Origin of the sequence: Thermopolyspora flexuosa, from assembly GCF_006716785.1 — a bacterium.
GTDB classification, from domain to species: Bacteria; Actinomycetota; Actinomycetes; order Streptosporangiales; family Streptosporangiaceae; genus Thermopolyspora; species Thermopolyspora flexuosa.
In genome coordinates, this window is sequence record NZ_VFPQ01000001.1 from 4539392 (window position 1) to 4594057 (window position 54666).

The 54666-nt window shown below is 73.0% G+C and carries 58 protein-coding genes and 1 tRNA gene (2 of these 59 only partly in view); 23 read left to right on the forward strand and 36 right to left on the reverse strand.

Annotated features, from left to right (window positions below; all coding sequences use genetic code 11):
* Nucleotides 1-1048, forward strand: partial view of a DUF2207 domain-containing protein gene (locus FHX40_RS19370; RefSeq protein WP_142260940.1) — the 3' portion only. The gene continues 650 nt to the left of window position 1, outside the view; only the last 1048 of its 1698 coding nucleotides appear in the window; the start codon falls outside the window, past its left edge; the stop codon is at nucleotides 1046-1048.
* Between the two features lie 12 nt (nucleotides 1049-1060).
* On the opposite strand, the gene FHX40_RS19375 is transcribed toward FHX40_RS19370, so the two are convergent.
* Nucleotides 1061-2008, reverse strand: a complete 948-nt coding sequence (locus tag FHX40_RS19375; RefSeq protein ID WP_142260941.1) for an asparaginase — start codon at nucleotides 2006-2008, stop codon at nucleotides 1061-1063.
* Nucleotides 2009-2159: 151 nt separating this feature from the next.
* Here FHX40_RS19375 and dtd point away from each other — a divergent pair, with 151 nt between their 5' ends.
* Entirely contained in the window at nucleotides 2160-2585 is a 426-nt protein-coding gene (gene dtd, locus FHX40_RS19380) for a D-aminoacyl-tRNA deacylase (RefSeq protein WP_142260942.1), read from the forward strand.
* Nucleotides 2586-2643: 58 nt separating this feature from the next.
* On the opposite strand, the gene ygfZ is transcribed toward dtd, so the two are convergent.
* From ygfZ to FHX40_RS19395, 3 genes are all read right to left on the reverse strand, one after another.
* Entirely contained in the window at nucleotides 2644-3648 is a 1005-nt protein-coding gene (gene ygfZ, locus FHX40_RS19385; RefSeq protein WP_142260943.1) for a CAF17-like 4Fe-4S cluster assembly/insertion protein YgfZ, read from the reverse strand.
* 80 nt (nucleotides 3649-3728) lie between these two features.
* A complete protein-coding gene (locus FHX40_RS19390) occupies nucleotides 3729-4178 on the reverse strand; it encodes a Fur family transcriptional regulator (protein ID WP_142260944.1) in 450 nt (149 codons plus the stop codon).
* Nucleotides 4179-4631: 453 nt separating this feature from the next.
* A complete protein-coding gene (locus tag FHX40_RS19395) occupies nucleotides 4632-5138 on the reverse strand; it encodes a heme-binding beta-barrel domain-containing protein (RefSeq protein WP_142260945.1) in 507 nt (168 codons plus the stop codon).
* A gap of 165 nt (nucleotides 5139-5303) precedes the next feature.
* Between FHX40_RS19395 and FHX40_RS19400 the strand changes: the two genes are divergently transcribed.
* Together FHX40_RS19400 and FHX40_RS19405 are read left to right on the forward strand one after the other, a co-directional pair.
* Nucleotides 5304-6053, forward strand: coding sequence for a GIDE domain-containing protein (locus FHX40_RS19400; RefSeq protein WP_142260946.1), 750 nt, complete (start codon nucleotides 5304-5306; stop codon nucleotides 6051-6053).
* A 9-nt stretch (nucleotides 6054-6062) separates the two neighbouring features.
* Nucleotides 6063-6425 carry a DsrE family protein gene (locus FHX40_RS19405; protein ID WP_142260947.1) on the forward strand — a complete coding sequence of 121 codons (363 nt, stop codon included), beginning with the start codon at nucleotides 6063-6065 and terminating at the stop codon, nucleotides 6423-6425.
* Nucleotides 6426-6447: 22 nt separating this feature from the next.
* Here the strand turns inward: FHX40_RS19405 and FHX40_RS19410 are convergent, their stop codons facing one another.
* Nucleotides 6448-7248: an ATP-binding protein gene (locus tag FHX40_RS19410; protein WP_142260948.1), complete on the reverse strand. Its 801-nt coding sequence runs from the start codon at nucleotides 7246-7248 to the stop codon at nucleotides 6448-6450.
* 211 nt (nucleotides 7249-7459) lie between these two features.
* On the opposite strand from FHX40_RS19410, the gene FHX40_RS19415 reads away from it, so the two are divergent.
* Nucleotides 7460-8317 (forward strand): helix-turn-helix domain-containing protein, encoded by an 858-nt coding sequence (locus tag FHX40_RS19415; protein WP_142260949.1) that lies wholly within the window; start codon nucleotides 7460-7462, stop codon nucleotides 8315-8317.
* A 30-nt stretch (nucleotides 8318-8347) separates the two neighbouring features.
* Nucleotides 8348-8572: a DUF397 domain-containing protein gene (locus tag FHX40_RS19420; protein WP_229788546.1), complete on the forward strand. Its 225-nt coding sequence runs from the start codon at nucleotides 8348-8350 to the stop codon at nucleotides 8570-8572.
* A gap of 302 nt (nucleotides 8573-8874) precedes the next feature.
* On the opposite strand, the gene FHX40_RS19425 is transcribed toward FHX40_RS19420, so the two are convergent.
* From FHX40_RS19425 to FHX40_RS19440, 4 genes are all read right to left on the reverse strand, one after another.
* Nucleotides 8875-9585, reverse strand: a complete 711-nt coding sequence (locus FHX40_RS19425; protein WP_142260950.1) for a type 1 glutamine amidotransferase — start codon at nucleotides 9583-9585, stop codon at nucleotides 8875-8877.
* The gene (locus FHX40_RS19430; RefSeq protein ID WP_142260951.1) at nucleotides 9575-10804 is read right to left on the reverse strand and encodes a Mur ligase family protein; all 1230 of its coding nucleotides are present in this window, start codon (nucleotides 10802-10804) and stop codon (nucleotides 9575-9577) included. Before FHX40_RS19430 ends, FHX40_RS19425 begins: the two co-directional genes overlap by 11 nt.
* Nucleotides 10805-10861: 57 nt before the next feature.
* Nucleotides 10862-13963 carry an ATP-binding protein gene (locus FHX40_RS19435; RefSeq protein WP_142260952.1) on the reverse strand — a complete coding sequence of 1034 codons (3102 nt, stop codon included), beginning with the start codon at nucleotides 13961-13963 and terminating at the stop codon, nucleotides 10862-10864.
* A gap of 91 nt (nucleotides 13964-14054) precedes the next feature.
* Entirely contained in the window at nucleotides 14055-16037 is a 1983-nt protein-coding gene (locus FHX40_RS19440; protein ID WP_229788545.1) for a hypothetical protein, read from the reverse strand.
* A 245-nt stretch (nucleotides 16038-16282) separates the two neighbouring features.
* Between FHX40_RS19440 and FHX40_RS19445 the strand changes: the two genes are divergently transcribed.
* The 3 genes from FHX40_RS19445 to FHX40_RS19455 all read left to right on the forward strand — a co-directional run bounded on the left by FHX40_RS19445 (nucleotide 16283) and on the right by FHX40_RS19455 (nucleotide 20476).
* The gene (locus FHX40_RS19445; protein ID WP_142260954.1) at nucleotides 16283-16948 is read left to right on the forward strand and encodes a hypothetical protein; all 666 of its coding nucleotides are present in this window, start codon (nucleotides 16283-16285) and stop codon (nucleotides 16946-16948) included.
* Nucleotides 16945-17895, forward strand: a complete 951-nt coding sequence (locus FHX40_RS19450) for a hypothetical protein (RefSeq protein ID WP_142260955.1) — start codon at nucleotides 16945-16947, stop codon at nucleotides 17893-17895. The genes FHX40_RS19445 and FHX40_RS19450 overlap by 4 nt, the downstream gene beginning before the upstream one ends.
* A gap of 2038 nt (nucleotides 17896-19933) precedes the next feature.
* The gene (locus FHX40_RS19455; protein ID WP_170198892.1) at nucleotides 19934-20476 is read left to right on the forward strand and encodes a hypothetical protein; all 543 of its coding nucleotides are present in this window, start codon (nucleotides 19934-19936) and stop codon (nucleotides 20474-20476) included.
* Here the strand turns inward: FHX40_RS19455 and FHX40_RS19460 are convergent.
* Nucleotides 20431-21813: a hypothetical protein gene (locus FHX40_RS19460; protein WP_142260957.1), complete on the reverse strand. Its 1383-nt coding sequence runs from the start codon at nucleotides 21811-21813 to the stop codon at nucleotides 20431-20433. The two genes, FHX40_RS19455 and FHX40_RS19460, sit on opposite strands and share 46 nt — an antisense overlap.
* A gap of 150 nt (nucleotides 21814-21963) precedes the next feature.
* Between FHX40_RS19460 and FHX40_RS19465 the strand changes: the two genes are divergently transcribed.
* From FHX40_RS19465 to FHX40_RS19475, 3 genes are all read left to right on the forward strand, one after another.
* Nucleotides 21964-22638, forward strand: a complete 675-nt coding sequence (locus tag FHX40_RS19465; protein ID WP_142260958.1) for a hypothetical protein — start codon at nucleotides 21964-21966, stop codon at nucleotides 22636-22638.
* Nucleotides 22635-23708, forward strand: coding sequence for a hypothetical protein (locus tag FHX40_RS19470; protein WP_142260959.1), 1074 nt, complete (start codon nucleotides 22635-22637; stop codon nucleotides 23706-23708). The genes FHX40_RS19465 and FHX40_RS19470 overlap by 4 nt, the downstream gene beginning before the upstream one ends.
* Before the next feature lie 449 nt (nucleotides 23709-24157).
* Nucleotides 24158-24661 (forward strand): hypothetical protein, encoded by a 504-nt coding sequence (locus FHX40_RS19475; RefSeq protein ID WP_142260960.1) that lies wholly within the window; start codon nucleotides 24158-24160, stop codon nucleotides 24659-24661.
* 36 nt (nucleotides 24662-24697) lie between these two features.
* Here FHX40_RS19475 and FHX40_RS19480 read toward each other — a convergent pair whose 3' ends face one another.
* Nucleotides 24698-26110, reverse strand: coding sequence for a hypothetical protein (locus FHX40_RS19480; protein WP_142260961.1), 1413 nt, complete (start codon nucleotides 26108-26110; stop codon nucleotides 24698-24700).
* Between the two features lie 54 nt (nucleotides 26111-26164).
* On the opposite strand from FHX40_RS19480, the gene FHX40_RS19485 reads away from it, so the two are divergent.
* Entirely contained in the window at nucleotides 26165-26617 is a 453-nt protein-coding gene (locus tag FHX40_RS19485) for a hypothetical protein (protein WP_142260962.1), read from the forward strand.
* Nucleotides 26618-26771: 154 nt separating this feature from the next.
* Here FHX40_RS19485 and FHX40_RS19490 read toward each other — a convergent pair whose 3' ends face one another.
* The 9 genes from FHX40_RS19490 to FHX40_RS19525 form a co-directional block, all read right to left on the reverse strand.
* Nucleotides 26772-28214 carry a serine/threonine-protein kinase gene (locus tag FHX40_RS19490; RefSeq protein WP_142260963.1) on the reverse strand — a complete coding sequence of 481 codons (1443 nt, stop codon included), beginning with the start codon at nucleotides 28212-28214 and terminating at the stop codon, nucleotides 26772-26774.
* A 226-nt stretch (nucleotides 28215-28440) separates the two neighbouring features.
* Nucleotides 28441-28743 carry a DUF1416 domain-containing protein gene (locus tag FHX40_RS19495; RefSeq protein WP_142260964.1) on the reverse strand — a complete coding sequence of 101 codons (303 nt, stop codon included), beginning with the start codon at nucleotides 28741-28743 and terminating at the stop codon, nucleotides 28441-28443.
* Nucleotides 28740-29579: a sulfurtransferase gene (locus tag FHX40_RS19500; protein ID WP_142260965.1), complete on the reverse strand. Its 840-nt coding sequence runs from the start codon at nucleotides 29577-29579 to the stop codon at nucleotides 28740-28742. Before FHX40_RS19500 ends, FHX40_RS19495 begins: the two co-directional genes overlap by 4 nt.
* 11 nt (nucleotides 29580-29590) lie before the next feature.
* Nucleotides 29591-29956, reverse strand: a complete 366-nt coding sequence (locus tag FHX40_RS26300; protein WP_142260966.1) for a DUF4395 family protein — start codon at nucleotides 29954-29956, stop codon at nucleotides 29591-29593.
* A 76-nt stretch (nucleotides 29957-30032) separates the two neighbouring features.
* Nucleotides 30033-30146 (reverse strand): putative leader peptide, encoded by a 114-nt coding sequence (locus FHX40_RS26305; RefSeq protein ID WP_425329289.1) that lies wholly within the window; start codon nucleotides 30144-30146, stop codon nucleotides 30033-30035.
* Nucleotides 30147-30408: 262 nt separating this feature from the next.
* Complete coding sequence (locus tag FHX40_RS19510; protein ID WP_142260967.1) at nucleotides 30409-31167, reverse strand: anti-sigma factor family protein; 759 nt, start codon at nucleotides 31165-31167, stop codon at nucleotides 30409-30411.
* Entirely contained in the window at nucleotides 31164-31676 is a 513-nt protein-coding gene (locus FHX40_RS19515; protein WP_142260968.1) for a sigma-70 family RNA polymerase sigma factor, read from the reverse strand. The genes FHX40_RS19510 and FHX40_RS19515 overlap by 4 nt, the downstream gene beginning before the upstream one ends.
* A gap of 40 nt (nucleotides 31677-31716) precedes the next feature.
* Nucleotides 31717-32394: an LmeA family phospholipid-binding protein gene (locus tag FHX40_RS19520; RefSeq protein ID WP_142260969.1), complete on the reverse strand. Its 678-nt coding sequence runs from the start codon at nucleotides 32392-32394 to the stop codon at nucleotides 31717-31719.
* Nucleotides 32395-32602: 208 nt separating this feature from the next.
* The gene (locus FHX40_RS19525) at nucleotides 32603-32851 is read right to left on the reverse strand and encodes a MoaD/ThiS family protein (protein ID WP_142260970.1); all 249 of its coding nucleotides are present in this window, start codon (nucleotides 32849-32851) and stop codon (nucleotides 32603-32605) included.
* A 274-nt stretch (nucleotides 32852-33125) separates the two neighbouring features.
* Between FHX40_RS19525 and FHX40_RS19530 the strand changes: the two genes are divergently transcribed.
* Nucleotides 33126-33848, forward strand: a complete 723-nt coding sequence (locus FHX40_RS19530; RefSeq protein WP_142260971.1) for a winged helix-turn-helix transcriptional regulator — start codon at nucleotides 33126-33128, stop codon at nucleotides 33846-33848.
* A 152-nt stretch (nucleotides 33849-34000) separates the two neighbouring features.
* Complete coding sequence (gene mshD / locus FHX40_RS19535; protein ID WP_142260972.1) at nucleotides 34001-34903, forward strand: mycothiol synthase; 903 nt, start codon at nucleotides 34001-34003, stop codon at nucleotides 34901-34903.
* 28 nt (nucleotides 34904-34931) lie between these two features.
* On the opposite strand, the gene FHX40_RS19540 is transcribed toward mshD, so the two are convergent.
* The 3 genes from FHX40_RS19540 to dcd all read right to left on the reverse strand — a co-directional run bounded on the left by FHX40_RS19540 (nucleotide 34932) and on the right by dcd (nucleotide 37329).
* Entirely contained in the window at nucleotides 34932-35930 is a 999-nt protein-coding gene (locus FHX40_RS19540; RefSeq protein ID WP_142260973.1) for an inorganic phosphate transporter, read from the reverse strand.
* Nucleotides 35931-36548, reverse strand: a complete 618-nt coding sequence (locus tag FHX40_RS19545) for a DUF47 domain-containing protein (RefSeq protein WP_142260974.1) — start codon at nucleotides 36546-36548, stop codon at nucleotides 35931-35933.
* A 205-nt stretch (nucleotides 36549-36753) separates the two neighbouring features.
* Nucleotides 36754-37329 (reverse strand): dCTP deaminase, encoded by a 576-nt coding sequence (dcd, locus tag FHX40_RS19550; RefSeq protein WP_142260975.1) that lies wholly within the window; start codon nucleotides 37327-37329, stop codon nucleotides 36754-36756.
* Between the two features lie 300 nt (nucleotides 37330-37629).
* Here dcd and FHX40_RS19555 point away from each other — a divergent pair.
* Nucleotides 37630-37703 (forward strand) — tRNA-Gly (locus FHX40_RS19555).
* A 127-nt stretch (nucleotides 37704-37830) separates the two neighbouring features.
* On the opposite strand, the gene FHX40_RS19560 is transcribed toward FHX40_RS19555, so the two are convergent.
* A complete protein-coding gene (locus FHX40_RS19560) occupies nucleotides 37831-38445 on the reverse strand; it encodes a methyltransferase family protein (protein WP_142260976.1) in 615 nt (204 codons plus the stop codon).
* 113 nt (nucleotides 38446-38558) lie between these two features.
* Nucleotides 38559-38942 carry an ArsR/SmtB family transcription factor gene (locus FHX40_RS19565; protein ID WP_142260977.1) on the reverse strand — a complete coding sequence of 128 codons (384 nt, stop codon included), beginning with the start codon at nucleotides 38940-38942 and terminating at the stop codon, nucleotides 38559-38561.
* A gap of 200 nt (nucleotides 38943-39142) precedes the next feature.
* Between FHX40_RS19565 and FHX40_RS19570 the strand changes: the two genes are divergently transcribed.
* Nucleotides 39143-42286 (forward strand): AfsR/SARP family transcriptional regulator, encoded by a 3144-nt coding sequence (locus FHX40_RS19570; RefSeq protein ID WP_142260978.1) that lies wholly within the window; start codon nucleotides 39143-39145, stop codon nucleotides 42284-42286.
* On the opposite strand, the gene FHX40_RS19575 is transcribed toward FHX40_RS19570, so the two are convergent.
* Complete coding sequence (locus FHX40_RS19575) at nucleotides 42268-43113, reverse strand: ABC transporter permease (RefSeq protein ID WP_142260979.1); 846 nt, start codon at nucleotides 43111-43113, stop codon at nucleotides 42268-42270. The two genes, FHX40_RS19570 and FHX40_RS19575, sit on opposite strands and share 19 nt — an antisense overlap.
* On the reverse strand, nucleotides 43113-44081 hold the full coding sequence (locus tag FHX40_RS19580; RefSeq protein ID WP_142260980.1) for an ATP-binding cassette domain-containing protein: 969 nt from the start codon (nucleotides 44079-44081) through the stop codon (nucleotides 43113-43115). Before FHX40_RS19580 ends, FHX40_RS19575 begins: the two co-directional genes overlap by 1 nt.
* Nucleotides 44082-44361: 280 nt before the next feature.
* Between FHX40_RS19580 and FHX40_RS19585 the strand changes: the two genes are divergently transcribed.
* The 5 genes from FHX40_RS19585 (at nucleotide 44362) to FHX40_RS19605 (ending at nucleotide 46905) form a co-directional block, all read left to right on the forward strand.
* Nucleotides 44362-44766: an SgcJ/EcaC family oxidoreductase gene (locus FHX40_RS19585; RefSeq protein ID WP_142260981.1), complete on the forward strand. Its 405-nt coding sequence runs from the start codon at nucleotides 44362-44364 to the stop codon at nucleotides 44764-44766.
* Between the two features lie 548 nt (nucleotides 44767-45314).
* Nucleotides 45315-45515, forward strand: a complete 201-nt coding sequence (locus tag FHX40_RS19590; RefSeq protein WP_142260982.1) for a hypothetical protein — start codon at nucleotides 45315-45317, stop codon at nucleotides 45513-45515.
* Between the two features lie 192 nt (nucleotides 45516-45707).
* Nucleotides 45708-45893, forward strand: a complete 186-nt coding sequence (locus FHX40_RS19595) for a hypothetical protein (RefSeq protein ID WP_142260983.1) — start codon at nucleotides 45708-45710, stop codon at nucleotides 45891-45893.
* Between the two features lie 5 nt (nucleotides 45894-45898).
* Entirely contained in the window at nucleotides 45899-46546 is a 648-nt protein-coding gene (locus FHX40_RS19600) for a TIGR00645 family protein (RefSeq protein WP_142261898.1), read from the forward strand.
* Between the two features lie 35 nt (nucleotides 46547-46581).
* Nucleotides 46582-46905: a hypothetical protein gene (locus tag FHX40_RS19605; protein WP_142260984.1), complete on the forward strand. Its 324-nt coding sequence runs from the start codon at nucleotides 46582-46584 to the stop codon at nucleotides 46903-46905.
* Nucleotides 46906-46992: 87 nt separating this feature from the next.
* On the opposite strand, the gene FHX40_RS19610 is transcribed toward FHX40_RS19605, so the two are convergent.
* The 4 genes from FHX40_RS19610 to FHX40_RS19625 all read right to left on the reverse strand — a co-directional run bounded on the left by FHX40_RS19610 (nucleotide 46993) and on the right by FHX40_RS19625 (nucleotide 50037).
* Nucleotides 46993-47475 (reverse strand): SRPBCC family protein, encoded by a 483-nt coding sequence (locus FHX40_RS19610; RefSeq protein ID WP_142260985.1) that lies wholly within the window; start codon nucleotides 47473-47475, stop codon nucleotides 46993-46995.
* 13 nt (nucleotides 47476-47488) lie between these two features.
* Nucleotides 47489-47821 (reverse strand): ArsR/SmtB family transcription factor, encoded by a 333-nt coding sequence (locus FHX40_RS19615; RefSeq protein WP_142260986.1) that lies wholly within the window; start codon nucleotides 47819-47821, stop codon nucleotides 47489-47491.
* 85 nt (nucleotides 47822-47906) lie between these two features.
* On the reverse strand, nucleotides 47907-48932 hold the full coding sequence (locus FHX40_RS19620) for a FecCD family ABC transporter permease (RefSeq protein ID WP_142260987.1): 1026 nt from the start codon (nucleotides 48930-48932) through the stop codon (nucleotides 47907-47909).
* A 52-nt stretch (nucleotides 48933-48984) separates the two neighbouring features.
* Nucleotides 48985-50037, reverse strand: a complete 1053-nt coding sequence (locus tag FHX40_RS19625) for a FecCD family ABC transporter permease (protein ID WP_229788544.1) — start codon at nucleotides 50035-50037, stop codon at nucleotides 48985-48987.
* A 127-nt stretch (nucleotides 50038-50164) separates the two neighbouring features.
* Between FHX40_RS19625 and FHX40_RS19630 the strand changes: the two genes are divergently transcribed.
* Nucleotides 50165-51208 carry an ABC transporter substrate-binding protein gene (locus FHX40_RS19630; protein WP_142260988.1) on the forward strand — a complete coding sequence of 348 codons (1044 nt, stop codon included), beginning with the start codon at nucleotides 50165-50167 and terminating at the stop codon, nucleotides 51206-51208.
* Nucleotides 51209-51211: 3 nt separating this feature from the next.
* On the opposite strand, the gene FHX40_RS19635 is transcribed toward FHX40_RS19630, so the two are convergent.
* The 5 genes from FHX40_RS19635 to FHX40_RS19655 all read right to left on the reverse strand — a co-directional run.
* Nucleotides 51212-51697, reverse strand: coding sequence for a nitroreductase/quinone reductase family protein (locus FHX40_RS19635; protein WP_211350318.1), 486 nt, complete (start codon nucleotides 51695-51697; stop codon nucleotides 51212-51214).
* Nucleotides 51698-51736: 39 nt separating this feature from the next.
* Nucleotides 51737-52600 (reverse strand): helix-turn-helix domain-containing protein, encoded by an 864-nt coding sequence (locus FHX40_RS19640; protein WP_170198893.1) that lies wholly within the window; start codon nucleotides 52598-52600, stop codon nucleotides 51737-51739.
* A 59-nt stretch (nucleotides 52601-52659) separates the two neighbouring features.
* Nucleotides 52660-53727, reverse strand: coding sequence for a DNA adenine methylase (locus FHX40_RS19645; protein WP_211350320.1), 1068 nt, complete (start codon nucleotides 53725-53727; stop codon nucleotides 52660-52662).
* Nucleotides 53728-53902: 175 nt separating this feature from the next.
* On the reverse strand, nucleotides 53903-54229 hold the full coding sequence (locus FHX40_RS19650; protein ID WP_142260990.1) for an EthD family reductase: 327 nt from the start codon (nucleotides 54227-54229) through the stop codon (nucleotides 53903-53905).
* A 147-nt stretch (nucleotides 54230-54376) separates the two neighbouring features.
* Nucleotides 54377-54666 carry the 3' portion of a helix-turn-helix domain-containing protein gene (locus FHX40_RS19655; protein ID WP_142260991.1) on the reverse strand. Its footprint extends 52 nt past the window's final position, so 290 of the gene's 342 nt are visible here — the last part of the coding sequence; its start codon lies off the right edge, out of view; it ends in the stop codon at nucleotides 54377-54379.

Below are 54666 nucleotides of genomic sequence, written 5' to 3' on the forward strand. Positions count from 1 at the left end.
CGCCTCCGGCGGCGCCAAGCCGATCCTCGAGCGCCGCTTCGACCTCGCCACCGCGTTCACCCTCAACGCGGTCACCGGCGGCGCCCTCGCCGGGCTGCTCGTGCTGCTGCTCGGCGGCGTCGGCCTGCTGTACTGGACGCGCGGCCGCGACGCCCGGGTGATCGGCCACGAGGCCCAGGAGATCACCGGCCTGCAGAACGGCACGTTCTCCCCGCCCGACGGGGTACGGCCCGGCCAGATCGGCACCCTCATCGACGAGCAGGCCGACGTGGTCGACGTCACCGCCACCATCGTCGACCTCGCGGTCCGCGGCTACCTGCTCATCGAGGAGCAGCCCCGGCAGGCCTACGAGGCCCCCGACTGGGTGCTGGTCAAGCGCTCGAACGCGCCGGTCAACGCGCTGCTGCCGTACGAGCGGGCGCTGTACGACGCGATCTTCGACGGCCGGGACGCGGTGCCGCTGTCGCAGCTGCGCGGCACCTTCGCCGAGAAGCTCGACACCGTGCGCGACGAGCTCTACAAGGACGTGGTGCGCCAGGGCTGGTTCGCCCACCGCCCGGACACCGTGCGCAGCCGGTGGACGGTGATCGGCCTGATCCTCGCCGTGCTCGGCGTGATCGCCACCGTGCTGCTCGCCTGGTTCACCACGTACGGCCTGCTCGGCCTCGCCGTGATCATCGGCGGCGCGGCGCTCGCCTGGGGCGGCCAGTACATGCCGGCGAAGACCGCGAAGGGCTCGGCGGCGCTCGCACACACCCTCGCCTTCCGCCGCCACCTGCTCTCCGGCCAGGTCGACACCAACGTGCCCGCGGCCCAGCGGGTGGAGCTGTTCTCCCGCTACCTGCCGTACGCGATCATCTTCGACAGCGTGGAGCCGTGGGCCCGCCTCGTCGCCGACGTGAGCGGCAACGGGCGGCAGGCGGACAACCTGTACTGGTACCACGGCCCGGCCGAGTGGGACCTGTCCCGGTTCGCCGACTCGATGCGGGTGTTCACCACCACGACCTCGGGCGCCATCTCCACCGCCCGCAGGCTCCGTTCGCTCTGACCGGCCCGCGGGTCACTTCTCCCGGACCCGGATCTCCCCGACCTGCTCGCCCCCGCCGAGCACCGGCGTGGTGGTGTAGCCGATGAGCTCGGGCGCGTCGAGGCCGAGCGAGCGCAGCGCGGTCACGATCACCGGTAGGCGGGCGCGCCGGGCGCCGTCCTCGATCTTGATGGCGGCGGCCCGGCCGTCCTCGTGGGCGAGGGCGAAGAACCCCTCCGCGCCCGCCTTGGCGAGCAGCCCCGGGATCGCGCGCATGAGCACGTTCTCCGGCCGGAACGTGCCGGAGGTCCACTCCGGGTGGGCGCGCATCGCGTCGGCGACGCGCCGCTCCGGGGTGCCGGGCGCGGCGAGCACGAGCGTGCGGTAGGCCCGCACCACGCCCGCCATCGAGACGAACAGCAGCGGCGCGCCGCACCCGTCGATGCCGGTGGCGATCACCCGCTCCCCGGTGAGCTCCTCGGTGGTACGGCGGATCGCCCGCTGCAGCGGGTGGGTGGGGTGGCGGTAGTTCGCGATCGGCCAGCCGTTCGCCACGCAGGTGGCGAGCATCGCGGCGTGCTTGCCGGAGCACTCGCCGAACACCCGGTGCGGCTCGCCGCCCGCGCGGATGATCTCGCGGGCGGAGTCCTCGTGCTCCGGCAGCGCGGGCGGGCACTGCAGCGCGTCGGCGTCCAGCCCGGCCCCGGCGAGGATCTTGCGCACCCCGGACACGTGGAACGGCTCGCCCGAGTGGCTCGCGCAGGCGAGGGCGAGCAGCTCGTCGTCGAGCTCGAGGCCCACGCGCAGCATCGCCAGGGCCTGGATCGGCTTCATCGCCGACCGCGGCGACGCCGGACCCGTCACGTCCCCGTGCACGCGCACCGGCTCGCCGCCCGCGCCCACCGCGAGCAGCCGTGCCCGATGCACGGCCTCCGCAAAGCCCGAACGCACGACCTCCACGATCAGCGGCTCGTCCGGCACCGCTCACCCCTTTTCGGCACAGCCTTACCGGGCACCCCCTGATGCCCGTTTTCCCGGCAAGTCTACGTACCGGCCCCTGCTCCGGGCCGCCGCTTTCGGGCACCCCGCGCCCCGGCCGGCCCGGCCGCGCGGAGGTGGGAGAATGCCGACCATGCGTGCAGTGGTGCAACGGGTGAGCTCGGCGTCGGTGGTCGTGGACGGCGCCACGGTGGCGGAGATCAACGAGACGGGCCTGCTCGCCCTGGTCGGCGTCACCCACACCGACACCCGCGAGCAGGCCGCCAAGCTCGCGGGCAAGCTGTGGAACCTGCGCATCCTGCCCGGTGAGAAGTCCTGCTCGGACGTGGGCGCGCCGATCATCGTGGTGAGCCAGTTCACGCTGTACGGCGACGCGCGGAAGGGCCGCCGCCCGACCTGGCAGGCCGCGGCCCCGGGCCCGGTGGCCGAGCCGCTGGTGAACGCGGTGGTCGAGGAGCTGCGCGCGCTCGGCGCCCAGGTCGGCACCGGGGTGTTCGGCGCGGACATGAAGGTCCACCTCGTCAACGACGGGCCGGTCACCCTCATCCTCGACGTCTAGCCCGGCGCACGGTCTCGTCCGTCCCGGCCGCGCGGCCGGGACGGACGGCGGCCACGGGTCAGCGCAGGCGGCGGCGCAGCGCGGGGTCGATCTTCACGTTGCGGCCCGCGTCCGGCGGCACGATCACCGTCTGCGCGGCCGCCACGCCCGCCGCGAGCAGCGTGGCGTCGACCGGCACGGTCCGCTTCACCAGGGCGAGCGCGATCGGGCCGAGCTCGTGGTGCCGGGCCGCGGAGCCGACGAAGCCGACCTGCTCGCCGTCGAGCGTGACCGGGTCGCCGTGCCGGGGCAGGATGTCCACGCTGCCGTCGAGGTGGAGGAAGACGAGGCGGCGCGGCGGGTGGCCGAGGTTGTGCACCCGGGCGACCGTCTCCTGGCCCCGGTAGCAGCCCTTGTTCAGCTGCACCGCGGTGCCGATCCAGCCCACCTCGTGCGGGATCGCCTTATGGTCGGTCTCGAAGCCCAGCCGCGGCACGTGCGCCTCGATGCGCAGCGCCTCGTACGCCCACAGCCCGACCGGCCGCCGCCCCAGGTGCTCGGGGAGCAGCCGCCGCGGCAGCAGCAGGTCGTCGCCGAGCGGGATCGCGCCGTCCGGCAGGTCGGCCGGGGCCTCGGCCGTACCGGCGGGGCCGCCGCGCAGGCCGGACACCACGGCGTAGTCCGCGGTCACGTCGGCGACCTCGACCCGGAGCATGAACCGCATCTTCTCCAGGTAGGCGACGAGCGGGCCCGCCGTACCGGGCTCGACGTGGCCCCACACCGCCTCGCCGTCGTCGACGAGGACAAGGTGGTGCTCCACCCGGCCCTGCGGGTCGAGGAAGAGCGTCTGGGTGGGCTCGCCCGGCCGCAGCGTGTCGAGCTTCTGCGAGCTCAGGTCGTTGAGCCATTTCAGCCGGTCGGCGCCGGCGATCCGGATGACCTCGCGGTTGCTCCGGTCCACCACGGCCTCGCCCGCGACGAGGGCGCGCTGCTCGCCATAGAGATCACCGTAGTGCGCGGCGACGTCCGCGTCCGGGGCGTCCGCCGCGACCGCTCCGGGAGTGTCCAGCAAAGGGCTCCGCATGCCCACAGCGTACGCCCGGCACCGGCGCGGATCACCGCGGCGGCCCCGGTTCCCCCGGTACGGCCGGGCCCGGTGCGCGGTCAGCGGCAGTTGCGGCAGGTGCCGAAGACGGTGAGGTGGTGCACGTCGGTGACGAACCCGAGCTCCCGGTCGAGCGCGGTGACCAGGCCGTCGACGAGCCGGGGCGCGACCTCGGTCACCTCGCCGCAGCCGCGGCACACCAGGTGCACGTGGTCGGCCTCGGCGGCGAGGTGGTAGGTGGGCGCGCCGTGGCTCAGGTGGGTGTGGGTGACCAGCCCGAGCTCCTCGAGCAGCTCGAGCGTGCGGTAGACGGTGGAGATGTTCACCCCGCGCGCGGTCTGCTGCACCCGGGCGCAGATCTCCTCGGGCGTGGCGTGCCCGAGTTCGCTGACCGCCTCCAGGACGAGCTGGCGCTGCGGCGTGACCCGGTAGCCCCGCGACCGCAGCTCCTCGTGCCAGTCGGTCGGGGCGGCTTTCGTGCTGGCGGCTCCCTTGCCCGGCTCGGCCATGCCCCGAGTCTAGAAGCTTTCCCGGGTGGTCCGCGCGCCGGCTCCGGCCGCTGCCGGCCGTACCCCGCGAATAATCGGTTGCCCCTGCCCGGGGCGTGACATACGGTCGGGGGCACGCAGAAAGGAGGTGGTCCGAAACAATGGTTGATCTTGATTGGGCCAGCGAGGTGGCTGTCCGCTAGGACGGCGCCGATCCGGACCACCGTCCGGATGTCGTGGCGACGTCCGGCGTAATCCCAGGCAGACACCGGAACCCCGGGCGGCCGGCGGGCGGGTACCAGGGCCCCGTCCATGGTCCAGCCGGCCCGTCTCCCGCGACCCCGCACGGCGGGGTCCTCCGGCGAGGCGGAGCGCGCCCGGGGTTCTTGCCGTGCCCGTGCCGTCTCGGCCCGTCCTTCCGCCCGTTCCCCGAGCGCCCCGTGCCGGGTCCCGCCGGTACGGCGCGGCGGTCGTTCAGTCCTCGGGCGTGAAGTCGGCGACCTTCTTCAGCTCGGCCGAGGCGTGCGACTGCAGCGGCTGCCCGACGGCCGCCATGTCGTAGGCGTACATGAGGTTGCCGTTCACCAGGCCGTAGAGGCGATGCCCGGCCGTGTACTCCTTCGCCGACGCGGTGCGGGCGACCATGTCCGTGCGCAGCTCGATCTTGTGGAAGACCACCTCGCCGACGTAGATCTCCACGATGCCGGTGGGGTGCGCGAGCAGCACCTCCAGCCGCCGGTTGGGCTGCGCGCGCCAGTAGCCGGTCTCGGTGGCGAGCGGGCGGACCTTGTTGCCGTCCTGGTCGAGCAGCCAGGTGCGGCTGCGGTAGGTCAGGAACGGCTTGCCGGTGTGGCCGAAGACGATCTCCTGGCCGAAGTTGACGCTCTCCATCGTCGGATAACCGACCACCCCCGCCCCCTCCCAGCGGCCGAGCAGGAAGGCGATCGGCTCCAAGTCGGAGTGCAGCTCAGGTGCATCCATGGTGCCCCAGCCTACGGCGTCCCGGACGGCACCGGCTCCGCCGCGGTGGCCCCGGCCACCCCGCCCGCGTGTCCCAGGCGTGCCGTACCCGTGGCGCATCCGTCGCCGCTTTGATGCGCCGCGGTGCACGCCGGGCGCGAAGATGGGGATGGCAAGGAGGCCAATGTGACGGAAGTGCGGATTGTTCTCATCCTCGTCGGCGTCGGCCTGATCCTCTGGGGCGCGTACATGGGCTACCGCAGGCGCGTGATGGCCGCCACCCCCACGATCGGCGCGGGCGACGTCGCGCTCGTCGCCGACGCCGGGCGCGAGGTGCGGGTCGAGGTGACCGGCGAGGCCGCCCCGGGGCCGGACGGCCTGCTCACCGCGCCGCTCTCCGGCACGCCGTGCGTGTGGTACCGGACCTCCATCGCCCGCATGTACGAGAAGTGGGAGACCGACCGCAACGGCAACCGGCGCCAGGTGAGCGGCAGGAACATCCTCTGCGACCAGCGGTCGTCCGAGCCCTTTCTGGTCACGGACGTGAGCGGCCAGGTCCCGGTGTACCCGGGGAAGGATGCGCCGGACGGGGCCGAGCGGGTGATCGACCAGCGCGAGTACGCCCGGGGCAGGCTCGCGGACCGGGCGCGGGAGATCGGGGTGCGCGCGATGGAGTCCGGGCCGGGGACCACGCGGGGCCACCACTACCAGGAGTGGGTGATCCGGCCGGGGACGCAGCTGTACGTGCTCGGCGCGGTGCGGGCGTCCGAGGGGATCGCCATCCGCGAGCCGCACGACGCGCCGTTCATCATCTCCACCCGCGACGAGGAGACGCTGAGCCGGTCGGCGCGGCTGCAGTCGATCGCCGGGTACGTGCTCGGCGCGCTCACGCTGATCGGCACGGTCGCGTGGTGGATCGCGGCGCCCACGGCATAGGCTGCCGGTATGGCACGATCACTGGTGATCAAGGTGACGGCGGGCGCGGACGCGCCGGAGCGCTGCAACCAGGCCTTCACGGTGGCCGCCGCGGCCCTGGCGAGCGGGGTGCCCGTCTCGCTCTGGCTGACCGGCGAGTCGTCGTGGTTCGCCCTGCCGGGGCGGGCGAAGGAGTTCCAGCTGCCGCACGCCGCCCCGCTGTCGGAGCTGCTCGACGCGGTGCTCGCCGGTGGGCGGGTGACGCTGTGCACGCAGTGCGCCGCCCGGCGAAACATCACCGCCGACGACGTCATCGAGGGCGTCCGGATCGCCGGCGCGCCCACGTTCGTGGAGGAGATCCTCCAGGACGGCGTGCAGGCGCTCGTCTACTAGCGCCGTCACCGGCGCCGCGGGCTCACTTAACGGGCCCGGCGCCCGCGTGCGCGTCGGCGGGGGCCGCGCTCCCGCACAGGTACGGCGACACGTCGAGCTCGACCCACACGGTCTTGCCGCCCAACGCCGACGGCCGGTAGCCCCACCGGCTGCATAACGCCTCGACGAGGAGCAGGCCCCGGCCGCTGACGTCGAACTCACCCGGGCTCGCCTGACGCGGGACCCCCACGGCGTCGTCCCAGAACTCCAGCGTCAGGCAGGTCCCGGACAGGTACGCGCCGACCCGCACGTGCCTGCCGGGCGCCCCCTGGCCGGCACCGCGGCCGGCGACACCACCGGCGACACCACCGGCGACACCGTCGGCAACATGGCCGGCACCGTGCACCGGGCCGAACTCGGCGTCGTAGTCGATGTCGTAGCCCGTGCCGTACTCGTCCTCGTATCCGGCACCGTGTCCGGCTTCCGTGCCGGTGGCGGCACCGTGCGCCAGGCCGTTCCCCCAGCGGCCGGGCCAGGTGCCGGCGCCGCCGTCGCTCCCGCTTGCCCCATCGCCTGCGAGGCCCGCCGCCCGGCCGCCTTCCGCGGCGGAGGCGGCGGTCGCGGTGATCGCGTTGGTGACGAGCTCGCTGGTGATGAGCTGCACGTCGTCGAGCAGCTCACGGCTGGTCAGGCCGAGGGACGCGAGCACGGCGGCGACGTGCTCCCGCGCCCAGGAGACACTGGCCGGCTCCGCCGGGAGCACCAGATACCGTCGCCCTGCCGTACCTGCCACAAGATCGGCCATCGAATTCCCCACCCACTCCTGGTGATCGTCACGTTCCAAGGGCCTGACGGTACGGCCGCACTCCCCCCTCATCCGTACCCGGAACGCAGTCGAACAGTTACGGAAAGTAAGCCATTCCCCGTACAGGCTCACCTCGCGCGTGCGATGATTACCTTAAGTTTGAGGTCGATGACGGAACGTCCGCAACCGCTATCCCGCAATTGCATCGAAGACTCACGCCATCTTCGGACAAACCTCTGAAAGAGGGAGCATGACGACGAATCGGTACAGCCCGACCATCCGGCGCCGTCGTCTCGCCGCGGAGCTGCGCCGGCTACGTGAGGAGCGCGGGCTGACGATCGAGCAGGTGGCGGCGCAGATCGACTGGCATCCGACCAAGCTCAGCCGGGTGGAGACCGGCAAGCAGGCGGTGCAGCCGAGCGAGGTCCGGGGCCTGCTCGAGGTGCTCGACGCGCCGCCCGAGCAGCGCGACGCGCTCATCGCGCTCGCCCGGGAGGCGCGGCTGCGGGGGTGGTGGCGTGCGTTCGGCGAGGCCGTCCCCGACTGGTTCGCGGTCTACGTGGGCCTGGAGTCCGAGGCGACGTCGCTGCGGCTGTACGAGTCGGAGTTCATCCCGGGCCTGCTGCAGACCGAGGACTACGCCCGCGCGGTGCATCGGGCCACGCGGGTGGGCGCGAGAGAGGAGGAGATCGATCGCCTGGTGGCGGTCCGCATGGCCCGTCAGGAGCTGCTGCACAGCGACAAGGCGCCGCAGCTCTGGATGGTCCTTGACGAGGCCGTCATTCGACGCAGGGTGGGCGGGCCCGACGTGATGCGGGCCCAGCTGAAGCGCCTCGTCGAGGCGTCCCGGATGCCGAACATCACCCTGCAGGTGCTCCCGTTCTCCGTGGGAGCACACGCCGGTATGGACGGCGGATTCCACATCCTCACGTTTGAGCCGTATGCGGATGACGTCGTCTACATCGAATACCGGACAGGCAGCTTCTATCTGGAGAAAAAGTGGGAAATCGAACAGTACACCCTGGTTTTCGACCATCTACGTGCCGCCGCGCTGCCGACAGAGGCGTCCACGGAACTCATTGCCCAGGCGGCCGACGAACTTCAGTGATCCCGGCGAGAGCGAGGAATGGTGGTGGACATGCGCACTTCTGACCACCCGATCGACCTGTCCCGAGCGGACTGGCGTAAGAGCACCTACAGCAACGGCAACGGCGGCGCCTGCGTCGAGGTGGCCCGTAACATCCCCGGCGTGGTCGCCGTACGCGACTCCAAGGACCCTTCCGGTCCCGCCCTGGTGTTCAGCCCCGGCGACTGGAAGGCGTTCCTCGCCCGGGTCCGCGCCGAAGGCGCCGCCCTGCGGTAGGCGTCTTCCCCACCTTCACGGTCGCACCGTACGCGGCACCCCGAGGTGCCGTGAACCGAATGTGGCCTTCTGGGCCCGGAGACCTGCCCGGCAGGACATCGTCTCCGGGCCCGGCGGCATATCAGGCGTCGTAACGCAGAACCCTGTTCCCCCGGCGTCCCCCCGGCGTACGGCCGACGCATTTCCCCTGTCGCCCGTGCCGCGTGCCGGAGCCTGGCTCGGTCGTCCCACAGGGCCGGGCGCCCGCCCCGCGGGCACACGGACCGCCGCGTGGACGGCCGGCGGCCGAAACCGCGCCGCGGTCAGGACAGCACCGCGGCGAGACGCTCCTTGCGCAGCTGCTCGTACCAGGTGTCGTCGATCGGCGCGAGGTCGCCCACCACCCAGCGCAGCAGCAGGTCGGCGAGGGCCGGGTTGCGCGCGAGCGCCGGGCCGTGCAGGTAGGTGCCGACGATGCGGCCCGCGTACGCGCCCTCGGTGCCGTCGCCGTTGCCGGTGCCGACGAGGGTGCGGGACAGCGGCTTCACGCCCGGCCCGAGCCGGGTGACGCCCATGTGGTTCTCGAACCCGGTGAGCGTGGGCAGCCCCAGCTCCGGGGCCACCTCGGCGGCGAGCTCGCCCACCGCGCGCTTCTCGCCCCGGCCGCTGGCGATGTCGAGCAGGCCGACGCCCGGCACCGGCTGGCCCTCGTCGCCGCCGAACTCCCGGCCGATGAGCTGGTAGCCGGCGCAGACCGCGAACACCACCGCGCCCCGGTCCGCGGCCCGCTGCAGCCCGCCGTCCCGGCGCAGCCGCTCGGCGCCGAGCATCTGCGGCCGGTCCTCGCCGCCGCCGAGGAGGTAGATGTCCCCGCTCTCCGGCACCGGGTCGGCGGACCGGACGTGCAGGGTCTCCACCGGGATGCCCCGGGACCGGGCCCGGTGCTCCAGCACGAGGACGTTGCCCTGGTCCCCGTAGGTGCTCAACAGGTCCGGATAGATCCAGACCAGCCGCAATGCGCTCTCAGACGGCACGACCGAACTCCGCTCGAATCTGCTGGAAGGCGGTGTAGTTGGCGATCACGTCGATCTTCCCGGGCGCGAGCGCGTCCACCGCGTCGCCGAACGTCGGGCAGAGCCGGAACTGCACGTCCGCCACGTGCAGCCGCAGCGCCAGGTCGTGGCGCCGCTCCCCGGTCACGTACACCGGGCGGCCGCGCAGCACGCGGTAGTCGACGTCGTACAGCCAGGAGGTGTCGCGCCCGTCCGGCACCTGCGCGTTCACCGAGAGGATGATCGGCAGCGCCGGGTCGCTGACGTCGAACGCCTCCAGCCAGCCCGCCGGGTTCTTGGCGAGCAGCAGCCGCAGTACCCGGCCGTCGCGCTCCACCGTGGTGTACCGCCCGGCGACCGAGCGCACCTCACGGATCCGGGGCAGCGCCCGCTCGATCGGCACCCCGAACGCCTCGGCCGTGGCGAGCGCGATCGCCGCGTTCGACTCGTTCGCCCGGCCCGGCAGCTGCAGGTCGAGCGGCCAGGTACGGCCCTGCGGGTCGATCACCGCGTTCTCGGCGAGGAACCAGGTCGGCTGCGGGCGGCGCAGCGGGCACTCCCGGCAGGCCCAGTCGTCGTCCTTGCGGTCGAGCGGGCCGCCGCACTCGGGGCAGCACCAGGAGTCCTCGCGCCAGCGCTGCTTCGCCGACACCCAGGTCACCCGGGACGCGCCCATCGCCGCCCAGGCGACGAGCGGGTCGTCGGCGTTCGCGATCACGTGGGTGTTGCGCCCGGCCAGCGCCCGCCGCCACTTCTTCGCGAGCAGCCAGATCTCGGCGGCCCGGTCCATCTGGTCCCGGCTGAGGTTCATCAGGCAGACCACCGCGGCCCCGGTCGTGTCGAGGACCTCCGGCAGGTACTTCTCGTCCACCTCGAGCACGCCGTACGGCGCGTTCTTGGCCTGGGAGAGCGCGGTGACGTGCCCGGCCGGCATGTTCGCACCGAACGCGTTCGTCGCCACCTCGCCCAGCTCCTGCAGCGCCGAGGTGATCAGCCGGGTCGTGGTCGTCTTGCCGTTGGTGGCGCTGACCAGCGCCAGCCGCCGGTTCGCCGCGAGCCGCCGCAGCAGGTCAGGCTCGAGCAGCAGACCGACCCGCCCGCCGATCACCGAGCCGTCGCCGCGGCCGGTCATCCGCGACAACGTGGCCGCCGTACGGCCGAGGGCAGCGGCGAGCTGCGCCCGCAACGGAAGCTGTGTCATGGAGCGATCCTAATGGGGACGGCGCCGCACGACGCGCGATCACCGGCGAACCACTCACTAACCGTGCTGCTCGGCGAAGGTGAGCTCGGCGTCGTGATCCACACCACTCTCGAACGGCAGCACGAACCGCTGCGGCCACGACAGCACCGCCTCCAGCCAGCCCGCGCCCATCATCTGGGCCACGTGCCGCACCCGGTCCCGCGGGTCGACGCCGATCGCCACGGTGGCGATGTCCTGCTGCACGCTCTCGTGCTCGTCGTCGCCGAGGATCACCCGCCAGGCGAGCGCCCGGTTCCGGTCGACCTCCATCGACAGCGGGTGGCGGCGCAGCGCCTTGGCCCGGTGGCCGAGCAGCTCCACCCCGGCCGCCCCGTCGGCGCCGGACCCGTTCACCCCCGGGTGCGGGTACGGCCGGCCGGTCGGGTCGGTGCCGAACAGCGGGTACTCCATCGGCGGGGCCGGGCTGCGCAGGTTCGGCGCCGGGTGGCCGTACGGGAACAGCCGGTCCACCTCGTGCAGCCAGCGCACCTGCGGGATCACCCAGGCAGGGCCGGGCCGCTCGCCCACCGGCGGGCGCTCGCCGTCCGGGGACAGCAGCGCCGTGGCCGCCTCCACCGCCTTGCGGGTGAGCAACGAGGGGTCGTAGCAGGTGCGCAGCGACCAGGCGCGGCGGGACACCGCCTTGTCGATGAGCGTGGCGAGCATGCACTCGCGGCGCCGCACCGGCAGCTCGTTCCAGCCCTCGGCGAGCACCCGCGGCACGCCCGGCAGGGTGCGGTTGACGCAGAACGCGAGCACCAGCGTGTCCACCCAGATGCGCAGCCACGCCCACTCCGGTGCCGCGGCGAGCAGGTCGGCCTCGCGCAGCTCGAACAGCGTGCACGCCTTGCCGGTGCGGCACTCGTGGCCGCACGCCGCGGACCGCCGCCCGGCGATCGGCGGGATCGGGCTGAGCATCACCCGCTCCCGGTGCTCCCCGAGCGGCACCCGGATGCGCAGCGGCCGGTCCATGCCGTCGGCGAACACCGCGGCCTGGCCGGGCTCGAGCGACACCACCTGGCGGGACTGGTCCTCGCTGAGATTCATCGCCGCGCCGACGAGCCTGCGGTCGTCCTCCGCGGGCAGCCGGTGGACGATCTTGAGGGCGGTGTTCTTCACCACGTCGGAGACGAGCTTGGTGGGGATCTGCTCGGCGACGATGATGCCCTCGCCGTACGCGCGGATCTCGGCGAGCATGCCCGCGAGCAGCTCGACCGCGTGCGTGGAGGCCCGGCCCGCGCCGCGGTCGCGCAGCAGCCGGTGCGCCTCCTCGATGATGATCACGTGCTGCAACCCGGTGGGCGGGCGCTCCAGGTGCTGCTCGGCCCGGGCGCGCATGCGCAGGTGCTCGACGATCCGGATGATCAGCGTGCCCATGAGGAACGCCTTGTCCTCGTCGTTGGCCACGTCCTCGATCGCGAGCACCACGTTGCGCTGCAGCAGCCCGCCGATGTCGGCCGGGTGGCCGCCCTCGAAGAACCGCCCGGCCGAGCCGACCCGCAGCGACCGCAGCCGCAGCGAGATGAAACCCTCGACGTCGGCCTGGACCTCCTTGCCGTACCCGATCTCCTCGATCACCTCGAGCGCGTGCTGCTGGAGCTGCTCGAGCGTGGGTACGGCGGGCGCCACGGCCGCCCCCGGGATGCCCTGGCCGGTGACCACGTCCCAGCCGTTCGCCTCGTACACCCGCTGCAGCGCGAGCGACATGATCTGCGGGAACGGCTCCTCGGCGTCGAACGCGGCCATGAACAGCGCGCGGACCATGTCGATGTGCGCCTGCACCGGGTAGCCCGGCTCGGGGGCGAGCGGGTTGATGCTGATCGGCACGTTGTCCGGCGCGGACGGATTGATCACGGTGAGCGGGGCGAGGTGCTCGACCCGGCCCGCCATCGCGGCGTACTCCGACTTCGCCGGCTCGATCGCGAGCCACGGGATGCCCGCCTGGGTGAGCTGCTCGAGCAGGTGCCGCACGGTCTGCGACTTGCCGGATCCGGTCGCGCCGGTGATGAACACGTGCCGGTTGATCGTGGACAGCGGTACCCGGAACGTGCCGACCTCCCGGTCCTGGCCGTCAATGATCGCGCCCAGCTCGATGAGGTCGGAGCCGCGCTCGTCGGTCTCCGAGGTGACGTCGAAGAACCCGGTCTCCAGCACCCGCACGCCCGGCACCTCGCGGCGCGGCAGCCCGGCGAGCGCGACGAGCGCCCCCGCGGTGGCGGCGAACGGCGAGGCCGCGCCGTCGGTGGAGTCCTGCAGGGTGACCGAGAGCGCCTCGTGGAAGCTGTAGGCGTGCTCGATGCCGCGGCCCTGGCTCTGCCCGGAGGAGGACTGGTTCACGCCGGAGGAGATCGCGCTGCGCAGCCGGTAGGGGTGGTGCGACATCTCCACCGAGCCGACCAGGACCGGCGCGATCTGCCGCAGCTCGTCGTACCCGGCCGCGCCGGCGAGCACCCGCACGTTCCACAGGCCCGCCTCACGGAACGCGTCGAGCTCCTGCATGCGCCGCTCGGCCCGCTCCGCGTCGAACCGGCTGCGCTCGGAGGCGTCGCCGTACTGGCGCAGCACGTTGAGCTGGGTGCGCAGGTGCGCCACCTCGGCGTCGAGCAGGTCGGTGGGCTCGGCGATCACCAGCCAGGCGAACGGCCGGGACATGAGCGTGACGAGCGTCGACTCGAACAGCGTGGGGCGGCGGATCTCGTCCGGGTCGGGCTCACGGCGGCCGCCGAGCGGCGGGGCCTGCCGGCCCGGGCAGGGCGTCCACACCAGGTCGGCGAGGTCGGCGAGCCAGTCGTCGCTCACCGGGATGCCGCGGGCGCCGCCGGGGAACAGCAGCGGCTGCGGCCCCTGCGGCTGCGGCTCGTGGGCGACCGCCGCGCGGCGGGGCGGGCGCGGCGGGGTGAGCGGCCCCGCGTTGGTGATCAGTTCGAGCGGGGCGCCGGACCCGCGGGACAGCCAGCCGATCACGAAGGGCCGGTTGCGCTGCGCGGCCGAGAGGACCGCGGGCAGGACGGTGACGAAGTCCCACTCGGCCGAGGAGCTTCTCGACGGTGCGGTGATCGCCTGAATGCGATACCAGGGCCCGCTGAGCGGGACGGGTGCCGCCGAAACGCTCGCCTGCATCTCTCCTCCTGGTGCGCCTGTCGCACCTAAACCTGGGACAACGGATCATGCCCGTACGTCGACATTGACGTACTCATTACCCGGCGTCGACTCACCGGTGGGGCTTACGCCAGTCGAGCCGGGGCGGTGGCGGCCCCAGGTTGGGGGGCGGGCGGTCCTTGGGGTGGGGGTTCCGTTCCCGCTCGGCGGCCTCCATCGCCCGCCGTACCTCCTCGAACTCCCCCAGCGTGGTCTTGGGGAAGGTGAGGATCGCCGGGTTGGCGTCGGCGAGGCGCACCTGACGGCCCTCGGCGGTGGTGTGCGTGACGATCACCGAGGTGGTCGGAAGCTGCTGGAGCCGCTCCGGCTCCACCAGGAACTCGCGGGAACGCTGCAGCACCACACGGCCGTTCTCGGCGGCCCCGCCCTCCGGCGGGCCGCCGCCCGCGCTCCCGGCGGTGGTCTCCAGGGCGGTGCTCGCGCGGCGGCCCCACTCGGTCGACCGGGTGATGTCCTCGGCGAGGTCGCCGCCGCCGGTGCGGGCGGGCTCGCGGGTGGCACCGCCGGACACGGTGGAGGTGTACGTCGCGCCCATGCCCTCCGCGGCGGCGCCGGCCGACTCGGTGAAGTGGGCGATCTCGAGGCGGTGCTGGGTGCCGATGTGCTCGGCCGCCACCCGGGCGTCCTCGGCGTTGCCGAGCCGCATGAACGCGACCGCGGCGTTGCCGCGGCCGAGCCGTTCCCGCACGGTCGGGGTGAGCGCGCGGTAGGTGAGCACGAGGCCCGCGCGGGCGGTCTCGCACGCGTCCATCAGGCGGTCGAGCACGTCGCCGCGGAGCTTCTCCGCCCCGGCCACGATGATCGTGTGGTACCAGGGGCGCTCGGACGGCGGGGACTGGCGCAGGATGTGGGTGAGCGCCGCGGCGACGTACGTGCCGAGCACGCGGTTGCCGAACACGCCGGACTGGCGGTCCATGGACACCACCCGCAGCCGCGCGGGCGGCAGCCGTACCGCGGCGGTGCCGAGCGGTTCGAGCTTGCGGAGCTGCGACTCGAGCGCCCAGGCGCGCTCGATCACCACGCGGTCGCTCACGCCGCGGCCGAACATGGTGCCGATGCGCTCGAGCTGGTGGGCGGTGAGCAGGCCCTCGCGCAGGTCCTCGCGCGGGTCGCCGACCTGGGCGAGCGCGCGCAGCGCCGCGGTCACCTGCCGGATCGACGCCTTCTCGCCGAGCACCTCGAGCACCCGCTCCAGGATCGCGTTGTCGAACGACAGGTCGCGGGTGGTGTGGTGGTCCTCGCTCACGCTCACCACGTGCGCGAGCACGTCGGCGAACGCCTCGGGCTTGAGATCGACGCCGAGGTCGAGCCGGGGCAGGTCGCCCGGGAGCACCCAGACCAGGGGGTTGTCGCCGCCGCGCCGGGCGAGCTCGATCAGGTCCCTGGCGATCGCCCCCTCGGACAGGTCGAGCACGGTGATGTGCCCGCCGCTGTACAGCCGGGTCGCGCCGATCAGCGTGACCAGGGCCGACCAGCCGGGGATCGTGCCGCCGGCCACGTCGATGCGGTCGACCTCGTCGGGTACGGCGACCGCGTACCAGGTCATCTGGTTGTCGTAGATCGCCTTGCGCTCGGCCCACTCGCGGTAACGCTCCGCGTGCTCCTGCTGGGCACGCACGATCGCCTTGTCACGTTCCTGCCGCAGCCGTTCAAGGCGCTCGGCACGGGCGGCGGCGCGGGCGCGCGCGGCCCGGCCGCCCCGGTAGAGGTTGTAGCCGGACACGGCGGCGACGCCGCCGGTGGCGAGCGCGCCGACCAGCGCGAAGCGCCAGTCGAGCCATCCGCCCACCCCCGCGACGCAGATCAGGGCGGTGGCGCCCACCATCACCGCGCGGAGCACGCGGAGGGGACGGTTGAGCAGGTCCTCCTGGAGGCGTTCCCGGCGGAGCCACTCCGGGTCCTCCTCCGGGATCGGCGGCTCGGTGTCCTCACGGGACGGGCGCTTCGGCGGCGGGCCGGGATCCGGGTGCAGCAGGACATACTGCCAGCCCAGGTAGATGCGGTCCGCCTGGAGCTGCGCAGCGTCGGGGGGCACGCCGACCACAGAACCTCCGCCTCGTCACGTCCGCCTGCGTGACAGAGTAAGAGCTTGACCTCGCATACGGGCGGTGTTCGGTCAACAGACTTATTCCGGTGCCACCGCCGGGCAAAGAGCCCGCTCGGTGATGCTTGTCAACTTGGTACCAATGCGGCGGATACGTCAAGTCACTGCCGTTACCCTTGTGTCTCATGACGTCATCCCGTCGCGGCACCCGACGGCGGCGCCCGGTTCTGGTATCGGTGTCCGCCCTGGTCGTCGCCGCGGGATCGGTCGCCATCACGGTGCTCGGCGGCTTCGCGGAGGCGCCCGAGAAACCGCCGCCTGCGGTACGGCCCGGCGAGGAGATCGACCAGGACCTGTTCCGGACCACGGTGGTGGACGCCGTGGTGCGCACGCTGCCCGGCGGCGATGCGGGTGGCGCGGGCGACGCCGGGGCCTCCGGGTCCGCCGGGGCCGGCCGGACCGTGCTCGACGTGACGCTCAAGGTCTTCAACAACGCCACCTCGTCGGCGCCGATGCTCTACCTGGAGCGGTCGCTGCTGCGCGTCGCGCCGCCGGAGGGGCGGCCGCTGCTCGAGGCGCCGCCGTCCGCCCGCGGCGGCGGGACGTCCGCCACCCCGTCGCCGGACGCGAGCGAACCGGCCTGGCGGCACGAAACGTTCATTCCCGCGCAGGGGGTGGACAGCAGGTTGCTGCCGCCGCAGCTCACCTCCACCGTCGTGCTGCGCTTCTCGGTGCGGGACGGGCTCACCCCGCCCGAGCGGCTCGTCATCGACTTCGGCGCCTACGAGCTGTACCAGGACTGGTTCACCAAGCGCACGCGGCCCGAGCTGGTCGTCGACGAGGACGAGGAGAAGGTCGTGGCGGCCCGGGTGACCCTGCCCGTCAAGCGGGGTGAGGGATGACGCACCGGCCCGCCGCGGCGCCGGGGCTGCCGGAGCACCCGGATCCGCACGCCGCCGCCCCGCACCCGGCATCGCACGGCCCCGCGGGCCCGCCCGCGCCCGGCCAGGGACCCGCGCCGCATCCGGCCGGTGGCCCGCCGGTCTCCGGCCCCGTGACCGGGCCGGGCCGTACGGCGACGCGGCCGGAGCCCGGCGCGCCCGCCGGCGCGGCCCCGGCACCGCCCGCCGGCCCGGCCGGGTCCGAGGGCGCCGCGGCCGGCGGGAGGAAGGGCGCGCGCAGGCGTCCCGCCCGGGCACGGCGGGTGCGGCGGATCGGCAACGCGGTCGCGACGCTGGTCATCATCGCGCTCGCCGCGTACCTCCACACCCTGGTGCTCACCCCGGACGACCTCGCCGCCCGGCTCACCTCGAGCGCGGCGCCGGGCGAGGTGGCGGAGACCGGCCGGTTCAGCGCGCGCCTCAACCGGGTGGAGTTCGCCCGGTCGATCGAGCTGCAGACCACCCGGGTGAACGCGGCCACCGGGCAGGAGGAGGTGACCCGGTCCACCCGGATCGAGACCCCGCACATCTTCGTGATCGCGTCGGTGAGCGCCACGGTGCCGAAGAAGCCGACCAAGCTGGACGAGGCCGGGCTGGAGACCGCCGACGACCTGTTCTTCGTGGCGACCGACCGGGTGGAGCGGCGGTTCACGCTGGGCGAGGCCTATATCCAGCCCGGGTTCTGGTCGAGCGGGGTGCTCGTCTTCGAGGTGCCGCCCGAGGTGCTGCCCGGGTCGAAGGTCGTGCTGACCGTGCCGTCCACCAACGGCATCTACGACTCGATCTATCCCCAGCGGTACGACCAGCTGCTTCCGGAGGTCGCCCTCGATCTCGGCCTCGACGAGGCCAAGGCCAGGTCGGCGGTGGCCGCCGCCAAGGACGTGTATCGGTTGAAGGCCGCGGAGTGAGCCGGTGAACCAGAAGTCCTCCGGTCGCGACCAGTCCCCTCGCCCGGATCGGCACGGTGGCCGTCCGGGTGACGGCCCGTCCCGTCCCGGGCCGGGCGAGGCCCACGACTCGGGCCGGTGCACGCCCTCGCAGCGACCTCGTCGCCCCGTGCCGCCCGACGTGCGGGTCTGGCCGCCGTTGCCGAAGGATCAGCCGGAGCCGGAGGACTCCGGCCCGTCCACGCAGCCGTTCCCGGTCCTCGAGGACGACGAGCCCGCCGCGGCCGCGACCGGCTCGTCCGCGCCGGTTCCGGATGAGGCCGCAGCACCCGCCTCCCGGCCTGGCCACGCCACCCCGGCCGAGTCGCCGTCCGCCGCTCCTCCTCCGGCTGCCTCGCCTCCGCCTGCGCCGTCTCCGGCCGCTCCTCCGCCGCCTGCGCCGCCTCCGGCCGCCGCGGCCCCGGGGACACCCCCGGCCGGACCGCGCACGCCTGACGCGTCCGATCGCCCGGCGTACCGGCCGGAACCCTCCGGCGCGGAGACCGGTCCGGCAACCGCCGAGCACCCCGCGCCCGGGATGCGCACGGAGCCGCCCGGCCCGGCGGCCCGCCGTCCTGCACCGCCCGGCGGACCCGTACCCGGCCACGCCGGGACGGGCGCGCCTCTCGGCCCCGGCGCCCCGGGGCCGGGCGTGCCGGGCGCACCCGCGTTCGGCCCCGGGGTCGCCGAGGGCGCACACCCCGGCGCCCGTACCCCGGACGCCCCGATCGGCGGCGTCCCGGGCGCACCCGGACCGGTGGGCCATGCCGCGCACGGAGGCCCTGGGCTACCGGGTCCAGGCGGGTCCACGCCGGTACCCGGGCCGGGTCTTGGCGCTGAAGGCCGGCCTGCCGGAAGACCGGGCTCGGGAGGCGGCCTTGGCCCGGGCATGCCCGCGCCGGGCCGCGGCGCTCATGACGTTCCGGGTGCCTGGAGTACGGGCCACCCGGATCACCGCCGACCCGCGCCTGGGCCGGGGAGTCCTGCGGCCGGACGCCGTGGTGCCGAAGGCTCCGCATCGGGTGCCCAGGCCATGGGCACGGCAGGGCTTGGCGCGCCGGGATCCGCAGGGCGGGCCGCCCCGCGGCCGGGCGCCCCGGGTACGGGCTTCCCCGACCGACCGCATTCCTTCGCCGGACCGGCGGCCCCAGGTGCGGCACCCGGTGCTCCCGGTGCCGTCACGTCGGACGTCCCACCACGCGGCGCTCCGGACCAGGGTGCGCTCCGGCCGCCGACTCCCTCCGGTACGGCGGGCCACGCGGCCGGGGGCCCGAGCCCGGGCGCGGCCGTACCCGGACCAACGCGTGCCGGGGGGCCAGGCCATGCCACCGGCACGCCGGGCGCGGCCGTACCCGGGCCGACGGCTTTTCCGGGGGAAGCCGCACCCGCCGCACCGCCTCGCGGTACCGTGCCGCCCGTCACGACGCCGACCGGCATCTCCATGACGGCCCCGCCGGTCCCTGGCATGCCCTCGGCCGCGAAGTGGGTGTCCGGTGGCGGGCCGGACACGCGTCCGGTCGATCGCCCCGGATCGGAAGCACAACCGGCCCGGCCGCCACAGGCCGGAGGAGCACCCACCGGACCGGCCTCCCCCGGCCTGCTCACCGGAGCGCACCCGCAGGCCGCGCCGCACGCCACGCCCGCCGCACAGCCGCACCGCCCTGGCCCGGATGGGCGAGGTGACCTCGACGACGGCGGACCGGCCACCACACCGGTGACCATGCGCTCCGGCACCGGGCCCGGCATCCCGCCCGGCGGGCCGACCGCACCGCAGGGTGTACGGCCCGGCGGTCCATCGCAGGCGGATTCCGGCCCGGCCGGAAGGGCCGCCGCGCCTCACCCGGCGGGTGGCGCGTCGTCCGGGCGGCCCGTGCATTCCGCGCACGGCGCGACCCACCCCACCCCGCCTCCGGCCGGTGGAGTGGCCTCCGCCGTACGCCCCGGCGAGGCGGCCGACGGGGAGTCGCGCCCCGCGCCTGCCCATGACGGTGAGGGGCCGGACGCAGGGCCGCCCGCGGTCGTGGCCCAGGACGGCGGCCGGGCGCAGGCGAAGCGGAGGCGTGGCCTGCCCGCGCCCGCGCGGCTCGCGGTGCTGGGGGTGGCCGCGGTCGTGCTCGGCACGGCGACCGTGGGCGTCCAGATGTGGGACCGGTCGCAGTGGGTGGCGGAGCGCTACCCGGCGGAGGACGTGCGGGAGGTGCGGGCCGGCGAGCCGGTGTCCTGGTCGGGCATGCGCTGGTCGGTGGAGGTGACCCGGGTGCCGCGCCCGAACGGGAAGCCGGGGCGGGTCATGCTCCAGGTCACGGTCGAGCTGACCCCGGAGGAGCAGAAGGCGATCGAGGACTTCCTGCAGCCGACGATCGAGCTCCGCGACACGACCGGGCGCAGCTGGGTGACGATCGTCCCGTCCGAGGGCTCGGTGTACCGCGGTGACCTGAAGGTGGGCGAGACCGCGCGGATGACCGCCTACGGCGTGGTGCCGGAGGAGCTGGAGAAGACCGCGAAGGTGGCGCTCGTCTACTCGAGCGCGTCGGGCTCGGACGTGCTCCTGTTCAGCCGCTGACGGGTCGCCGACAGGTCGAAGGTCGCGGCGAGCAGGCACAGCAGCAGCGTCATGAACAGCAGGTCCACGCCGAACCGGACCGGGATCTGGTACACCTCCCACTCGAGCTGCCGGTGGGCGGTGCCGATCAGGTAGTAGGCGCCGCGCTCGACGTACCCGGCGCCGACCGACAACGCCACGTGGCAGAGGCAGGCCATCGCGAACAGCGGCGCCCCGCCGCGCACGACGAACCGCAGCGCGTTGAGCAGCGGCGGCCACTTGTCGAGGCCGAGCCGTACCGTGAGGTGACCGGCGCTGCGCCGGGTGAGCTCGTGGGTGCGCTCCTCGACGAACGAGCCGACGCGCTCCAGCCGGGTGCCCTTGATGACGTCGCGCACGTCCTCCGAGTACGGCCCGAAGACGAGGATGGCGAGGGTGAGCCAGATCAGCGTCGGCACCACCACGTCCATCACGTGCGGGCGGATCTCGCCCAGCAGGCTCCAGAACGTCTCCCAGCCCGGTACGGCCTGCTCGAGCTGCGCCCACGCGTCGTTCCACCACTGGGCCACGGTGCGCTGCGCGAGCCAGCTCTTGCCCGCCGAGGACGACTCGACGATCACGGCGAGGCTGTAGAAGGTGAAGGTGATCTCGCAGAAGGCGAGCGCGAAGGAGAGCACGGTGCCGCCGCCCCGGCGCTCGTACAGCAGCATCACCAGGTACCGCAGGACGAACGCGACCACCGTGAAGATCAGGGCGATGCGGACGTCCATGACGAGGTTGGTGCCCGCGTCCGGCGGCTCCGGCGGCGGGGTGTTCCCGCCCCCGTCGAGCGCGTTCATGATCAGCGCGGCCTGGTAGCGGTCGTACTGCTCGGCGTACCGCTCCATGTCGGCGTCGGCGAACTCGCGGGCGTCGTCGACGAACCATCCCCAGGCGAGGTAGACGGCCGCGAACGGCACGATCGCCCGCCCTATGCCGCCGAGGAAGGGTTCGCGCTCGTCACTGCCCTCGGCACGCCGTGCCCGGATCTCCATCAGCGCGCCGCGCACCGAGTGCAGCATGCCGATCGTCACGACCATGGTCGCCATGACCATGACGATGAAGAGGAACATGACCCCGGCGAGCCGCCACTCCCGCCCCGGCCCGTGCGAGAACTCCGACCCGGCGACGGTCAGCACGAACCGGAGCAGCTCCCCGACGCTGAACCAGATCGACATCGGCAACAGGCAGCGCACCCACAGCCGCAGCGTGTGCAGCGGGAGCGCGTACGGCGAGACCAGCCACGCCTTCGGTCGGCTCCTCGGCCCGGCGGCGGGCTCGCCCCGCGATACCGTTGCCAACCCCGACGATCCAGACATCCGGACCATGCTAGCGACGCGTCATCCACCGTCGCAGCCGCATCGACCGGCCCGTTCGCCACCGTTCTCACGAGCGCATTCGGAACAAAGGGCGGCGAATTAGTGAAAACACCTCGGGCCGCAGTGACCTCGGCCACTACCATCGACCGCATGGCGCCGCACCGTCGCCACCCGCACCGACGCCGCAGGCCGGTCCTGGTACCGGTCTCGCTGCTCGTGACCGTGGCCGGACTGGCGACGGCCGCCGCCCTCGGCGGGCTGGAGGAGGCGCCCGACCCCGCCCCGAAGCGGCTGGGCAAGGGGGACGTCTTCGACCAGGCCCGGATCCGCACGAAGTTCGAGGACGCCGTGGTGCTGCCCGGCGGCCGGGACGGCGTCGGCATCCAGGGCCAGCGCTGGCTGCACGTTCGCCTGCAGGTGACCAACCAGTCGGACGAGACGGTCCAGGCGTTCGGCATGGTCGACCGGACCATCCCGACCGTGCGCGCCGACGGCAAAACGATCAAAAGCCCGGATCAGAACTTCACCGACGGGCCGCGGATCGTGATGTACGTCAACGAGCGCAGCTACAACCAGATCCACCCCGGGGTGACCGCCCCCGTCACGATGGCGTTCGAGCTGTCCCCGACGGACCCGCCGCCGAAGAAGGTGGAACTCGACGTGGGGCGGTTCCACCTGTTCGAGTCCTTCTTCTGGGAGGTCTCCGAGTGGCAGATCGAGTCGGACACGGTGCCCGCCGGTGAGACACCGGACAACAAGGCCCGCTCGGTGACCCGCGTCCACGCCAAGGTGGAGCTGCCGGTCCGGGTGGAGGAGGGGTCGTGACGGGCGATCCGAACCGGGCGTCCGGCTCGGGGCTGCCGAGACGACGCCGCGGCGAGTCCCTGCGCGCCGCGCGCGCCGCCGCCTCGCCGTCCGATCCCGCCCCCGGGCACGAGTACCGGCCGGGCCCTCACCCGCCCGCGGCGTACCCCGGGCCGGAACGGCCCGCGACCGCGGGTCCGCCCGGCGTCGCGGGGGCGGGAGGCGCGGCGGCCGGGCCCGCCGCGCCCGCTCCCCCGGCGTGGACGGGTGGCGCACCCGCCGCCTGGCCGGGGCATGACGTGCCGAACCCGCCCGCACCGCAGGCGCCCCCGGGCTTCGGCCACGGCGTCCCGTCCCCCGGGCGCGAGCCGTACGGCGGGGCGACACCGCCCGGGCCGGCCGGCATGCCGCCGGGCGCGGCCCCGCTCACGTTGCCGCCCGAGCCGCCGCCCGCACCGCCCGCCGAGCCCGGCGGACCCGCCCCCGCGCCCCAGGAGAAGAATGGCGCGCGCCGCACCAGGGGGCGACGGGTGCTGAACGCCGTGCTCGGGACCGTGCTCGCCGCCGCGGCCGTGGGCCTGCAGACGACCGTGCTGACCGTCGATCAGCGGGACGATCCCATCACCTCGAGCGGCGCCGTCGGCGAGGAGGTGCGCACCTCGCTCTTCGCCGTACGCGTCGAGCAGGTCACGCTGGCGCGGACGTTCAAGAAGGAGCAGATGAACCCCGTCCCCGCCTTCCCCGGTCAGATCTATCTGATCGTGTCGGTGGACGCGACGGCCACGCAGCGGGCGATACGCCTCCAGTCCGCCCACCTCCTCACCCCCGACGGGAAGAAGTTCGCCGCGAGCGATCAGGTCACCTCGTCCGAGCTGCTGAAGAACAAGTGGGTGCAGCCGATGATGCGGACGAGAGGTCTGATCGTCTTCGAGGTTCCGCCCTCCGCCCTGCCCGGGGCGAGCATGGTCATCCAGGAGAAGGCCTTCAGCCTGTTCGGCGACCAGTACGTACCCGAGGCGGCGATCGACCTCGGCCTCGACGCGGCCGCGACCCGCTCCGTCAAGGACGTCTACGAGGTGCGGACGACATGAGCCTGTTCCGCCGGAATCCGTCCCCGCAGGACGGGGCCGATCGGCCGGGACCGGACGCCTCCCCGGCGGGGACGTCGTCGGACGCGGGTGAGACCACCTCCTGGTTCGAGCCGGTCACCAGGCCCGTGCGGCCCGGCGCCGGCCCGCGGCCCACGCCGCACCATCCGCCCGCCCCGCCCGCCATGCCGGGCGACCGGACTCCCTCGTCGGGAAGCTCGTGGCCGCCGGCACCCGCGCCCGGCCCCGTCGCCGGGCCGCCGCCCGCGGGCCCCGTCCCCGGCGACCCCGCGCCGGCCGTACCGCCCGGGTACGGCACCGCCGCGCTCGCCGCGGACCGGCCGCGGACGGGTGACCGGCCCGGCGGAGGGCCGCCGGACGCGGCGCCGGACGGTGCGCCCCCGGCCGAGGCCCGGGAGCCCGGACGGCGAGGGGCGACCCACCGGCGCCCGATGCGGAAGGGCCGGCGGCTTGTCCTCCAGCTCCTCGCCGCCGTGATCCTCACCACGGCGTGGCTCGGCGTGCGGCTCATGGACGAGCTGATCCGGTTCGAGATGATGGAGCCGTCGCCGAAGATCCGGAACGTGCCGGTCGGCGAGACCGTCGCGGCGGGGCACGCCCGATGGCGACTGGTGAGCATCGAACGCATGCAGAACCCGCCTCCGGGCACCCGGCCGGACCGCACCTGGCTGACGATCAAGCTCGAGGTGACCCCGGTCGACAAGGAGGGGACGAACTACCGGCTCGGCACACCGCCGATGGAGCTGCACGACGAGGCCGGGCACGTCTGGCACGTCGAGGTGCTGCAGCGACCGGACAAGGAGATGCAACCGGGCAGGACCGACGAGTTCACCCTGGTCGCGGTGGCGCCGAACCACCTCGCCGACCGGGTCGAGCCGGTGCTGTGGGTCGACGGGAACGCCGGCTCCGGCCTGGCGCTGCGCTTCGACCGCTGACCGTCCCGGAACCCGGGCCGCGCCCCACGCGCGCGGTCACCGGTTCGGCGGCGCCGGCCCCGGCGCGGCCCCGGACCCGCCGGACGAGGGGCCCATCGGGGCCCCGATCGCGGCCCCTGTCGAGGACCCGGCCGGTACGGCCGGCACCGCCGCGGCCGGAGGCGTCGCGGAGGACGCCTCGGTGGACCCACCGGCGAGGACCCGTCCGCGGATCGCCGCCAGGTCGAAGGTGGCCGCGAGCAGGCAGATGGTGAGGAGCGTGACGAGGAGGTCGCAGACAAAGCCCATCGGGACCCACAGGACCTCCCACCACAGCTGCGGATGCGGGCCGTCGAGCAGGTAGTGCAGGCCCCGCCACAGGTACCCCTCGGCGACCCGGATGGCGACGAAGCACACCGCGAACATGCCGAACAGGGGTGCGCCGCCGCGCACGGTGAGCCGTACCGTGTTCGCGAGCGCCACCCAGTGCGCCCACCGGCCGAAGAACCGGCTCAGGCCCTCCCGGGTGAGCGCGTGGGTACGCCGCTGGAGCGCCCGCTCGGCCCGGTCCGCCCCGGTCTCCAGGCGGGTGCCCCGGATGACCGTCCGGACGTCCTCGGCGTACGCGCCGTACACGACGATCGCGACCGTGAGCCAGGCCGCGGGGAGGACGAGCGCGTCCCACGCGTACGGCCGGAGCTCGCCGAGGAACTCCATCGTCACCTTCCACCCGGGAAGGTTGACCTCGAGCGAGTCCCAGGCGTCGTTCCACCACTTGGCGATCTGACGCTCGCCGACCCACTCCCGCTGGGCGAGCAGCACCCCGGCGCCGTAGTAGAAGAAGGTCAGCTCGCAGAACGCCGCGCCGATCGCCGCGCCCCGGTTCCCCCGCCGCTCGTGCCACATCACCAGGAAGAACCGCAGCACGAACGCCACGCCCATGATGATCGCCGCGGTGCCGAGGCTGAGCCCGATGAGCCCCTGCGCGGTGCCCTGGGACTCCCCGGTGAAGAAGTCGGCCCACGCGCCGAGCAGGCCCTTCTCCGCCCGCTGCCGCTCGATGTCGGTGAGCACGAAGGAGCGCACGTCGTCCTCGTGCCAGCCCCAGGCGAGATAGAGCGCGACGTACGGGAAGAGGGCCCGGCCGAGGCCGTTGAGGAAGGATTCGTCGCGCTCGCCCTCGGCCCGCCGCAGCCGCATCTCGGTCAGCTCGCCACGGAGCGCGTGGAACATGCCGATGGTGACGATGAGGTTCACCATCACCATGACGATGAACACCAGCATCGTCAGCGCGTACCGGACCTGCTCCCAGTCGCCGTGCGACATCTCGGTGCCGCCGACGAGGAGCCCGAACCGCACGAGCCGGCCGAGCGCGTACCAGATGAGGAGCGGCAGTATGCACCGCCCGGCGAGACGCACCGTCCGCCAGGGCAGAGACCAGACCGACGGGGTCCGCTCCAAACCCGACATCCAGGGCATCGTAACGGGGGTGCCTTACTGCGCGCAGGCGGTCACGCAAACCCGATGAAACGTTCACGTTCCGCCCACCTGCGCGGCCGCCCGCCACTACCCTCGACGACCATGGGGTCGCCCGACCGCGCGAACGCGAGCGCGCAGGCCGCCCGGCCCGCCGCCGCGGCGCGGCCGAGGGCCCGCATCCTGCCGCCGGTGCGCCTGCCCTGCTCGTGGTGCGACGCCGAGTTCGGCGTCGCCGACTTCCTCGACCGGTGCCGCTTCTACTGGCGGGACGCGCGCAGCGTGCGCTGGGACTGCCCGCGCTGCGGCCGCTGGGAGGACATCGACCTGCACCCCGGCGAGGTACGGCGCGGCTACGTCTACTGGGCCGGGGACTCCCGCTTCGCCCACATGCGCACCGCGATCGTCCCCGGCCTGCTCCCCTACAGCGGCGAGGACGGCCTCACCGTCGAGTACGGCGGGCGGGTCTGGCGCGTCCCCGACCTGGGCTCCTCCCGATGACGTAGGCCATCGCCGAGGCCGGCGCGGACACGCCGTCGACGCCGGGCGGCCGGGCGAAGGCGGCCGTGCCGCGGTACCCGGAGGCGGCGGCCCGCCGTGGGCGTGGACGGGTCGCCGCCCCTTCGCCGAGCGGACGCGCGGCCACGACGACCGGCTATGACGTCGGCGGTTCGATGCCCGGCTCGTCCGGATCGGGCTCCGGCTCCTCCGGCGAGTCCGTGGGCAGGTCGTCGTCGTCCGGATCCTCGGTGGGCGGCTCGCCCGGTGGCGTGGAGTTCGTCGCGGGCGGGCTCGTGCGCGGGGTGGCCGACCGGGTGGCCGAACGCGTGGGCGTCCGGGACGGCCGCCGGGTGGTCGGGCTCGAGCTCGATCGCCCCGACCGGCTTGCGGTCGGGCGCCGCGTCCGGGGCCGCTCGGTCCGCGGACGGGACTCCGCCGGGTCGGCGGCGGAGGTTCGCGACGGCGCGGGCTCGGGCGCCCGCGTCGGCTGCGGCGTGCCGGGGCGGGACGGCGCGGGGGTGGCCCGGTCGGTCGCGGGCGCGGAGGTGGGCGTCGCGGGAGCGGGGGTGAGCGTCGTCGTCACGGCGACCGGAACCTCGGGCCCGGCCTGGGAGGTGGTCGACGCCGGTTCGCCGAGGATCGCGAACACGGCGACGATCGCGGCCACGGTGACCACGGTGAGCGCGCCCACGACGGCGAGCTTCGCCGTGGGGTCGAGCCGGTTCAGGGCGAAGGCGCCGCCCGGCGTGCCGAGGGTCCGCCCCGGCGCGGCCGCCGCGCGGTCGGGCGACGCCGACGACTCCCGCAGCGCGACGCGCCCGCGCTCCTCCCAGTCCGCGCCGTACCCGGCCGCGGCCGCCTCCGCCAGCCGCTCCAGGAACCGTTCCGCGGACTCGGGGCGGTCCTCGGCCCGCGCCGCCGTGCCGTACCCGGCGAGCTCGCGCAACGGTTCGGGGACGTGCTCGACCGGTGGCGGATGCCGGTCCCGGTCGGCCTCCCCGGGCCGTTCCCCGGTGAGGGCCTCGGCGAACGTCACCGCCGCCGCGTACAGGTCCGCCGCGGGCCCGTCCGCCCGCTCCTCGCCGGGCGGCAGGTACGGCCCGGCGTCGTCCGCGGACGAGCGGACGAGGTGGGCGACGCCGAACCCGGCCAGCCTGCCGGTGCCGTCCGCGGTGACGAGGACGTGATCCGGCCGGACGTCGCCGTGTGCCACGCCGGCCCGGTGCGCGGCGGCCAGCCCGAGCAGGGTGTCCTTGAGCAGCGCGAGCGCGGCCTCCGGCGGCAGCGGACCGGCGCGGTCGAGGATCCGGCGCAGCGGCTCCCCCTCGGCCGCCTCCCGGATGATCGCCGCGCCCTCCTCGCCCTCGACGTACTCGCGGGGCCGGACCACGCGCGGCTCGTCGACCGAGGCGAGCAGCCGGGCGTCCGCACGGAACCGCGCGACCGCCTCCTCGTCGCCGGGCGGCGAGTCCAGGTAGCCGATCACCACCTCGGTGCCGTCGTCGTCGTGGCGGGCGAGCACCACGCGCCCGTCGCCGCTCACCTCCCGGATCCGGGTGTAGCCGGGTACCTGCCACGCGCCCCCTTGCCCTTCCATGACGGCCCCCTCCAACCGCGAGTCAGGTGATCTTCGCTACCAAAGGTAACGATATTGTGACGACAGTGACACGGCCGATCGCGGACATCGGCCCGCGACATGCCGACGGACCGCGCGGCGAGCGGACCGAGCCACACCCCCGGATACGCAAACCACCCCAGAAAGCCGAAAACCGGCACCCCGTTCGGGGATGCCGGTTTCGGAGTTCGGCCTCAGGCGGCTCGGCTCAGACCGCGACCTCGAGCTGGGCGACCTCGCCGCGCTTCGCCTCGACCTTGAAGTCCTTGGTCACACCGCCGCCCGCGATGATCCGGACCGTCCACGAGCCCGGAGCGGCGAAGAACCGGAAGATGCCCTCGTCGGAGACGACGACCTCGCCGGTGAACTCACCGGACTCGTCGAGCAGCCGCGCGTAGGCCGGGCCGCCCCCGGTCACCACGCCCTGGATGACGGCCTGGGTCGACAGGTCGACGCCCGCCGGAAGGGTGATCGTCTGCGCGGGTGCCCCGCACCCCTGAGCCTGCGTCATCGGGCCTCCCCCAACTCGATCGGCACGCCCACCAGCGAGCCGTACTCGGTCCACGAACCGTCGTAGTTCTTCACGTTCGGCTGGTCGAGCAGCTCGTGCAGCACGAACCAGGTGTGCGCGGAGCGCTCGCCGATCCGGCAGTAGGCGATGGTGTCCTTGCTGAAGTCGACGCCCGCCTCGGAGTAGAGCTTGCGCAGCTCCTCGTCGGACTTGAAGGTGCCGTCGTCGTTCGCGGCCTTCGACCACGGGATGTTGCGCGCGGTCGGCACGTGGCCCGGACGCTGCGCCTGCTCCTGCGGCAGGTGGGCGGGCGCGAGCAGCTTGCCGGTGAACTCGTCGGGCGAGCGCACGTCGACGATGTTGAGCTTGCCGATCGCGTTCACGACCTCGTCGCGGAACGCGCGGATCGACAGGTCCTGCTCCTTGGCGACGTAGTTGGTCCGCGGCCGGTTCGGCACCTCGGTGACCAGCTCGCGGGAGTCGAGCTCCCACTTCTTGCGGCCGCCGTCGAGCAGCTTCACCTTCTCGTGCCCGTACAGCTTGAAGTACCAGTACGCGTAGGCGGCGAACCAGTTGTTGTTGCCCCCGTAGAGGATGACCGTGTCGTCGTTCGAGATGCCCTTCTCGGACAGCAGGGCCTCGAAGCCGGCCTTGTCGACGAAGTCGCGGCGGACCGGGTCCTGCAGCTCCTTCTTCCAGTCGATCTTGATGGCGTTACGGATGTGGCCCTTGTCGTAGGCGCTGGTGTCCTCGTCGACCTCGACGATGACCACACCGGGAGTGTCGAGGTTCGCCTCGACCCAGTCGGCATCCACCAGTGCGGCGGAGCGGCTCATGTGATCCTCCCCTATCGGGTTGCGGCGGGCAGTAGACGGCGAATGATCTGGTGCTTCTCGCAGCCCGGGCGAACGCCGAGGGCCGCGGTGAGGAAGGCGGCGACAGGGGCGGGCGCACCGGTCCCCCAGGCCTTTCGACCCCTACCCACGCCCGTGCGGGCCAGTCGGTGCAGGGCACGGGCCGGGCCGGTCGGCCGTACGGCAGGGCCGGGCGGCAGGCCGTACGGCGGGCGTCCGGTGGCACCGAGCGCGAAGGCCAGGGCCGGCACCGCGAGCGGCCACAGCGCACCGGTCGGCTCAGCGATCACGAGGGCCGCTGTGGTGAGTCCTGCCGCGAAGCGCGTGCCAAGAGGATCGACCTGGCGTTGAGGAGACATCGTGGAGACTCCGCATCGTGTGCCCTGCCGGGGACGGCCGTGATCGGTCGGGGGTCGGCGCCCGCTTCGATCGCCCTCAGGCAGCGCGACAGAGCGCGGTGGCGACGCGGCAGAAGTCGACGGCGCGTCGCTTGGTGAGCAGCTCTGTCCTCGGAGTCACGCCCATGACAGTACCCCGCCGTTCCGCCATCTGTCACATCCCTGTCCGCCTGATGAGACAGAGGGGTCAAAAAGGTCAAATGTCACAAGATCGCATTTCTGTGCCCAAGCACCGTCACATCACCCGTTTACGCAGGTCACCGGCGATGACTCCGGGCGCGCACCACCCCTGCGGTGACGTTCCGCACAATGGTCGCGCGGGCGCGACCCCGGAGACGGGTGTCCACATCGCGAGACGGGTGTCCGAATGCGGACACGCGCCGGGCCGCGGCGGCCGTGCCGTACCGGCCCGGTCAGGCCGTGGCGGGCACGCGCAGCAGCAGGTCGCCGTCGGGCGTCTCCAGGTCGATCCGGCTGATCTGCTCCATCGGGATCGCCGTGGAGCCGGAGAAGCTCGCCACCTCGCCGTTGGCCGCGCGGATCGTCCAGCTCGCCGCCTGCTCGCGGGTGCCGTCCTTGGCCACCACGATCACGTTGCACTTGGTGCCGCGCGGCACGCCGCCCAGCGACACCCCGACCTGGGTGCCGCCCTCCCCCGAGCGCAGCCGCAGCACCGCGTGCACCTCGCCCCGGCTCGCGGTGAGCTCGCGCGTCGTGCGCGTGCTCGGCGCGACCGTGACGGTCCGCGTGGGCTCGGCCGCCTGCGCGTCGGCCGCCGGGGAGTCCGCCTGCGCCGACTCGGGCGCGATCGCGACGGTCGCGGTCTCGTCGCCGCCGCCCGGCTGCGCCGCGTACAGCCAGATCGAGCCGCCCACCGCGCAGATGACCAGCGACGCGGCCACCGCGAGCACCGCCTGGGTGATCCGGCGCCGCCGGGCCCGCACCTTCAGCATGCGGTCGAGCACCGCCCGCGGCGGGCGGGAGGCCTGCTCGATGTCGGCCTCGGTGACCCGGCCGAGCAGCTGGGGCAGCCCGAGGAACTCGTCGGCCTCCACCCGGCAGAACGGGCACCAGCCGAGGTGCTCGTAGACCTCGGCGGCCTCGCGCGAGTCGAGCGCCCCCAGGGCGTAGGCCCCCAGCGCCATGCGCACCTCGTCGCAGTCCACGCTCATGGCGCCAGCCCCCGTTCCTCAAGCGCGAGCTTGAGCGCGCGAAGCGCGTAGTACGTCCGTGACTTCACCGTCCCCGGGGGAATCCCGAGGATCTGCGACGCCTCCTTCACCGAACGTCCGCGGTAGTAGGTCTCCAGCAGCACCTCACGGTGCTCCGGGCGCAGGGACGCGATCGCCTCGGCGATGGCCCACTTCTCGACGGCGCGTTCCACCTCGTCGTCTCCGGGCAGTACGGCCAGCGCCTCGTCGCCCGTCTCCTGCGGCCGTGACTTGCGGGCGCGGTGCTGGTCGACGACGAGGTTGCGCGCGACCGTGAACAACCAGGCCCGTACCGGCCGGTCGGCCAGCACGTCCGGGTTGCGCCAGGCGCGCAACAGCGTCTCCTGCACAACGTCCTCCGCCCTGCCTGGGTCGCCGGTCAGTCGCAGTGCGTAGCCGTACAACGGCCCCGCGTGATCGTCGAAGAGGCTCCTGAGGAGTCGCTCGTCGGCGGTTCCGGCGTGACTCACACTCAAATGACGTACGGCGTGCCGGGCGGGTTCAACCGGCTCAGCCCTTGAGCACGACGTCCTTGGCCCGCGCCTCGATGGCGAGACCCTCGGCCGTGGGCGTCACCTTGGTGATCTTCAGGCCGAGCGGGAGCCGCCGTACCGGCACGGTCCAGGACAGCATGCGCTCGGCGTTCGGCACCGCGAGGTTGCCGCCCACCTTCACGTCGTCGGGCCGGATCCGGATGCCGCCGGAGACCACCTCGAACCGCAGCGTGGCGGACACCTCGACCGGGACGTTGCGCACCGGCAGCTCGCCGGTGACCCGCAGCGTGCCGTCCTCGGCGGCCTCGACCTTCAACCCCTCGGGGGCGCGGTCGTCAATGGTCTGCCTCGACACCACGACGGTGGCGACCACCTCGTCCACGGTGATCTCGGCGTCGCTCGCCAGCAGGTCGTTGAGCTCGGCGTTGAGGCCGAGCAGGCGGCCGTCGATGCGGGCGACCCGCACGCTGTCCCGGCGGAACGATCCGATCGAGATCGAGATCTCCTCGTAGCGGCCCGAGATCGCCTGGGTGAGGAACGGGATGCCGTGCACCTCGACCTTCGGCGTCTCGTCGAGGTCGTAGCGGGCCTCCACCTGGCGGGCGATCTCCCGTTCCACGCCGGACACCGCCACCCGGTCGAGGACCCCGAGCACGACGGCGAGCAGGATCAGGAACACCACCAGCTTGCGCATCCCGTCTCCTTCAGGGCACGCCGAGGAGATCCACCACGGCCAAGGGTATCCGGGCCGGCGTCGACCGCCCCGCCGTACACGACCGAAACCGATCAAATTCCGGTCCGTTCCGGTCCCCGGCCGGTCACCGCCTCCTCCGGCCCGGTGGCCTCGGGGGTCACCCGCGGGGTGTCCCGGTCCGCGCCGCCGACGCGTTCGGCGCGGGGCGCTATCCGCCGGCGAACGGCGGCAGGACCTCGACGGTCGCGCCGTCCGGCAGCACGATCGTGTCCGGGTCGCGTGTGCCCGCCGGGTTGCCGTCGATGAGGAAGGACGAGCGGCGCAGCACCCGCTCGAGCTCGTCGTTACGTGTGATTTTCTTCACGAGCTCGCCCAGCGTCGCGGCCTCGAAGGGCTCCTCCGCGACCCCCGCGGCCGCACGCGCCGCGGCCCAGTAGCGGACCGTCCCAACCGCCATTTTGCCTACACCGTCCAACTTTTGAGCCGTACCGAAACAATTCCGGCCATATTCACCATATACACTCGGTGCACGGATGGATACGTGGGTTTTCCGCGTACCTCACCGCTCACAGCGTGGCACGCGCTATGGCCGCGCGCTGTCGTCGGTTATTCTCACGTACTGACGGACCTGGGCGACGTGGCCCCCGGGTCCTTCTGTGTTTTTCGGCCGAACGCCGCGTGCACGGCAAGGCGGGTCGTCCACCGGACGAGCCGACGACGAAGGAGGTTCCGTGAGCAACCTGCTCCTGCTCACCAACGCACTCGAACCGTCCTCGGAGGTGCTGCCGGCACTGGGGCTGCTGCTCCACTCGGTCCGCGTCGCCCCTGCGGAGGGGTCGGCCCTCATCGACGCGCCGCCCGCCGACGCCGTCCTCGTCGACGCGCGGCGTGAGCTCGTGCAGGCGAAGGGCCTGTGCCGGCTGCTGCGCACCACCGGCATCGACTGCCCGCTCATCGCCATCGTGACCGAGGGCGGCCTCGCCGCGGTCACCGCCGAGTGGGGTGTCGACGACGTGATCCTCGACACCGCCGGACCGGCCGAGGTCGAGGCCCGGCTGCGCCTGGCGATCGGGAAGCTGTCGCTGGCCGCCAGCCAGGACACGCCCGACGAGATCCGCAGCGGGGACCTCACCATCGACGAGGCCACCTACACCGCGCGGCTCCGCGGGCGGGTGCTCGACCTCACGTTCAAGGAGTTCGAGCTGCTCAAGTACCTGGCGCAGCACCCCGGCAGGGTGTTCACCCGGGCCCAGCTCCTGCAGGAGGTCTGGGGCTACGACTACTTCGGCGGCACCCGCACCGTCGACGTGCACGTGCGGCGGCTCCGGGCCAAGCTCGGCGCCGAGCACGAGTCGCTCATCGGCACGGTGCGCAACGTCGGCTACCGCTTCGTGCCGGACCGCGGCGAGCAGCAGCAGAGCGAGAACACCGGGCCCACCCCGGTGCGCCAGTAGCGGCACCGGAGCGTACGGCGGGCCGGGGGCGTGGCCGCACCCCCGGCGGGGCGGTCGCGTGTCCGCCGCGGCCGTGCCGTACCCCCCGGGGCCTTGAGCGCGGCACGGGGTCCGACCGCCCGGACCGGACACCGGGCGCATATGGTGCGCTTATGAACTCGCGCGTGGAAATTCGGGGACGGCTCGGCGCGGACGAGGTCGCCGCCGTCCTGGCGGTGGTCGATGCGGCGACCGAGGCGGACGGGGTGCGCCCGCTCAACGAGCACGTGATGCTGCACCTCAGGTACGGCGGGGAGGAGCAGGCCAGAAACGCCCTGCTGTACGTCGGGGACCGGCTCGCCGGGTACGCGCACGTGGACCCCACGGACGTGGTGGAGGGGCCCAGCGGGGAGCTGGTGATCCATCCGGAGTTCCGGCGGCGCGGCCTCGGCCGGCGGCTGCTGGACGCGGTGCTCAACGAGACCGGGGGACGGCTGCGGCTGTGGGCGCACGGCGGCCACCCCGGGGCGGAACGGCTCGCCGCCTCCGCGGGCTTTTCGCGGGTGCGCTCGCTGTGGCAGATGCGCCGCAGCCTGTACGCCGCGCTCCCCGACCCGGTGCTCCCCGAGGGCATCCGGATCGCCGCCTTCCGGCCGGGCGTCGACGAGGAGGCGTGGCTCGCGGTGAACCGCCGCGCGTTCGCCGACCACCCCGAGCAGGGCGCCTGGACGCTGGAGGACGTCAAGCGGCGCGAGCAGGAGTCCTGGTTCGATCCGGAGGGGTTCTTCCTCGCCTGGCGCGGGGAGCGGCTCGCCGGCTTCCACTGGACCAAGGTCCACGGAGACGGCGAGCACGCTCACGAGCCGATCGGCGAGGTGTACGTGGTCGGGGTCGACCCGTCCGAGCAGGGCACCGGCCTGGGCCGGGCGCTCGTCCTCACCGGGTTGCGTCACCTGCGGGCCCGTGGCCTCGCCCAGGTGATGCTGTACGTGGACGAGGCCAACACCCCGGCGATCCGGCTGTACGAATCGCTCGGCTTCACCCACTGGGACACGGACGTGATGTACCGGCGGTGACCCCCCCTTCCGACCACCGGCCGGGTCGTCACTCCAGGATGCCGTGGAGGATGAGGTAGGTCACCGCCGCCACCGCGGCGGCCGCGGGGATGGTGAGCACCCACGCGGTCACGATGTTGCCGGCCACGCCCCACCGCACCGCGGACAGGCGCTTCGTGGCCCCCACGCCCATGATCGCGCTGGTGATCGTGTGCGTGGTCGAGATCGGCGCGCCGAAGCCCATCGCCGCGATGTAGAGGATGGCCGAGGCCGCGGTCTCGGCCGCGAAGCCCTGGGGCGGGGTGAGGGCGATGATGCGGCGGCCGAGCGTGCGCATGATGCGCCACCCGCCCGCGTAGGTGCCGAGTGAGATCGCGGCCGCCGCCGCGAGGATCACCCACTGGGGGATCGGGTCGCCCGGGGAGGCGTACCCGCCGACGACGAGCGCGAGGAAGATCACGCCCATCGTCTTCTGGGCGTCCTGCAGGCCGTGGCCGAGCGCCATCGCCGCGGCCGAGAAGGTCTGGGCGTACCGGAACCCGCGGGCGGCCCGGCCGGGGTTGGCACGCCGGAAGATCCACAGGATCGCGATCATCACGGCCCCGGCGAGCACGAACCCCATGAGCGGCGAGACGATCATGGGGATCACGACCTTCTCCACCACGCCGTCCCAGTGCACGACCGACGCCGAGGCCAGCGCCGCGCCGACCAGGCCGCCGATCAGGGCGTGGCTGCTCGACGAGGGCAGGCCGAAGTACCAGGTGATCATGTTCCAGGTGATCGCACCGACCAGTCCTGCGCCCACGATCACCAGGCCGTGGGTGCCGTCGGGTGCGTCGATGATGCCGCTCCCCACGGTCTGCGCCACCTTCGTGCCGAGGTGGGCGCCGAGGAAGTTCATCGCCGCCGCCATGAGGAGGGCGGCGCGGGGGGTGAGGGCTCGAGTGGAGACCGAGGTCGCGATCGCGTTGGCGGCGTCGTGGAAGCCGTTGGTGTAGTCGAACACCAGCGCTACGACGATGACGCCGATGACGAGTGCGAGCTCCACTTAACCGTCCTTGAGCGCGATCGACTCGATCGTGTTCGCCACGTGCTCGAAGGCGTCGGCGGCCCCCTCCAGCTGGTCGATGACCTCCTTCATCTTGAGCACGGTGAGCGCGTCGTACTCGCCGCCGAACAGCTTGGCGAGCAGGCGCCGGTAGATCTGGTCCGCCTGGTTCTCCAGGCGGTTGATCTCGATCCAGTACTCGTTGAGGTTCTTCATCGAGCGCAGCCGGGGCATCGCCTCGGCGGTGAGCTCCGAGGCACGCTCCAGCACCTCGACCTGCCGCACGACCTCCTTGGGGAGGTGCTCGATCTGGTAGAGGCCGATGAGATCGGCGGCGGCCTCCATGTAGTCCATGATGTCGTCGAGGCTGGAGGCGAGGCGGTAGATGTCCTCGCGGTCGAAGGGCGTGATGAAGCTCTCGTTGAGCCGCCTCATGATCGCGTGAGTGTGCTCGTCACCCGCGTGCTCGCACGCGGCCATCTTCTCGATCAGGGCAGACCGATCCGAGTCGACGCTGATGATCTCGACCAGTAACCGGGATGCCGTGACCAGGTTGTTCGCGGAGGCCGCGAACAAGTCGTAGTAGCTGTCCTCACGGGGTGTGAGACGGAGGCGCACGTCAATCTCCAGAAGTGCGGGGACGGTCCGCCAAGAAGAGTACGGGCTACCAGCGGAGATGCACACTTCACCGTCTGCTCTCCTGCTCGTAACCTTCCCTTCTCCCTGACGTTGCCCGACCAGTGTGCGTTAACACCGCTCCCCGACCGGCACGCGGGGGCCGGGATCGCTTGTGGGGACGGACGAGGAGACTTCCCGATCTCGGCTAGATCCGGGTGCGGTGGAAGTTGAGGTAGGAGCGGCTCGGGGTGGGCCCGCGCTGCCCCTGGTAGCGGGACCCGACCCGGCTCGAGCCGTACGGGAACTCCGCAGGAGAACTGAGCCGGAACAGGCACAGCTGCCCGATCTTCATGCCCGGCCACAGCTTGATCGGCAGGGTCGCGACGTTGGACAGCTCCAGCGTCACGTGCCCCTCGAATCCCGGATCGATGAACCCGGCCGTGGAGTGCGTGAGCAGCCCCAGCCGGCCCAGGCTCGACTTCCCCTCCAGCCGGGCGGCGATGTCGTCCGGCAGGCTGATCACCTCGTACGTCGAGGCGAGCACGAACTCCCCCGGGTGCAGGATGAAAGGTTCATCCCCGTCCGGCTCCACGAGCCGTGTGAGATCAGGCTGCTCCACCGCCGGATCGATATGCGGGTACCGATGGTTCTCGAACACGCGGAAGTAGCGGTCCAGCCGCACGTCGATGCTCGACGGCTGCACCATCTCCTCGTCGTACGGGTCGAGCTTCACTCGCCCCGACGCGATCTCAGCCCGAATATCCCGATCGGAAAGCAACACGCCCGCAACCTATCAACCGCCCGTCAACAGACAGTTAACCTCCCCCACCCCTCGCGCCCCCACACCCGTTCACCCCGGTGCGACCTGCGCCGACGGGCCCACCCGCGGGCGGTACGGCACCGCCGGGCGCGCTCGCCGGATCCCGGCCGGAGCACGGACGCCGGTGGCGCGGTCCAAGGCAGGCGACCGGGGACGATCCTGCGGCCGGATCCGCCCGCAACAACCGCCCCGGGGCTCCCAACACCATGCCGAACTTTCCGCTAAAGTGGTGTACGCCGGTCGGTACCCCAGATCGGCGATGCGGGTGTAGTTCAATGGCAGAACATCAGCTTCCCAAGCTGATAGCGCGGGTTCGATTCCCGTCACCCGCTCCAAGCGCGAAGGCCCAGGGCCGGGAGTGATCTCCCACCTGGGCCTTGCTTGTGCCCGGCACCTGACGCTCTTCCGTGCGACCGCACGGTGCGATCGGTCCCGTCGGAGGTCCCTGCGGCGAGGCGCCGCTCAGCGGCGGGCCTGGCCGAGACGTCCCAGGCCGGGGAGGAACCGGCCCACGGTGGCCGCGTAGCGCCCGTACGCCTCGCCGTGGGTGCGCAGCAGGTAGGGCTCCTCGACCACGCGGACCTGCAGCTCGATCGCGCCGAAGGTGAGCAGCAGGGCGGCGAGCGAGACGACGTTCGGCACCATCGCCGCCAGGCCGACGGCGGTGATCATCATCGCGGTGAACACGGGGTTGCGCACCAGCGCGAAGGCTCCCGTGGTGACCAGGGTGGTGTGCTCGGACTCGTCCACGCCCACGCGCCAGGAGGCGCCCATGGACCGCTGGGCGGCGAGCGTGGCGAGCGCGCCGAGCAGGGCGAGGACCAGGCCGGTGCCGCGTACGGCCGGCGTGTCGAGGGCGCCCACGGCCGCGAGGCCGGCCATCTCGGCGGCCGGGCCCGCCACCCCGGCGAGCAGGGCGGCGGTGAACATCAGGCGGGCCCACCACTGCACGCTTCCCCGCGGCAGGTTCGCCCCGCGGAATCCGGTGTCGCCGGTGCGGCGCCACTGCACCCAGGTGCGCACGCCGAACGCCAGGGCCAGCCAGGCCAGATAGATCAAGAGCGCGGTCAGCGCCATGAGGTCTCCTCACGAACGGTGCGGCACGGTCGGTGTGCGGTCACCGGCGGCGGGCGCGCCCGACGGGTCGGCACCGACCGATGCTGGGGCGAGAGGGCCCACGATCAGCGTGGTCACGTCCCGTCCTCTCTCCCAGACGCCGCGGACTCGGCGGGCGGTACGGCATCGCCGGGGCAGGTGCCGTAGTTCGGGCACAGCGCCACGGCCCGGTCGGTGGCCGCGAGCAGGGCCTCGGCCGAGCGCAGCAGGTCGAGCAGCTCCGGCGCGGCGATGAAGTAGAAGGACTGGCGCCCTTCCGCCCGGTAGTCGACCAACCGGCAGTCGCGCAGGCAGGCCAGGTGCTTGGACACCGTGGACTGCGCCATGCCGAGCTCCCGCGTCAGGTCCACCACCCGGGTCTCGCCCTGCGCCAGCCGCCGCACGATGGCGAGCCGTACCGGATCGGCGAGCGAGCGGAACAGCGCCGCCGCGGGGGCCAACCCGTCGCGCGGACTCATTCCGGATTCAGAATCAATCACGATTCCGTGATGATAACGCCGAAACGCGATCGGTCAACCCTCGCCTCCGAGGCCACACGCCGCCGCCCGGCCAGGTACGGCCCGGCGAGCGGTGCGGGCACCGGGTCCGGGTTCGGGTTCGGCGGAGTGTCTCTTTTGCGGCCAGAAGCGGGAATCCCGGCGAAACCTAGACTTGTGGCATGCCGATCGACCTGCGCCTGCTCGCCGACGTGCAATGGCAGGGCCGGCCCCTGGTCGGTGAGCGAGTTCAGGCGCTGCTCGGCGCCCTCGTGCTCGCCCGCCGTACCGTGAGCGCGGAACGGCTGGTCGCCGAGGTGTGGGGGGACGACGAGCCGGCGAACCCGGTGAAGGCGCTGCAGGTCCTGGTGTCCCGGACCCGGTCGGTCGTCGGGCCGCGGGTGCTGATCACGGAGGGCGGCGGGTACCGGCTCGAGGTGCCGCCCGACCGGATCGACGCGGAGCGCCTGCACGCGCTCGCGCAGCGGGCTCGGGCGCTGCTCGACGCGGATCCCGCGGCGGCGGCCGAGGCGGCGCGGGAGGCCGTCGCGCTGGGTGCCGGGGCGCTGCCCGGCGAGGGTGACGGGCCGCTCGCCGAACTGCGGCGGCGGGCCGCACGGGACCTGGCGGACGCGCGCGTCGTGCTCGCGCGGGCGTGGAGCCGGGGCGGGGACCACGCCGCGGCGCTCGCCGAGCTGGAGGAGGCGGCGCGCGCCCATCCGGAGGACGAGGGGCTCCTCGCCGACCTGCTGCGCAGCGAGGCGGCGGTGCGCGGTGTGGGGGCCGCGCTCGACCGCTTCGAGCGCTACCGGTCGGAGCTGCGCGACCGGGTCGGCGCCGACGTGGGCCCGGAGCTGCGGCGGGTCCACCACGAGCTGCTGGCGCTCGACCGTCCGGTGCGCTCCGGGGTGCGGTTCGACACGACCTCGCTGCTCGGCCGGGACGAGGACCTGCGCAAGGTGCGGGCGCTGCTCGCCACCTCGCGGGTGGTCTCGATCCTCGGCCCGGGCGGGCTCGGCAAGACCCGGCTCGCCCACGCCGTCGCCCGCGAGGCCCCGCAGCCGGTTGTGCACTTCGTCGAGCTGGTCGGCGTGACCTCGCCGGAGAATTTGATCGGCGAGATCGGGTCGGCGCTCGGCGTGCGCGACTCGGTGACCGGGCGCCGTACCCTCACCCCGCAGCAGCGTGCCGACGTGCGCGCACGCATCGCGCGGCAGCTCGACATGGCGCCGACGCTGCTCGTGCTCGACAACTGCGAGCACCTGGTCGAGGCCGTCGCTGACCTGGTCGCGTACCTGACCGCGACAACGCGGGACCTGCGGGTGCTCACCACGACGAGGGCGCCGCTGGCGATCGCCGCGGAACGCGTCTACCCGCTGCCCCAGCTCGGCCTCGCGGACGCCGTCGAGCTGTTCCGCGACCGGGCGACCGCGGCCCGGCCGGGGGTACGGCTCGCCGAGGAGGACGTGCGCGCCGTGGTGAGCCGCCTGGACGGCCTGCCGCTCGCGATCGAGCTCGCCGCCGCGAAGGTGCGGGTGATGTCGCCGGCGGAGATCGCCCGCCGGCTGGAGGACCGGTTCGCGCTGCTGCGCGGCGGTGACCGGACCGCGCACTCGCGGCACCAGACGCTGCTCGCGGTGATCGACTGGTCGTGGAACCTGCTCGGCGAGCGGGAGCGCCGCGCGCTGCGCCGCCTGTCGGCGTTCCCGGACGGCTTCACCCTCGAGGCGGCCGAGGAGGTGCTCGGCGGCGACGCCCTTGAGGCCATCGAGGAGCTCGTGGCGCAGTCCCTGCTCACCGTCGTGGACACCGGCCGCGGCGTCCGCTACCGGATGCTGGAGACGGTGCGGGAGTTCGGCCGCATGCGCCTGGAGGCGGCCGGGGAGACCGCCGAGGCCCGGGCCGCGGTGCGCGCCTGGGCGGTCGGCTACGCCGAACGGCACGGCGCCCGGCTGTTCTCGCCGGAGCAGGTCGAGGCGATGGACCGGCTGCGGGCGGAGGAGACGAACCTCACCGACATCCTGCGCGACGCGGTCGCCGACCCCGACCCCGAGGCGGTCGTGGTGCTGTTCTCCTCGCTGAGCGGTTACTGGTCGATCCGCGGCGACTTCCCGCGCTGCCTCACCTTCACCCCGCCGGTCGCCTCCGCCCTCGCCGGGTGGACGCCGCCACCCCGGCTCCTCGACCGGACGCGGGTGGCCCTCGTGGTGGCCCTGTTCAACATCCTCTTCCTGTTCAACTCCGACGAGTTCCGGGACCTGCTGGCGAGGCTGTCCGGCCTGGGCGCCGACTCCGCGGACCCGAGGGTCCGGGCCCTGGTGACCGTGCTGCTCACCCTGGTCAGGGATCCCGACCACGGTTTCGACGAACTGGTCGCCGACCCCGACCCGGTGATCCGCAAGGTCGCGCTGCACCTGCTGAGCCACGGCCGGGAGAACGTCGGGGACCGGGCCGGTGCGATCGAGGCGGCCAAGGCCGCGCTCCGGCTCGTCGACGAGGACGACGGCCCCTGGCAGCGGGCGGTGCTGCACATCCAGCTCGCGTCCCTGCTCGCGCAGATCGGCGACCACGCCGCGGCCGTACGGCACGCCGCCGAGGCGCTGCCCGTGCTGGAACGGCTCGGGTCCGTGGACGAGGTCATCCAGATCCGCTCCACCCTCGCGATGAGCGCGCTCGCCGAGGGGCGCCGCGACGAGGCCGAACGGATGATCGCCGAGCTGGAGCGGCTCGCCCCGCTGGGCATGTACGGCGAGGCCCTGTCCGCCGACCTGTGCCGGGCGCAGCTCGCCCTGGTCGACGGCGAGGTCGCGAAGGGCCTCCGCATGCACCGGGAGGTCGCCGAGGTGCTGCGGAGGCGCAGCGTCCCGGGCGCGCCCGACGGCGTCACGCCGTGGTCCATCCTGGCGGACGTGCTCGCGCTCGCGGCCTACGCGCAGTACGGCGAGGGCGACGACGGCGCGGACCTGTTCGAGCTGCTGCGCGGCAAGGTCATGGACGTGTTCGACGTGGACCGCAGGTTCCTCGACTTCCCGGCGGCGGGCATGGTGCTCGCCGGGCTGGGCCTGTGGGGCCTGCTCAAGGGCGCGCTGCCGGTCGAGGACGCGGTCCGGCTGCTGGTACTCGCCGAGCGGTTCGCGTACAACCAGTACACGCTGACGATGCGCTGGCCGGTGCTCGCCGCGCACGCCGAGCGCGTCGCCCCCGGCATGCTGTCCCGGATCGCGGCCGAGTACGGCGAGCGGCGCGGCCCCGACCTGTTCGCCGAGGCGCGCGCCGTGCTGAAGCGGGTGGCCGGCGCACCGCCCGCCTACAGCTTCCGGGAGTAGGAGCGGACCGCGATCGGGGCGAAGATCGCGATGACGACCGCGCACCCCGCCAGCGCCCAGCCGACGTCGGCCGTCACGGTCCCGGTGTTGAACAGGGCCCGCACCGCGGAGACCACGTGCGACACCGGGTTGACCGCCACGAACGTCTGCAGCCAGCCGGGCAGCGTCTCGGCCGGGACGAAGGCGTTCGACAGGAAGGTGAGCGGGAACATGATCGCCATGGAGAAGCCCTGCACGGCCTGCGCCGACCGGGCCAGCGTGCCGAGCCAGGTGAAGATCCAGGCCAGCGACCAGCCCGCGGCCACGGTGAGGGCGATGCCGCCCAGGCAGCCGAGCACGCCGCCGCCGGGGCGGTAGCCGATGGCGAGGCCGGAGAGCAGGGTCAGCACCGACGCGATGCCGTACCGGAGCAGGTCGGCGACCATGGGGCCGGCGAGCGGGGCGAACCGTGCCATCGGCAGGACCTTGAACCGGTCGAAGACCCCCTTGTCCATGTCCTCGCGAAGTTGCACTCCCGTCGACATGCAGACGGTCAGGGCGGTCTGCGCGAGGATGCCGGGGATCAGCACCGGGAGGTAGTTCTCCACGCTGCCGGAGATCGCGCCGCCGAAGATGAACGCGAACAGCGCGGTGAACAGCAGGGGCTGGATGATCACGTCGAAGAACTGCTCCGGCTTTCGCCGCATCTTCTTCAGCGCCCGCCATGCCATCACCAGGGTCTGCACCAGGGTCTCCCGCACCGTGGGGTGGGACGCGGTGCGGGCGGCCACGGCGGCGGTGTCGAGGGTCCGGGTGTCGCGGGTGACGGTGATGCTCGTGGTGGTCATCAGGCTGCCTCCGTCCGGGACCGGTCGTCCGTGCCGTGACCGGTCAGTGCCAGGAACACCTCGTCGAGCGTCGGCTTGGCGACGCTCATCGAGGAGATGCCGACGCCCGCCTCGCGCAGGCCGATCAGGACGTCGGCGGCCCGGTTGGGGTCGGGCAGCGGGACGTTCATGCGCCCGGCCTCCGGGCTGAGCACCGGCTCCTCGCCGAGCAGCCGGCGGACGACGCCCACGGCCGCGGGGACGTCGGCCTCGCTCTCCAGGACGAGCTGCAGGGTCGACTCGCCGACCTGGGTCTTCAGCGCGTCCGGGGTGTCCTCGGCGACCTTCCGGCCGTGGTCGATCACCGCCACGCGGTCGGCGAGCTGGTCGGCCTCATCCAGGTACTGGGTGGTGAGCAGGATCGTCGAGCCGTCGGCGACGAGCTCGCGGATGACGTCCCACATCTGGCCGCGGGTCCGCGGGTCGAGGCCGGTGGTCGGCTCGTCGAGGAAGATCAGCGGCGGGCGGGTGATCAGGCTGGACGCGAGGTCGAGGCGGCGGCGCATGCCGCCGCTGAACTGGGCGATCGGCCGGTCGGCCGCCTCCTGCAGGCCGAAGCGGTCGAGCAGGTCGCGGGCGATCGCCTTGGCCCGGGCGTGGGACAGGCCCTGGATCCGGGCGAACAGCCAGAGGTTCTCCCGGGCGGTCAGGTCCTCGTCCACCGACGCGTACTGGCCGGTGACGCCGAGCAGCTGCCGGACGCGGTGGGGTTCCCGCCGCACGTCGACCCCGAAGACCTCCGCGCGGCCGGCGTCGATCGGCAGCAGGGTGGCGAGCATGCGCAACGTGGTGGTCTTGCCCGCCCCGTTCGGCCCGAGCACGCCGAAGATCTCGCCCTGCCGTACGTCGAGGTCGATGCCGTCGACGGCGCGGAACTCCCCGAAGTCCTTGACCAGGCCCTCCGCCCGGACGGCACTCAGCTCCGTCATGAGGCGTCTCCTCTCTCCCCGCCGGGCGCCTCCCGGCGGTCGGGGAAGAGGTTCGCCATCCTCGGCTTCACGGCCGCTTCACGCCGGTTTCATCCACCTCACCGCGGTTTCACCGGCCGCGGCGGGCGTTCCGCGGTACGGCACGGCGCGCGACGCGACCGGCCGGGCGGGCGGCGTGGCGGGCAGGCGGGCCGCGGGCGGGCGGCCGGGCGAAGGGTGCGGCACCGGCGGGAACGCCCGCTTGACCTCAACCAAACTTCAGGTCGCAGGATGGTCGGCCATGGAGGCGGAATCGCCGGCGCACGCGGCGGACATCGAGGCGATCAAGCGGGTGGTCGCCGCCGTCGAGCGCTCGCAGCGGCGGCGGGATCCCGACGAGTTCCTCGCGCTCATCCATCCCGACGCGGTCTGGACGACGATCCGGGGCAGGGTGCTCGTCGGTTTCGCCGAGATCGAGGAGTTCACCCGCAAGCTGCTCGCCTCGGCCGAGCGGGAGGGCACGGTCTCCTACGAGGTGACGCACGTCCGGTTCGTCCGGCCGGACGTCGCGGTGGTGAAGGTACGGCAGCGCTACCGGGCGCCGGACCACGACCGGGAGGGCGCGCCGCTGTACGTGCTGAGCAAGGACGAGGCCGGCAGATGGCTGCTGGTCGCGGGCCAGAACACCGTGGTCGCCGCCGGGTGAGCGGCACCCGGGCCGCGCCGTACCCGGGCACGCCGCACGACGCGGCGGAATCGCCGTGCCGTCGCCGCGCGACCCCATGCCGCCGAGGCGCGGCAATCCCCGCCGACGCCGACGGCGGGCAGGGCGGAATCGCATGCTCGGCGCGAGCCGGGCGGCCGGCACCGTCTCCGGTCGTCGCGGCCCGCGGGAGGGTTTTCACGTGGCGGCACAGCGCGATTACCGGAAGCGGTTACAACTCATTTGTTTGGCATCCGGAAAAGTGAACGTATGATGAACGCGTTCACCATTCCGCGAGGAACATCGCCCTGTTTTTCGGGGTTCTCCTGATTTCCCCGGCAACGCCATCGGGACCGGTCGGACATCACTTCATCAGATACCCATCATCGCCATAAAGGTGCGAATCGGGTTAATAGCCCTATTTCAATTCCTTGGCCATCCCGGGAAGGCGCTTACGAAAGGGCTAGAATTAGCAAACCCTTCTGTCACCGATCATGTACGATGGGTAATGTTCACTCGTAGATGATTCCCCCAAAACGGAGGTTTCCCTCATGCGCACGAGCAAGTTCCTGCTCGCAATCGCGGCATTTGCGGGCTCTCTTCTCGCATTCGCCCCGCCCGCGTCGGCCCAGATCGACCCGGTGGCCACGATCACCTGCCTGACCGAAAGCATCGACCTCGCCACGCTTCTCGATCCGGCGAGCCTCACCATTCCGCCGGAGATCGCCCCACAGGCCTGTCTCGCCCCCTGAAAAAAGCACACATCGCAATGAAACCGGCGCGGCGCCACGGAATACCCGTGCCGCCGCGCCTCGGCCCTAACCCTTCCGCCGAGAGTCAGATCCCAAGTGAATATCACTTATTGGGGGAGTGACGGATGACTGCGCTATGTGGTTGACTAACCACACAAAGTAAGGAGGCGCTACTCGAACGATCGGAGAGCCATGTCCCCCCGTCTCAAATCGCTGATCATCGGCGCGGTCGTCGCCGCGGCCTGCGCCCTGGCGATCGCCGCACTCGTCACCGCCGTCACGCCGGAGGCCTCCGCGGTCCGGCACTCGGCCCTCGGCGCCAACGACCCGCTCGGGCTCGTGATCCATAGCCTCGTCGTGAACATCCTCACCTCGTGACGGCGATGCTGCACACGGCGACGCACAGGACGTCCTGGCCCCACCACAACGGCCCGCTCACCCGGCTCGGGTACTTCATGTTCCTGAGCCGCTGGATCCAGATGCCGCTCTACCTCGGGCTGATCGTGGCCCAGATGGTCTATGTGTGGCGCTTCATGGGTGAGCTGGCCCATCTGATCCATCTGGCGTTCAGCGAGGGCATCCCGGAGACCACGATCATGCTCGTGGTGCTCGGCCTCGTCGACGTCGTGATGATCTCCAACCTGCTGATCATGGTCATCGTCGGCGGCTACGAGACCTTCGTCTCGCGGCTCCGCATCGAGGGGCATCCCGACCAACCGCAGTGGCTGTCCCACGTCAACGCGAACGTGCTCAAGGTCAAGCTCGCGATGGCGATCATCGGGATCTCCTCGGTTCACCTCCTGCAGATCTTCATCAACGCGGCGAAGCCCGACGTAACAGATAGGGAGCTTCTGTGGAAGACGCTTATCCACCTCACGTTCATCGTCTCGGCGATGGCGCTCGCGATAATCGACCGCATCATGTCCCACGGGGAGCGGCCGCAGAAGCCGGCGCAGGCGGCACGGCACTCCCTGGTGGGCGGTGGCGAGGGCGCGGCCGTACTGCAGCCGAAGGAGCGGGTGGCGGCCTAGTACGGAGAAGGCACGCGTTCGGCACCCTGCTCGCCGTGACGGCGGGAGCCCTGCTCCTCGTCGCCCAGCCCTCGGCGGCGCTGGCCAACGTTCCCCCGACGCAGCCCGCCACCTCCCAGCCCACCACCTCCCAGCCCGCGGAGCCCCCGGAGCCGGCCGAACCGGCCGAGCCGCCGGAGCCGCCCGAGCCGGCCGAACCGGCTCCGCCCTCCGGCTCTCTGATCGGTCAGATCGTGATCTTCAACGACGAGATCATCGAGCCCGTGTCCGTCCCGATCAGCCTGTGCGGGACCAACCTGATGTCCCCCGGCGCCAAGCTCAAGTGCGGCTCGACCAGGGTCTCGGACGACGACGGCTGATCCCTTCGCGATCCCGGTGAGACCAAGGCCCGGATCGGTGGCGGCTCCCCGCCGATCCGGGCCTTGCCCTGCCCGAAGCCCCGGTGCTCAGGCGAGCAGGTCGTCGATCTGGCCCATCGCCAGGGTGAGGCCGTCCTCCATGCCCATGGCGATGACCCGCTCCATGAACTCGGCGTCCCCGAACGTGGAGACCATGGTCATGCGGGTGCCGCCCTCGTGCGGCTCGAGCGTGACGACGCCGTGGATCGCCCTGCCGGAGAACAGCGGCCTGCCCTCCTCGTCGGCGAACCCGTCGTCGAACTCCAGCCGGTGCGGCGGCTCGATCGCGGTGATCCGCCACCAGCCGTGCGACCGCTGCCCGTCAGGGCCGGTCATGTAGTAGGCGCTGCGGCCGCCGACGACGAACTCGTGCCGTTCGAACGTGGCCGGCCATCCCGGCGGGCCCCACCATCGTTCGAGCAGGCGCGGGTCCTCCCACACCCGCCAGACCCGCTCGACCGGGGCGGAGAACTCGGCGACGACGGTGAGGCGCAGCGCTTCGACGTCCCGGTACGACTTGACCACGGGCATGATGGGTACCTCCTCAGTCCTCGTCGAGCAGCCGATCGATGCCCTCGACGCGCTGCCGCCAGATGCGCTCGTACGCCTCGAGCAGGTCGATCGCCCGCCGCAGGGTGGCCGGTTCGGCGTGCACGACCTGCTCCCGTCCACGCCGCTCCTTGTGTACGAGCCCCGCCCGGTGCAGCACCGCGACGTGCTTCTGCACCGCGGCGAAGCTCATGGGGTAGTGCTGCGCGAGCGCCGACACCGAGAGCCCTTCCCGGGCCACCCGGGCGAAGATGTCGCGGCGGGTGGCGTCGGCGAGGGCGTGGAAGATGCGGTCGGCGTCCGCATCGCTCAGCTCACGTACAACCATTTGGTTGTACGTTACGCCCACCTGCGGGAACGCGCAACCACGGATCGGTGCCGGAAGGCCAAAGAACGCGTGGGCCCTACGCGGCTCAGAGCCGACCGGCGCGGCGCTCGGTGATCAGCAGCCACACCAGGTAGCCGCCGCCGATCACGCCGGTGATCACGCCGACCGGGAGCTGGCGTTCGCCGAACGCCCGCTGCGCCACCAGGTCGGCGGCGACGAGCATCGCGGCGCCCACGCACATCGAGGCGAGCAGGTTCGGCCCCGGCGACCGGGTGAGCCGCCTGGCGAGCTGGGGCGCGGTGAGCGCGACGAAGTTGACCGGGCCCGCCGCGGCCGCGGCGAACGAGGTGAGCAGCACGGCCGCGCCGAGCAGCAGCATGCGCAGCCGCTCCACGCGCACCCCGAGCCCGCTGGCGAGGTCGTCGCCCATCTCGGTCACCCGCAGCGCCCGACCCGAGCCGGGCAGCACGAGCGCGACGAGCACGCCCACCCCGGCGAGCAGCGGCAGCACGTGCTCCCAGCCGCGCCCGTCGAGGCTGCCGGTGATCCACAGCAGCGCGCGGGCCGCCTCCATCAGCTCGGCCCGGGTGAACAGGTAGCCGTTCACCCCGGTGAGGATCGCGGTGGCCCCGATGCCGATGAGGATGAGCCGGAACCCGTGCACGCCCCGCTTCCAGGCGAGCAGGTAGATCGCGGCCCCGGTGAGCAGGCCCCCGGCGAGCGCCCCGGCCGACAGCGCCGCCGTGCCGCCGCCCGCGACCACGACCGCGAGCGCCCCGACCGTCGCCCCCTGGGTGATGCCGAGCAGGTCGGGGCTGCCGAGCGGGTTGCGCACCAGCGTCTGGAACAGCGCCCCGGCGAGCGCCAGGGCCGCGCCGACGACCAGGGCGCAGATCGCCCGCGGCAGCCGCAGCTCGACCACGATGAACCGCTCGGCCGGCGTGCCTCCGCCCAGCAGGGCCGTCACGACCTGCGACGGGGTCATCGGGAACTCGCCCCCGCCGATCGCCACGACGGTGAGCGCGAGCGCGACCAGGGCGCTGCCGAGCCCGACGACGAGCGCACGCGGCCGGAAGACCACGGCGCGGGCTCCCAACCATACGACGCTCATCGCGCCACCCGCCTTTCCCATCGGCTGTCCTCGAACTCGGCGTACCGGGGCGTCACACCCGGGCCATCCTGGCCCGCCGTACCAGATAGAGGAAGAACGGCCCGCCCAGCACCGCGGTCACGATCCCCACCTGGAGCTCGCCCGGCCGGGCGAGCACGCGGCCGAGCACGTCCGCCACGAGCAGCAGCACCGGCGCGAGCAGCGCGCAGTACGGCAGCAGCCAGCGCATGTCCGGCCCGGTGAACGGCCGGACCAGGTGCGGCATCATCAGCCCCACGAACACGATCGGCCCGCAGGCCGCGGTGGCCGCGCCGCACAGCAGGGTCACCGCGAGGATCGCGGCGACCCGGATGCGCGCGGGCCGGGCGCCGAGCGCCCGGGCGGAGTCCTCGCCGAGCGCGAGGGCGTTGAGCGGCGCCGCGAGCAGCAGCGCGACGACCACGCCCGCGGCGATGAACGGCAGCACCCGCAGCACCGTGGTGTGGTGGGCGTCGGCGAGCGACCCGACCGTCCAGAACCGCATCTTCTCCAGCGAGCCGCTGTCGAGCAGCATCGCCGCGCTCACGTACGAGTAGAGGGTGGCGTTGAGCGCGGCCCCGGCGAGCGCGAGCCGGGCCGGGGTGGCCGACCGCCCGCCGCCGACGGCGTACACGAGGGCGGAGACCACCGCCGCGCCGGCGAGGGCGAACCACACGTACCCGGAGAAGGCCGTCACGCCGAACAGCAGGGTGCCGGTCGCCACCGCGGCCGACGCGCCCGCGTTGATGCCGAGCAGCCCGGGGTCGGCGAGCGGGTTGCGGGTGAGCGCCTGCATCACCGCGCCCGCGAGCCCCAGCGCGACGCCGGCGAGCAGCCCGAGCAGGGTGCGCGGCAGCCGCATCTCGTGGACGATCGTGTACGTCTCGGCGCCCTCGTCGACGAGCCCCGCCCAGACCTCGGCGAGCGAGAGCGGCCTTGCCCCGACCCCGATGCTCAGCGCCAGCACGACGACGAGCACGGCCGCCGCGCCGAGCAGCCCGGCCGCGTGCAGCGCGGCCTTCCTCGCCCGCGCCGGCCGCCGCTCGGTCCGCGCGGTCGCCGCCGCGGCCGGCATGAAGGTGGACACGTGGGCCTCCGCAGGTGCTAACGGGGTTGTTGGGACAGGAACCCCCCAATGGTGATCCTCAATAAGGTTAGGCTAGCCTAAAGGCCGCCGTTTGATTAGGTATGCCTTACCAGAGAGGGTCACTCCCATGGCGCTTGCCCGACGACTGTCCCGGCGTAGCGTGCTGGCCGCGGGCGGTGTGGCCGCCCTCGGCCTGGTTCTGGCGGCCTGTGGCGCGGGCGACTCGACGACGAGCGGGTCGACGACCGCGTCGAACACGGGGAGCGCCTCGTCCGGGCCGTGGTCGTTCACCGACGACCGCAACGTGACGGTCAAGCTCGACGCCGCCCCCACGCGGCTGGTCGCCTTCACCGGCGCCGCGGGCGCGCTCGCCGACTACGGCCTCGGCGACAAGATCGTCGGCGTGTTCGGCGAGACCAAGCGCAAGGACGGCTCGCCGGAGCCGCAGGCCGGCGAGCTCGACGTGAACAAGGTGACGATCCTCGGCAACGTCTGGGGCGAGTTCGACATCGAGAAGTACGCGAGCCTCCGGCCGGACCTGCTCATCACCCACGAGTTCGAGCCCGGCTCGCTGTGGTACGTCCCGGACGAGAGCAAGGACAAGATCACCGCCCTGGCCCAGAGCGTGGCGATCAAGACCGGCAAGATCTCCCTGGTCAAGCCGATCGAGCGGTACGCCGAGCTCGCCAAGGCCCTCGGCGCGGACATGAACTCCCCGAAGGTCACCGAGGCCAAGGCCCGGTTCGACGCCGCGGTGGAGCGGCTGCGCAAGGCGGCGGCCGAGCACCCCGACATCCGGGTCCTCGCCGCGTCGGCGAGCGCGGACCTGTTCTACGTCTCCTCCCCCAAGACCACGAGCGACCTGATCTACTTCGCCGAGCTCGGGGTGAACATCGTCGAGCCGGAGAAGGTCGACGACGGCGGCTACTTCGAGAGCCTCAGCTGGGAGAACTCCGACAAGTACGCGGCCGACGTGATCATGCTGGACAGCCGCACGATGGCGCTCCAGCCCGACGACCTCAAGGACAAGCCCGCCTGGACGAAGCTGCCCGCGGTGCAGGCCGGTCAGGTCATCCCGTGGGACGCCGTGCCGCGGCACTCGTACGCGGGCGTGGCCCCGCTGCTCGAGGCCCTCGCCGAGGCGATCGAGAACGCCAAGAAGCTGAGCTAGCCGTCATCCGTCGCCGTCGCCGGGCAGCACCCGGAACACCGGGTAGCGCCCGGCGATGCGCGCGAACTCGCTCAGCGGGGCCCGCCGCGTCACCGGGAAGTGCGGGCGGGCCCCGGGCGCGAGCTCGAGGTACCGCCGCAGGATGGGGGCGCGCTCCCCGACCGGGACCTCCACCAGCCGTACGGCACGGCGTCCCCGGCGGCGCAGCGCCGCGCGTCCCCCGGCGGCCCGCACGTTCCGCACCCAGTTCACGTCCTCGCCGAGCATCGACACCAGGTAGTGGCCGCCCTCGTGGTCGGCGAGCACCACGGGCGCCTCGATGACGCGGCCGGTACGGCGGCCGCGCACCTCCAGGATCGTCCAGCGCGGCGACGACAGCACCCCGCCGCCGAAGTACACGGCGGTGAGCCGGTTGAGGAACCGCGCGAGCCGGTTCGGCCGGTTGTTCCGGTACATCCACCGCTTGACGGACGCGGGCGACAACGCCATCTCTCGCCTCCGTTTCCCCCAATTCGCCTGCGGGGGACGCTATCCGGACCCGCCCTCCGCGCTATTGAACAAATGGGACATCACCGGCAGGTCGGGGGCGGTGCGCCGGAGCGAGGCGGCGTACTCGCCCGGGGTGCACCGCGCGAACGCCCGGATCTCCCGGCACATGTGGGCCTGGTCCGCGTACCCCGCGGCGGCGGCGAGGCCGGCGGTGGGCGGCGCGCCGTCGGCGAGAAGGTCGGTCACCCGCTCGAACCGCAGCACGCGCGCGACCGTCTTCGGGCTCAGCCCCACCTGCTCGCGGAACCGCCGGGCCAGGTGCCGCCTGGTCCAGCCGAGCCGGTCGGCGAGCTCCCCGATCCGGACGTCCCCGCCGGAGGCGGCGAGCCACCGCAGCGCCCGCTCCACCCCGGGGTCGGGCGCGGGCCCGACGGCGAGCCGCCGTTCGAGGAACGCGGCGAGGATCTCGAAGCGCGCCCGCCAGGTCGGCGCCTCGGCGAGCCGTTCCGGCAGCAGCGCGCCGTCCCGGCCGAGCACCGCCGCCAGGTCCACGATCGTGTTGCCGAGCTCGTGCATGGGCAGCCCGAGGATCGCGTGGGCCCGCGCCGGGCTGAGCGACAGCTGCACGCCCCGCTGAATCCCGCGCACCCCGGTCACCGCCATGCGGTCGCGCACCCCGGCGACGAAGCAGGTCAGCGACCGGCCCGCGGCCCCGTCCGGGGCGTGCACCACCTCGACCGGATCGCCCAGCGCCACGATCACCGTCACCCGGCTGCAGGGGATCTCGCGCCGCCGTACCGTGAAGCCGATCCGGTCCTGGTAGCCCACGCAGCGGCCGAGCCGGTCGGCGAGCGCGCCCGGCGGCCGCACGCACACCGCCTGGTCGGCTCGGTACCCGCGCATGGCCCCTCCCGGTCGCTCCGCCTCGCCTTCCATGAGAGCACGGGCGAGCCGGCCGTGCGTCAGCGCGCGATGAACAGGTACTCGCAGACCTTGCGCCGCGCCGCGTTGGCGTGCGTGCCGAACGAGTAGCGGTGGTCGATCGTCCGCACCTCGACGTCGGACTTCACCTGGCGGAGCAGGGCCGCGATCGTCTCCGCGTCGGGCACCGCGTTCGACGAGTAGGACAGCACGATCGTCGAGTCGCGGAACTTCTCGAAGGTACGGCGCAGCGCGTCGGCGGCGGTGCGCGGATAGGAGAACGGCGTGTACCGCTTCTCCAGCTTCTTCGTCCGCGTGCCCTCCATGATCTTCTGGCCGCGCCAGTACGTGGCGAGCCCTTCCAGGAAGTGGTAGCGCTTGATGTAGCAGTTGTCGTCGCGCGGCGGCGCGTACGGCGGGTCGAGGTAGACCAGGTCGTACGGCTCGGCGGCGAGGTCGAAGACGTCGCCGGTGAGCGACCGGCACCGGCGGCCGCTGTCGAACACGGCGGCGTTGTACTCGGCGGCCCGTTCCCGGAAGTGGTCGCGCAGCGACAGCCGCAGGTCGCGCCGCCCGTCGTCGTACCGGGCGCCGGTGACGGTGAACACCCCGCGCGGCTGCTTGCGGGCCGCGGCGAGCACGAGGGCGGAGATGGCGAGCGCGCGCTTGGCGCCGTGCAGCCGGTCGATGTGGGACCACGCCGAGTCGAGGAACTCCCGGTCGTGGTCGGTGAAGTAGAGCCCGTCGAAGGTGCGCCGGATGAAGTCGCGGTCGTCCGCGGGCGGCCCGCAGATCCGGTCGATCTCCTCCGGGGTGAGGGTCTCCGACTGGTTCGCCACGGTCGCCCGGGCGATCACGCCGGGGAAGCAGAGGAAGTCGTTGGCGGTGACCTGGTAGCCGAGCGCCTTGAGCGTGTAGGCGACCACGCCGCTGCCGGAGAAGGCGTCGAGCGCGGTCCGGCCGCCGATCTCGGCGAACACCGCGGCGAGGTGGGGCGCGAGCCGGTGCTTGGAGCCCATGTAGCGCAGCCGGGGGAACGCCGCCACCCGTGCCACCACGGGCAGCAGGTCCACGCCGTGCCCGGCCCCGTGCACCGCTCCGGCCGTCACCCTCCTGTCCCTTCCCCCCAGGACCGCGGGCCCGGTCTCCGATCCTCGCACAGGCGTGTGCCGTCCGCGGAGAACTCGGCCTGTCCGGTACGGGACACCCGCGGCGGGCGCACGGGCCGGTGGCCGGGTGCGCCCGCCGGGCCGCCGCGCCGTGCCCGGGACCGGCGCGCGGGGCTCAGACGACGGTGGTCACCGTGCCGACCAGGGTGGTCGCCCCCGCCTGGGCGAAGTTGGCGAGGTCGGCGACGGCCTTCTGGCCCTCCTCGCTCGCCAGCGCGGCCTGGGCGGCGGCCTCGTCGTCGAAGGTGAGGGTGGCGATCAGGTGGTACGGCGGCTTCTCGTCGCCGCGGGCGACCGGGCGGATGACGGTGTACCCGCGCAGGCCGGGGAGCTTGGCCGCGAGCGGGGCGTGCACGTTGTCGTAGTGGGCGTCGAACGCCGCCGGGTCCTCCGGGTGGTTGTAGAGAACGGTCATCTGGTAGGCCACTTCGATCCTCCGCATCGTGCCTGCGGCGAGTCCCGCGGATCGGGTCAGCCGCGACGATGCACTGACCATCCCACCCATTTCGGACAAACGAAAGACCCTTTCGGAAGAGCGGAAACGGCGTTTCCGCCCCGCCGGGCCGGCGCGTCCTCGGCGGGGGTACGGCTACCGCGCCTTGGCGGCCCCTTCGCCGCGGCCTTCCAGGGTCGCGAGGCGGCTGCGCGCCTCCTCCAGCTCGGCGCGCAGCGTGCGCAGCTCCTCCTCCAGCTCGAGGATGCGCCGGATGGCGACGAGGGTCATGCCCTCGGAGGCGAGTTCGGTGACGTACTGGACCAGGGTGATGTCACGGCGGGAGTAGCGGCGCTGCCCTCCCGCCGACCGCTGCGGGCAGACGACGCGGTGCTCGTCGAGCCGGCGCAGGAACGCCTGCTGGACGTTGAGCATGGAGGCGACCT

Bases quoted from the DNA above. Each gene is read 5' to 3' on its own strand.
- dtd (WP_142260942.1), top strand. From the start codon at position 2,160: ATGCGTGCAGTGGTGCAACGGGTGAGCTCGGCGTCGGTGGTCGTGGAC.
- ygfZ (WP_142260943.1), bottom strand. From the start codon at position 3,648: ATGCGGAGCCCTTTGCTGGACACTCCCGGAGCGGTCGCGGCGGACGCC.
- FHX40_RS19390 (WP_142260944.1), bottom strand. From the start codon at position 4,178: ATGGCCGAGCCGGGCAAGGGAGCCGCCAGCACGAAAGCCGCCCCGACC.
- FHX40_RS19395 (WP_142260945.1), bottom strand. From the start codon at position 5,138: ATGGATGCACCTGAGCTGCACTCCGACTTGGAGCCGATCGCCTTCCTG.
- FHX40_RS19405 (WP_142260947.1), top strand. From the start codon at position 6,063: ATGGCACGATCACTGGTGATCAAGGTGACGGCGGGCGCGGACGCGCCG.
- FHX40_RS19415 (WP_142260949.1), top strand. From the start codon at position 7,460: ATGACGACGAATCGGTACAGCCCGACCATCCGGCGCCGTCGTCTCGCC.
- FHX40_RS19420 (WP_229788546.1), top strand. From the start codon at position 8,348: ATGCGCACTTCTGACCACCCGATCGACCTGTCCCGAGCGGACTGGCGT.
- FHX40_RS19430 (WP_142260951.1), bottom strand. From the start codon at position 10,804: ATGACACAGCTTCCGTTGCGGGCGCAGCTCGCCGCTGCCCTCGGCCGT.
- FHX40_RS19435 (WP_142260952.1), bottom strand. From the start codon at position 13,963: ATGCAGGCGAGCGTTTCGGCGGCACCCGTCCCGCTCAGCGGGCCCTGG.
- FHX40_RS19450 (WP_142260955.1), top strand. From the start codon at position 16,945: ATGACGCACCGGCCCGCCGCGGCGCCGGGGCTGCCGGAGCACCCGGAT.
- FHX40_RS19460 (WP_142260957.1), bottom strand. From the start codon at position 21,813: ATGTCTGGATCGTCGGGGTTGGCAACGGTATCGCGGGGCGAGCCCGCC.
- FHX40_RS19465 (WP_142260958.1), top strand. From the start codon at position 21,964: ATGGCGCCGCACCGTCGCCACCCGCACCGACGCCGCAGGCCGGTCCTG.
- FHX40_RS19475 (WP_142260960.1), top strand. From the start codon at position 24,158: ATGCGGAAGGGCCGGCGGCTTGTCCTCCAGCTCCTCGCCGCCGTGATC.
- FHX40_RS19480 (WP_142260961.1), bottom strand. From the start codon at position 26,110: ATGTCGGGTTTGGAGCGGACCCCGTCGGTCTGGTCTCTGCCCTGGCGG.
- FHX40_RS19485 (WP_142260962.1), top strand. From the start codon at position 26,165: ATGAAACGTTCACGTTCCGCCCACCTGCGCGGCCGCCCGCCACTACCC.
- FHX40_RS19490 (WP_142260963.1), bottom strand. From the start codon at position 28,214: ATGGAAGGGCAAGGGGGCGCGTGGCAGGTACCCGGCTACACCCGGATC.
- FHX40_RS19495 (WP_142260964.1), bottom strand. From the start codon at position 28,743: ATGACGCAGGCTCAGGGGTGCGGGGCACCCGCGCAGACGATCACCCTT.
- FHX40_RS19500 (WP_142260965.1), bottom strand. From the start codon at position 29,579: ATGAGCCGCTCCGCCGCACTGGTGGATGCCGACTGGGTCGAGGCGAAC.
- FHX40_RS26300 (WP_142260966.1), bottom strand. From the start codon at position 29,956: ATGTCTCCTCAACGCCAGGTCGATCCTCTTGGCACGCGCTTCGCGGCA.
- FHX40_RS26305 (WP_425329289.1), bottom strand. From the start codon at position 30,146: ATGGCGGAACGGCGGGGTACTGTCATGGGCGTGACTCCGAGGACAGAG.
- FHX40_RS19510 (WP_142260967.1), bottom strand. From the start codon at position 31,167: ATGAGCGTGGACTGCGACGAGGTGCGCATGGCGCTGGGGGCCTACGCC.
- FHX40_RS19520 (WP_142260969.1), bottom strand. From the start codon at position 32,394: ATGCGCAAGCTGGTGGTGTTCCTGATCCTGCTCGCCGTCGTGCTCGGG.
- FHX40_RS19525 (WP_142260970.1), bottom strand. From the start codon at position 32,851: ATGGCGGTTGGGACGGTCCGCTACTGGGCCGCGGCGCGTGCGGCCGCG.
- mshD (WP_142260972.1), top strand. From the start codon at position 34,001: ATGAACTCGCGCGTGGAAATTCGGGGACGGCTCGGCGCGGACGAGGTC.
- FHX40_RS19560 (WP_142260976.1), bottom strand. From the start codon at position 38,445: ATGGCGCTGACCGCGCTCTTGATCTATCTGGCCTGGCTGGCCCTGGCG.
- FHX40_RS19565 (WP_142260977.1), bottom strand. From the start codon at position 38,942: ATGAGTCCGCGCGACGGGTTGGCCCCCGCGGCGGCGCTGTTCCGCTCG.
- FHX40_RS19570 (WP_142260978.1), top strand. From the start codon at position 39,143: ATGCCGATCGACCTGCGCCTGCTCGCCGACGTGCAATGGCAGGGCCGG.
- FHX40_RS19575 (WP_142260979.1), bottom strand. From the start codon at position 43,113: ATGACCACCACGAGCATCACCGTCACCCGCGACACCCGGACCCTCGAC.
- FHX40_RS19580 (WP_142260980.1), bottom strand. From the start codon at position 44,081: ATGACGGAGCTGAGTGCCGTCCGGGCGGAGGGCCTGGTCAAGGACTTC.
- FHX40_RS19585 (WP_142260981.1), top strand. From the start codon at position 44,362: ATGGAGGCGGAATCGCCGGCGCACGCGGCGGACATCGAGGCGATCAAG.
- FHX40_RS19590 (WP_142260982.1), top strand. From the start codon at position 45,315: ATGCGCACGAGCAAGTTCCTGCTCGCAATCGCGGCATTTGCGGGCTCT.
- FHX40_RS19595 (WP_142260983.1), top strand. From the start codon at position 45,708: ATGTCCCCCCGTCTCAAATCGCTGATCATCGGCGCGGTCGTCGCCGCG.
- FHX40_RS19600 (WP_142261898.1), top strand. From the start codon at position 45,899: ATGCTGCACACGGCGACGCACAGGACGTCCTGGCCCCACCACAACGGC.
- FHX40_RS19610 (WP_142260985.1), bottom strand. From the start codon at position 47,475: ATGCCCGTGGTCAAGTCGTACCGGGACGTCGAAGCGCTGCGCCTCACC.
- FHX40_RS19615 (WP_142260986.1), bottom strand. From the start codon at position 47,821: ATGGTTGTACGTGAGCTGAGCGATGCGGACGCCGACCGCATCTTCCAC.
- FHX40_RS19620 (WP_142260987.1), bottom strand. From the start codon at position 48,932: ATGAGCGTCGTATGGTTGGGAGCCCGCGCCGTGGTCTTCCGGCCGCGT.
- FHX40_RS19630 (WP_142260988.1), top strand. From the start codon at position 50,165: ATGGCGCTTGCCCGACGACTGTCCCGGCGTAGCGTGCTGGCCGCGGGC.
- FHX40_RS19635 (WP_211350318.1), bottom strand. From the start codon at position 51,697: ATGGCGTTGTCGCCCGCGTCCGTCAAGCGGTGGATGTACCGGAACAAC.
- FHX40_RS19640 (WP_170198893.1), bottom strand. From the start codon at position 52,600: ATGCGCGGGTACCGAGCCGACCAGGCGGTGTGCGTGCGGCCGCCGGGC.
- FHX40_RS19650 (WP_142260990.1), bottom strand. From the start codon at position 54,229: ATGCGGAGGATCGAAGTGGCCTACCAGATGACCGTTCTCTACAACCAC.